The following is a 57,671-nucleotide window of genomic DNA, read 5'->3' as shown; positions in this document are numbered from 1 at the left end:
TTTACATTCAAGATAAATATCAGGCACCGGCTGAGTCCTCGAAAGTGCAAAGTGAGGATTTCCAACCTTGTGAAGATTCTGAAGAGTCATTCCGTCTTATGTAAGCTATTATTGCTTAATTTATATTTTCTCATCTCGTATTGCATTCAAATATACCATTCATTTTGAACGGCATTTTGCTCATATACTTCAAGATGAATAAAAAAGATACGTAATTTTCCACAGCTTGCAGGATTTGCATCATTAAGTTGATGCGTTATGCAACGGTGGACAATGATACTCGCTGGTGATCTCATTTTCGGAATTGATTGTTTGTAAAACAATAGGAAATTTCCATAAAGAATAGAGATGTTTCAGTACGTCCGCGGTGGTATTGCCTAAAGGTACTCTATTTTGTTGGGTATACCTTAAGGTCATGGAGCGATCGCCCTGTACATCAACAGAGTAAATTTGAATATCGGGTTCCAAATAACCTAAATTATACTGTCGTGACAAGGCTTCTCTTATTTTTTTATACCCTGACTCATTATGGATTGCATTGACGTAAAGATCGGGACTGCGATCATCATCCACAATGTGAAATAATTTTAAATCGCGAATCAATTTAGGCGATAGATATTGGGCAATAAAACTTTCGTCTTTGAAATGACGCATCGCATTATCCAAATTACTTAACCAATCGGTATTGGCCAAATAAGGAAACCATGCTTTATCCTCTTCGGTAGGATTTTCACAAATCCGTTTGATGTCTTGCATCATATGATATCCCAAAGTATAAGGATTAATGCCACTATAATAAGGGCTATTATAAGACGGTTGCATAATGACGTTGGTATGGCTTTGCAAGATTTCCAACATAAATTCATCTGTAACCAAACCTTCATCATACAGTGCATGTAAAATGGTATAGTGCCAAAAACAAGCCCATCCTTCATTCATTACCTTGGTTTGGCCTTGTGGATAAAAATATTGCGCCATCTTGCGTACAATTCGTACGATTTCCCTTTGCCATGGCTCTAACAAGGGCGCATTTTTTTCGATGAAATACAAAATATTTTCTTGAGGTTCTTCTGGGAATCGTTTTTTCTTGGCTTGTTCGGTGACTTGTCGGCCTTGAGGTATGGTTCGCCATAATTCATTAACTTGAGATTGCATATAAATTTCACGATTTTGTTGGCGAATTTTTTCTTCCTGAATGGATAAAGGAGCCGGGTGTTTGTACCTATCTACTCCATAATTCATCAGGGCATGGCAGGCGTCCAGGATGACTTCTACTTCATTGATGCCATAACGTTGTTCACATTCACTGATGTATTTTTTTGCAAATACTAAATAGTCAATAATGGCATCAGCAGAAGTCCACATTTTAAATAAGTAATTGCCTTTAAAAAATGAGTTATGACCATAACAGGCATGAGCAATTACCAACGCTTGCATGGCCATGGTATTTTCTTCCATGAGATAGGAAATACAGGGATTTGAATTAATGACTAATTCATAAGCCAAACCCATCTGTCCCCGTTTGTAACTTTTTTCAACGCTGACAAAATGTTTTCCAAAAGACCAATGATGATAACCTATAGGCATACCTACGGAAGCATAAGCATCCATCATTTGCTCTGCAGTAATGATTTCTATTTGATTGGGGTAGGTATCTAACTTAAAGTCTTTGGCTATGCGTGCAATTTCGCGATCATAGTCTTGTATTAATTCAAAGGTCCATTCTGCACCCGTGGATAATGGCTTCTTCTTTTTCATGCAGTTTTCCTTTTAAATAGCTCATGAAATACGGGGTAGATGTCTGCTACCGTATCAATATTTTCCATAGCAAAATTAGGATAGCGCTCTTTTACCAGTTGATAAACTTCCCATAAACTTTGATGATGGCGTGGCATGATTTCAATGTAAGCAAAATATTGCAATAAAGGCATAATTTTATCTTGCAATAACTCCTGACAATAGGGTGAATCTGCATTCCAATTATCACCATCTGATGCTTGGGCTACATAAATATTCCATGCTTCGGGAGGATAACGCGCATCGATAATGGCGCTGAGGAGTTCCAAGGCGCTGGATACCACCGTCCCCCCGGTTTCTCGGGAATAAAAAAATTCTTCTTCATTCACTTCCTTGGCAGAGGTATGGTGCCGAATAAATACTAATTCAATTTTTTCATAATTTTTGGTAAGAAACATATAAAGAAGGATAAAAAAGCGTTTTGCAATGTCTTTTTTCGCTTCATCCATTGATCCGGATACATCCATAATACAAAACATGACTGCTTGAGTTGATGGTGAAGGGACGCGAACGCGAAAGTTATAGCGTAGATCAATGGTATCAATAAATGGCACGGTTTGTATTTTCTTCTTCAGATACTCAACTCTTTTTTGTAGATTTTTTAAAGCTTCAGTATCTGGAACTGGTTGTGCATGCAGTTGTTCGAGTTCTTCTTCGGCACCTTTTAATTGTTTTTTATAAGGGGAAGCCAAAGCAACTCGACGTCCAGTTGCTTGTTTCATCGAACGCAGAACATTAATATTGTTCGGGATACCGCTGGTTGTTACTCCGGCCCTTACGGTTTTGAAGGTGCTAATGCGCGCCAATTCTTTTTTAACTAAATCAGGTAATTCCAGATCTTCAAAGTACAGGTCCAAGAACTCTTCCCGAGATAATTCAAAAACAAAAGTATCCTCACCTTCACCACTATCACTGGCTTCAGAGCCCTCACCACCGCTACCAGAACTGCCACTGGGCCTTCTTATTCTATCGCCGGTAATAAAATTATCATTACCTGGTAATACACGTTCTATGTGTCCACCTTGGCCACGGTGAAACACTGGCTCAGAAATGTCTTTGGCTGGAATGGTAATTTGTTCGCCTTGGTCAATTTCGGTAATACTTCGCTTGCCTACAGCATCAGAAACAGCACGTTTGATCTGATTTTTATAGCGGCGAAGAAAGCGTTGACGATTAACCGTACTTTTTTTTCCCGCATTTTGTCGTCTATCAATCAATTGCGACATAATTTAGCCCCACATAAAATATTTCTGCACCTATTTGTAGTTTGGGCGGAGGCAAAAGCCTTAGCTCAAAGACGCATTTGTTATTGATTTTGGGCTACAGCGTCACTGTCGCCCAAACTACAAAATAGCCAGTATTTAGCGTTCTCTCATAGGTGCGAGAGAACCGTTTTTATTATTGTGACTTACGTACTCGCAAATACCATTCGCAAAGCAAGCGTACTTGTTTGCGTGTATAGCCTTTATCGATCATTCGAGAAATGAACTCTTCATGTTTTTTCTTGTCATCTTCAGATGCTTTGGCATTGAAAGAAATAACAGGCAACAAATCCTCCGTATTGGTGAACATCTTTTTCTCAATTACGGATCTTAATTTTTCATAACTGTTCCATACTGGGTTTTTGCCACGATTATTAGCGCGAGCGCGTAAAACAAAATTCACCACTTCATTACGAAAGTCTTTTGGATTTGATATCCCTGCGGGTTTTTCTATTTTTTCCAGTTCTTGATTTAATAAAGCACGGTCAAAAATTTCACCGGTATCTGGATCTCGATAATCCTGGTCTTGAATCCAGAAATCAGCATAAGTTATATAACGGTCAAAGATATTTTGACCATACTCAGAATAGGACTCCAAGTAAGCGGTTTGAATTTCCTTTCCAATAAACTCAACATACTTAGGTGCCAAATATTCTTTGATAAAGGCCAAGTACGATTCTTGTACTTCTTGTGGGAATTGTTCTTGTTCAATCTGACGTTCCAGGACATACATTAAATGCACGGGGTTTGCGGCTACTTCACTATGATCAAAATTAAACACTTTGGATAGAATTTTGAAAGCAAAGCGGGTTGATACACCACTCATCCCTTCATCAACACCGGCGAAGTCACGATATTCCTGATATGATTTTGCTTTTGGGTCGGTATCTTTTAAGCTCTCACCATTGTATACGCGCATTTTGGAATAAATGCTGGAGTTTTGTGGCTCTTTTAAACGAGTTAAGACTGAAAATTGTGCCAGCATGTCCAAGGTACCAGGAGCGCATTGTGCATGAGTCAGAGAGCTGTTATCAATCAGTTTTTGGTAAATTCTAGTTTCTTCAGAAACACGGAGGCAATAAGGCACTTTGACAATGTTGATACGGTCTATAAACGCTTCATTATTTTTATTGTTTCTAAATGATTGCCATTCTGATTCGTTCGAATGCGCTAAAATAATTCCTTCAAATGGAATGGAAGATAAGCCTTCAGTCGCATTGTAATTACCTTCCTGAGTAGCCGTTAATAAGGGATGTAGCACCTTGATTGGTGCTTTAAACATTTCAACAAACTCTAAAAGACCGCGGTTTGCTCGACATAGGCCACCAGAATAACTGTATGCGTCTGGATCATCTTGAGAAAATTCTTCAAGTTTACGAATATCAACTTTACCTACTAATGAGGAAATATCCTGATTGTTTTCATCGCCCGGTTCTGTCTTGGCAACGGCAATCTGTTTTAAACGAGAAGGCCTGACTTTAACTACTCTAAATTTACTGATGTCACCATTATATTCGTGTAATCGTTTGACCGCCCATGGTGACATTAAATAACGCAAGTATCGGGGAGGGATCCCGAAACGCTCTTGAAGTAACTCGGCATCTTCAACCGGGTTAAATAAGGACAGAGGAGATTCAAAAACGGGTGAACCTTTAATGGCATAAAATGGTGTTTTTTCCATCAAGTCTTTTAATTTTTCAGCAATAGAAGATTTACCCCCACCAACAGGTCCTAAAAGATAAAGTACTTGTTTGGTTTCTTCCAAGCCTTGAGCTGCATGCTTAAGGAAGCCAACAATTTGCTCGATGGGCTCTTCCATACCATAAAAATCTTGAAATACAGTGTAACGAGGGATGATTTTATTGGAAAAAATTCTCGATAAAACAGGATCATGGCGCGTGTCGATCATTTCTGGTTCGCCTATAGCCATTAATAAGCGTTCAGCTGGATTGGCATAGGCAGACGGATCATTTTTACACAACTCCAGGTATTCCTCCAAACTCATCTCTTCTTCTTTGTTATCTACAAAGCGTTTGGTGTAACCAGTTAAAAAGTCTTGAGTGTTCATATGCCATCCCCTTTTATCCTTACATAAGGATATATTGTGTTTCTTTACATTTATTGCATTTTACAGGTAAATGCAATAATGAATTTTCAGCTAACTTCGTTCTGTTTATAAAGATTGACCTAAGAAGTTACCCCTTTATAATCATTATAGGCTAAACTAGAAAAATTGTTATATAACTCAATAAACTTAATCGCATTTTGCATAGGATGTAATGATCATGCCTAACACAACCGTTTATTTAAAAAACTACCTGCCCCCTTTTTTTACAGTAGAGACTGTGAATTTAAATTTTGACTTGTATGATGATCACGCTTTGGTTCACAGTGAACTTAAATTAATCCGTCAACATGAAGGTCCTTTGCACTTATATGGAGATGAGTTGGAATTGGTTAGCGTGCATATGAATGGCCAAAAGCTGGAACCTTCTGCTTATACTGTGAACGATGATGGGTTAATTATCGAAAATTGTCCCGATGAGCTCGTATTAAACATAGTAACGCGTATTTACCCTCAAAATAACACGCAATTATCCGGACTTTATCGCTCGAATCACCTATTTTGTACGCAATGTGAGGCAGAAGGGTTCCGACGCATCACTTATTTTCTTGATCGGCCGGATGTCTTGGCTACTTATACAACGCGTATCTCTGCAGATAAAAAGCAATATCCTATCCTATTATCCAATGGAAATTTGATCGAATCCGGTACGAGCCCGGATGGGCGTCATTGGGTGGTTTGGAATGATCCTTTTAAAAAACCGTCGTATTTATTTGCTTTAGTTGCAGGGGATTTGGCTTGTGTCCAGGATCAGTTTGTTACGTGCTCTGGTCGTACTATTGATTTGCGTATTTATGTTGAGCCAGGAAATGAAGATAAATGTGCACATGCAATGGAGTCTTTGAAAAAATCCATGCGCTGGGATGAAGAAGTCTATGGGCGTGAATATGACCTTGATATTTTTATGATCGTAGCAGTTAGCGACTTCAATATGGGGGCGATGGAGAATAAGGGATTAAATATTTTTAACTCCAAATACATTCTTGCGCGTCCTGATACCGCTACGGATCAAGATTTTGCGGATGTCGAAGGTGTGGTTGCTCATGAATATTTTCATAATTGGACGGGTAATCGAGTTACATGCCGTGATTGGTTTCAGTTAAGTTTGAAAGAGGGACTAACAGTTTTTCGGGATCAGGAGTTTTCTCGCGATATGAACTCACGAGATGTCAATCGTATTATGGATGTCAGGATATTGCGAAGCGCTCAATTTCCCGAAGATGCAGGAACAATGGCACACCCGGTGCGACCTGAGTCTTATCAGGAAATAAATAATTTTTATACAGCAACGGTTTACAATAAAGGTGCTGAAGTCATACGCATGCAGCATACGCTGCTTGGCAAGGCAGGCTTTCGTCGCGGCATGGATTTATATTTTAAACGTCATGATGGTCAGGCCGTCACTATTGATGATTTTGTTGCTGCGATGGAAGATGTCAATGATATTGATTTGACTCAATTTAAACGTTGGTATAGCCAGGCAGGAACTCCGGAAGTAACAGTTACCAGTGAGTATGTGAAGGGGCAATTGACCTTAAAAATGAAACAAAGTTGTCCTGCAACTCCGGAATGCCATGATAAAAAACCATTCCATATCCCCATTAAAGTTGCCTTATTTGATTCTAATGGGCATCAAATGCCAGTTGATCGGGACATTTTGGAGTTAAAGGATGTGGAACAGAGTTTCACTTTTACTGACTTGAGCGAAAAACCGATCATTTCATTATTGCGTGAATTTTCTGCCCCGATTAAATTGAAACATGATTTGAGTCAGGACGAGTTGCTCTTTTTATTGCGACATGAGGTAGATGGCTATGCTAAATGGAATGCAGCACAAAATCTCATTCTGAACTGTATCAAGGAATGCTTGCATGAACCATCGAGCAAATGGCAAATTCCGTCTGATTTAATTTCTGCCTTGCACCATGTATTGCTTGATGACTCACTGGATGCCGATCTTCGTGCAGAATTATTAACTCCTCCAGGATTTGAGGATATTGCTACACGATTAGAGTGTGTGGATGTTGGGGCTGTAGAAAAAGTCCGTGATTTTTTCCACCAGCAATTGGGTTGGTATTTGTTTGACGCGGCCCAATCACTTTATCAACAGTTGTGGGAAATTGAAGATCATCGTATGAATGGTCTTGCTTATGGGCGTAGAAAATTACGCAATGTTTGCCTATGGCTCATGATGAAAGCTAAGGAAGCCTCAACATTAGACATATGCCAACAGCAATTTATAGCCGCACAAACTATGACCGATCAAATTGCCAGTTTTTCTTTATTAGTTAATTGCACGAATCAAGGATTACGCGAACAAGCAATTGATGATTTTTATAAGCAATGGTCGAAAGATGATTTGGTTTTAGACAAGTGGTTTGCTATTCAGGCGACGTGTGAGTTACCGGAAACTTTAACTCATGTAAAAGTGTTATTAAAACATCCTTCGTTTTGTATTAAGAACCCTAATAAAGTCCGTGCCCTTATCGGTGCATTTTGTATGGGAAATCCGCGTAATTTTCATGCCTTGGATGGAAGTGGGTATTCCTTTTTAGCTGAAATGTTAGTGACGCTGGACAAAATTAACCCACAAATTGCAGCGCGGTTGGCTAATCCATTTACTCGCTGGATGCGCTATGATAAACCCAGGCAGGCTTTGATGCGAAATCAATTAGAACAGTTGGCTAAGTTGGAATTATCACGCGATTTGGCTGAAGTGGTTTCTAAAAGTTTGATGGTGAGTTAACGATTAGCTTTGTAACCTGGGTTAGGCAAAGCCGTAACCCGGGTTTCTGGATAGAACCGCAAAACCCGGGGTTACGGCTTCGCTTTAATCTTATTACTAGAGTCCTACTTTAGTGCTTTCTGCCGAAAGTGAATTCAAATGATTACAAAAATGAGTCGGATTTAGCGTGTCATACAGGCCTAAACCTACTTCACATAAAAAAATAAACAGCACAAGTACACCAAATAAGACACCAAGGATTTGTTTATTTTTTCTCTTTTTTTCATATATATGATTGAGAATGGTTTCATTGCTGTGAAGCAAGCGGTCGCTGATTATTTGAATTACTGACGTTACAATTGCATCATGGCCCTGATGATTTTCCAACGTATGTAATTTGCTTATCGATGTTTGTAGTACAACGGTTGTCTCAATTGCAATTACAGTTAGAGCACAGGTGCAGTTTTGAATAACCCTCATTTCATCTATTGTTTCCCTGGCGGTCAGGGTTCCTATCAATACAGGGGCTGAAGTTGTATTTTCATTTTTATAAAGCCCAACAGTTCCAGAAACAATGATGAAAAAAGCATCATTTAGTTCTCCTTCTTTAAGCAAAATATGGCCTTTTCCAAAGATAGACCTCGTTGAGATCTTCATGAATGCTTGATAGTTTTCATCGGATAAATGATTTAATAGCGGACTGCTTTTTAAAATATTTTTTTCATTTTCGGAAAAGTCGCTCATTGAATTTTCCTTAACTCAATAAGAGTATCTCATTATGCTCTTTTGTTTTTCAGTATCATAGGGGCGATATTGATAGTCAAAAAGCTCAGTTACTTTAATTATTTGTAGAGAGATGAGTTTTTTTCAAGAAAAATTAATTTTTGAACTACTTTATTGGAAATACGACTGGTTACTTGATAATTTGTCAGCTCAAAGTTTATTGATAAGCTTTTTTGCTAAAGGTATTGGCAATCAGGTAACAATTCACCAGAGTAGGAGCATACAATGAATCAGCGTTTTGCAGTTATTGGGAATCCCATTGCACATAGTTTATCTCCAATAATTCATCAGTGCTTTGCCAAACAAGTGAATGTGCGGCTGACTTACGAAAAAATTAAGGGCGAAGATTCAACTTTTGAGCAACAAGTATCTGATTTTTTTACTGTGGATGGCAAGGGGCTTAATGTTACTGTGCCATTCAAACAGAGAGCTTTTGTGATGGCACAACACTGTAGCGCACGGTGTACAAAAGCTGGAGCTGCGAATACATTATGGATGGAAGCAAATCAATTGCATGCCGACAATACCGATGGTGTTGGATTCATTCGTGATTTGCATCGGTATATCTCTGTGGAAAACAAGAGAGTGTTAATGTTAGGAGCTGGAGGGGCTGCTCGCGGAATAGTTTATCCTATACTCGAAAATCATCCTGCGGAGCTTATCATAGCTAATCGAACTGTAGCTAAAGCGGAGGCGTTCCAACGCGCTTTCCCGCAAACAAAATGTGTGAATCTTCATGAGGTTGATGGACCGTTTGATTTGGTCATTAATGCAACTTCTGCCAGTTTAGCGGGCGAGTTTGTGACGTTACCTGCAGAATGTATGTCAGGAAAACCATTTTGTTATGATTTGTCTTATAAGCAAAACGAGAGCACCGCTTTTGTTCAATATGCTCGAGGATTAGGTTGCCAGGCCGTAGATGGTTTAGGCATGTTGGTTGAACAAGCTGCTGAGTCTTTCTTTATCTGGCACGGAATTATGCCTGAAACCGAAGAGGTCCTGGAATTATTACGTACATCAATGGAGCCTGTGAAGGCGAAGAGGTAAACTGGGTTATGTGGCGCTGCAACCAGTTTACATCTTGAATTGTGGGTGAAATTACTCAAAAAAAGCCGTAACTTCTTTGGCATTATTGATGGTGTCTTGAAAACCTAGCTCAAGCAATTCACGGGTGTAGTCTCGTTCAAAAAGAACAAAACTTAAAAGATCGCCTGAATGCTTTTTCTCTCCCAAAATATTGAGAAGGTAGCGCAGCAAAGTGGGCAGCGCTTTAAAATGTATTTGAGCTAAAGGAGCAAGGTCTTTACTAGGACGTAAATGCAAAGTAGTAATGGGGCGCCATGGGGAGCGACGTTTTTTCCACATCGACAGCAGCATGGCTATTTCATTCATTCGATTGACCATTTCAATATCACGATCGAGGTTGTCTAAAAACAGAGCATTTAGCATGTTTCCAAAAATATGAGAAAAAGGAATGTCATCATGATTACGCAACGTTTCCTGCTCAACAAATGTGGGTAGTGCTCGGGTTCCTACAATTAGAATTTTGTCGACTTCAAAACGAATAGAGCCTCGAAGTGGCGCAGCCAGGCCAACACTGCCGTCACCATAATGAAAACCGTCGAGTAATACTGTTGGAAAAAATAAAGGCAAGGCACTGGATGCTAAAATATGCTCTGCTTGGAAACTTACACGCTTGCTGCCGTGTCGCGGGTAATTCCAATCCATAAACTCAGGATTATTGTGCTCGTAAAAAGAAATAGTCTGGCGAGTTTCGTAGCAATTGCTGATTATTTCTAGAGTATCGAGGTGCCCACCACTTATATTTTGTGCAATTTTATTGAAATCCAGGCTATCAGCTATCATTTCTCTCAGTGGTGTAGTATCAAGTAAATGAGCCGCTTGCCGTTGCTTAATCATCATTGTGCTCATATTGCGCATAACCGATTTACTTAAAGCAAAGTTGCTGGCTTTATAGACTTGTTGGCAATGAATTTCACTCCAAATAGTCTCTAGCTTATCTAGAGCTGTGGGAAAGTCATCGGCATTTTCGGCAAGCACGGCTGCATTCATACTTCCCACGCTTACGCCGCTGATCATTTCGAAGGGTAAAGTTTTAACTTGTAATATGTGGCCAATCGCTTTTAAAACACCGGCTTGATAAGCGCCTCGAGCACCACCACCTGCCAAATAAAGGGCTTTTTTAGACATAATGATTTTTATTATCGCATTTATTTAGTCTCTATGAAGAAATATAGTTGAGTTTATACTCGAATAGCAAGTTCTCGTTTATATTGGAAAAAAATTATTCTATTTTGGCGCAACTGATTTTTTAGTTTAAAGCTCATTGCAAAAAACTAAAAACTCCTTTAACTTAAAAACTTACCCTCTTAAGGAAGAAAACTCATGGTGAATATACTTCGCGAGCAACCCCGTGCATTTCACATGATTTTTATGCTGGAACTATGGGAGCGGTTTGGGTTTTACACTGTTCAAGGGATTTTAACTTTATTTTTTATTCGCTATTTGGGTTACAGCGATACGATTTCTTATTATACATTTGGTGCTTATTCGGCCTTAGTTTACGGCATGGTGGTTATTGGTGGGTATTTAGGGGATAGAATATTAGGCACCAAACGTACCATCGTTCTGGGGCTTATTGTTTTGGCTGCAGGGTATTTTTCTTTAGCTCTTACTGACAAGGAACATGTATTTTTTGCACTGGGTTTGATTTGTGTAGGAAATGGCTTGTTTAAAGCAAATCCATCGAATTTACTTGCTAAGTGTTATGAAGCAAATGATCCACGTTTGCATGGTGGTTTTACCTTGTATTATATGGCAATCAATTTGGGAAGTATGATTGCATTATTTGCTGGCCCAGCAATCTCAAGTCGCTATGGTTATTCTTATGCTTATATGATGAGTGCAATCGGTTTATTAATTGGATTGGCGAATTATTGGTTTCAACATCAATTTGTTGCTCATATCAATACTGATGCGGACAAAAGAGTAATCTCGTTGTTCCAGTGGTTGATGATACTGATTGGGATAGTCGGTCTCACAGTGAGTTCTGCTTATTTATTACAGCATGTGATGCTTACGAAAAATCTGTTCTGGTTTATTACGATTATGGTAATTGTCTATTACCTATTCATGATCCGAAAAGAAAGCAAAATTATCAAAATGCGTATGTTGGTTGCTTTGGCATTGATGCTGGAGGCCATCATTTTCTTTACTTTATATCAACAAATGCCAACATCTTTGAATCTATTTGCGGTACATAATGTAATCCCGGTTTTCTTCGGAATCACGATTGATGCACAAAGTTTCCAAGCGCTAAATCCTATTTGGATTGTATTGATGAGTCCTGTTTTGGCCTACTTTTATGACGTTCTTCATAAAAAAGGCATCGAGTTTTCTATCCCTTATAAATTTTCTTTAGGGATGACGATGTGTGGAGTAAGCTTTTTAATGCTCTTCTTTGCTCGTTATTTTTACACAGATCAGGGTATGGTATCTTCCTGGTGGTTAATCATAAGCTATTTATTTCAAAGTATTGGCGAGTTATTGGTTTCAGCACTTGGAGTGGCTATGGTCGCAGAATTAGTACCTCCCCAAATTGCTGGGTTTGTGATGGGGATGTGGTTTTTAACTTCCGCAATAGCTGGATTTATTGGTGCTACAGTTGCATCCTATACTGCACTCCCTGAACAAATTAAACCTGGGGTCGGATCTTTGATGATTTATACCCATGTATTTGCTTGTATTGGCATCGTCACGTTAATTATTGCGTTCTTCATGTGGCTACTGTCACCACGATTAAGCCGTTATATTTCAGCAAAAAAAACAGACTTACAGCAAGAGGCAAAAGAAGCAGAATACTCTGTATCTAAATGCTTCATGACTCAGTCCGGATTTGGACATCATTCAGATCTCTCTCATAATTAATAGATAGAAAACCTCATAGATCGTATATTATCTAAATCCTTAGTCATTGAAGATAAGTCAACCTAAATTCATTGCAGAATTTAGGTTGACTCAATTTGTTTTATCTCCAGTGGCCACCGTGCCAGCCAGCTCCGTGCCAGCCGCCACCGTGCCAGCCACCACCGTGCCAGCCACCACCGTGCCAGCCACCACCATGCCAGCCTCTATACCAGCCACGGTTACCCCAGTAGCCCAAGCCAGAATAATAGTAACGGCTTGGGTAATAGCCTGAGTAATAAGAGTAGCTTGGATAATAGCTTGAATAATAATAGCCATTATTAGGATATGCAGTGACATAACAACCGCTTAAAAGAAGTGTAGGCACAAACACTAATACTGCGATAATAAGCTTTTTCATAATCGCTTCCTTACTCAATGTTCGCACATTAATTATACTTCATGGATACAAATAGATCAAAGGCATCCTATCGCAGATGGTTAGTAATTTGTTTATTAATTAAGGTATTTTTTAAGATAACTTGGATAAACCATGTTCATATCGAGGGGTTCTATTGTACTATGCAGTGTAATTAAGGAGTAAAGTTGCAAGCAGTTACGAAAAAATGAACATTCAAATCAGTCTGCGTTCTCAAAAGTTAATAAAGAAATATTTATTAGAGTCTCACGTGCATTCACATGAGCTTAGTTCTATTACTACATCTGCAGATCTTGCGGCGTTGATATCTTGGTTAAATAAAGAGCAAAAATACCCCAAGAAATCAAAGAAGAAACAGCAAAAAATTGAGTTTATTCTTGTATCCTTACGGACTGCGCTGTTGCACGATTTATTCCTTTCGATGAAAGGGGATGAGATCAAGCTACCCAAAGAGGAAGAACATAATACTCCAATAGACAAAATCAAATTCACAGTACTCACTATGGCAGGTATTTTGGTTGCAGCATGTCAGGGATTTGATGGCATTGTGACGATGCTGAGTATTTTTAATCTATCTTCTTCAATGATTCTCGTAGCTGGGTTTGCATTCTCCTTTCTTTCTGTAATTGTTTTTTGTGGATTTGACTTGGTAAAAGTCTCGAAGGCTTTAGGGGTTAAACTGAGTGATGCTTATAAGTTATTAGATGCATACTTGCTACAATTGCAAATGATTAAATCCATCAGAAAAAAAATAAATGAATATTATCTTTCGGATTTGTCTCAAGATAATTTAAAGCAACTGGAATGTATCATTTCCATGTTGCAGAAACGTTTTACTTTGCTCACTAAGGCCAGTAATCAATTTGGGATGGCACTCGAAAGTGAGAATATGAAAATGGCTAAAACGCTTATTTCCGGCGTGTCCGGAATTCTGTTTTTTGGTGGAGGTTTCTTTGCTGGCCAATCAGTAGCCCTTTTTGTGTCAGGTCTTCTTGTCAACTCATTAACACCAGCTTTTTGGCCTGTAATACTTTTTAGTGTCATTGTAGGGCTCGCAGCATTTAGCATTTATTGGTATGTTGAGCGTCCTGCACTCGACAAATTGGTAAGCAGCTGGTTTGGTCTCAATGAAGAGAATATACAGAAATTGTGTGATAAGATTCTGATAAATAAAGAAATTCACAAATTGGAGAGTCTAAAAAGAAAAATAATTAGTGCCGCTCGATTAGCTAAAAGAGTGACTCAAGCAGAGCAGTACGTTGATGCTCATGAACTGCTCATTGATGGATCAGTTCATGAGCGAACTGTAATTGATATACGAACAAGTAGTAGTTATTATTCTTTTCTTAAGCCTCAGGAACCTTCGGATCTATTCTCGAACACCTCTTTGGATCAAGAAAAGATAGACCAGTCGTGCTGTTTTATGTAATTTATATGCGATATCGATAGTCTTAGATGCGATCCATGGTTTGCATTCAACGTTTAAAGTTAAATATTCAGGGTATCTTTTACAAAGGGGATTGTTATTTTTCGCTGTGCTGCAAGAGAGGCGTCGTCCAGGCGATTGAGCAAATTATGCAGATCATGCATATTTCTAGAGCACCTATTGAGCAGGAATTGAGCTACACCTTCTGGTAAGTCGAATCCTCTTTTTAATGCATGCAGTTTTAAAGTATTAATTTTATCTTCATCACTTAATTCCATCAATTGAATTACCAAACCCCAACTTAATCTAGAGCGTAAGTCAGCAAGTTGAATGGGAATTGTGGTTGGTGATTGATTTCCTGAAATGATTAAAATACTTTTTTCCATATCTTTGATTTTATTATATAAATGGAATAAAGCCTCTTCCCACTCGGGATCTTTGGCGATCACATCTATATCATCAATACAGATTAATTCTTGATCTTCAAGTCCTTCTATGGCTTGTGGGCCCCATTCTTTGAGAAGAATCAACGGAAGATAGATTGCAGATTGAGAATCAATAGCTTGACAACACGCTTGCAATAAATGGGTTTTACCACTACCTGAATTGCCCCAAAGGTAAAGCAATCGGTCTTCCCTATGAGTGAGCATTTGCTGTAATTGCTGTTGCAGCAGTTTGTTACTTCCCCAATTGAAATCAACAAGGGTTGCCTCATCGTTTAATTTTATCGCTAATGCCAACTGCTTATTCATTATGATGGTTCTTTTTTGGGCCACGCTTTTCTGCCCCAGGTCCATATATAATCAATATAAGTAATCGCTGTAGTAAACGTCGTCAAAATGATCAGAACATTGAGCAAATAGGGAGAAAATTCAAAATAGGCTAATTCAAATAAACAGGAAGTAACAAGAATGAGTTGTAATGCAGTATTAATTTTGCTGAGTAGAGTGGGTTGAAAATCCAACTTGCGCCGAACAAATTGATACCAGGCAACTACTCCTAAGGAAATTGTTAAATCTCTGAGGAAAACCAAAATGACGAGCCACCAGGGCAGCACACCAATTAAGGCTAAAGAGATGAAACTGGAAGCAATTAATAATTTATCTGCTAGAGGGTCAACAAAAGAACCAAAAAAGCTTTGCCAGTTAAAACTACGGGCTAAAAAGCCATCCAAACCATCGCTCAATCCAGCAAATATAAATAAATAAAAAGCAATAACGTACTCGTGATTGTATAAATAAAATAGAAAAGGCGCGATTAATATGAGACGCAATAAAGTTAGAGCATTTGGTATGTATTTTAGTATCATAGGGCCATACGATAATTTAATTACCCTTATTTGCCCAGCACCTTTTATTATCAGGATTGGCTTTTGAAGGGAATATGTGTTTTGCTAAACTGTAAAATCTAGTTTATACAATACTCGTAGTTCTGTCACTTATGTTTCTCTTCATTTTTACGGTACATAATCACTGTATTACCAATCATTTGTACGAGTTCGGCATGTAATTGCTGGCATAATTCATCTGCCATAATAATTCTGTCTTCCCTTTCTGCACCGTTAATTTTCACTTTTATTAGCTCATGTGAAAGCAATGCAATATCCGTTTCTGCGATAACGGCTTCAGTTAATCCTTTCGCTCCAAGAAGCACGACAGGTTTTAAATGATGTGCTTGGGCTTTAAGCGATTTTTTGAGTGCAGTATCCACTGTAATGTTCCTTAAATTCACTCCAAAAATGCAATATTTTGGAGGCTCAATGATAAAATGGTAAATTATTGCACGTTTTGCTGGGAAAAGGTAGTGAAATTCAGTATCATAGTTCAAATTGATACTCTATATAAATTTATGAAGCGAACTAAAAGCAGTAAGCGATGGTTGCAAGAGCACTTTGATGATGTTTATGTAAAAAAAGCACAAGCAGAGGGCTACCGCAGTCGTGCTATATACAAATTAAAAGAGGTAGACGAGAAAGAGTCCTTGCTCAAACCAGGGATGACTGTAGTTGATCTGGGAGCAGCCCCTGGCGGGTGGACACAGTATGTTTCCGAACGGCTGCAAGGTCACGGGCGTATCATTGCCCTCGATATTTTGCCTATGGATGCCTTACCTGATGTGGATTTTATTCTCGGTGATTTTCGGGAGGATGAAGTGCTGCAAAAGTTAAAAGATTTAATCCCGGAACGCAGTGTGGACTTGTTATTATCAGATATGGCCCCAAATATGAGTGGTACTACTGCAATTGATATCCCTCGAGCTATGTATTTGGTGGAGTTGGCTTTCGATTTTGCAGAAAAAATGTTAAAACCAGGTGGTTCCATGCTGATTAAAATTTTTCATGGAGCTGGATTTGATGATTTAGTAAAACAAGCAAGATCTTCTTTTGAGAAAGTCGTGATTAGAAAGCCTTCCGCTTCTCGCTCTCGCTCAAAAGAAACCTATTTGCTGGCAAAGGGATACAATTTATAGTAACTTTATGATTTAAGAATTCGATCATAATATAAAAGCTGTACGTCACTAACGAGGTTAATACTTTGAACGACATGGTTAAGAATTTATTTTTATGGCTGATTATAGCGATCGTGCTGGTTTCAGTTTTCAGTAATTTCGGCCCTCGAAACTCGGTTGCTGAGAAGCTTTCTTACAGCCAATTTTTGAAAGAAGTCGATCAAGGTATGGTTAATTCAGTCACCATTGAGGATGATAAAATCATCAAAGGGATGACTAAAAATAATAAGCGTTTTGTAACATACATGCCTATGCAAGATAATGCTTTATTAGGTGAGTTGTTAAAAAGCAAAGTCGATGTAAGCGGTCAAGAGAAACAACAAGAAAGTTTCCTTCTCCATTTATTTATCAACTGGTTCCCAATGCTACTGTTAATCGGGGTTTGGGTCTTTTTTATGCGTCAGATGCAAGGCGGAGGAGGTCGAGGCGCTATGTCTTTTGGCCGTTCACGCGCACGCTTACTCGGTGAAGATCAAGTCAAAGTGACTTTTGCTGATGTTGCTGGGGTAGATGAGGCTAAAGAAGAAGTTAAGGAGCTAGTCGACTTTTTACGAGATCCTACCAAATTCCAGAATCTTGGGGGACGAATTCCTCGAGGTGTATTACTAGTTGGTTCTCCCGGAACAGGTAAAACCCTTTTGGCTCGAGCTGTTGCTGGTGAAGCAAAAGTGCCATTTTTCACAATTTCGGGTTCTGATTTCGTTGAAATGTTTGTCGGTGTTGGTGCATCTCGTGTTCGCGATATGTTTGAACAGGCAAAAAAACATGCTCCTTGTATTATTTTTATCGACGAAATTGATGCGGTAGGTCGTCATCGAGGCGCTGGTCTTGGAGGCGGTCATGATGAGCGTGAACAAACGTTGAACCAATTGCTTGTAGAAATGGATGGTTTTGAAGGTAGTGAAGGCGTTATCGTTGTTGCAGCAACGAACCGTCCAGATGTTTTAGATCCTGCATTATTACGGCCAGGTCGTTTTGATCGTCAAGTTGTAGTTCCTTTACCGGATATTCGCGGTCGCGAACAAATACTAAGAGTGCATTTGCAAAAAGTTCCAGTAGATAACAATGTTGATATCATGGCAATTGCCCGGGGAACTCCAGGGTTTTCTGGAGCAGATCTTGCCAACCTGGTTAATGAAGCTGCTTTATTTGCTGCACGCGCAAATAAACGCAAAGTCAATATGATCGAGTTGGACAAAGCAAAAGATAAAATTATGATGGGCGCAGAACGACGCTCTATGGTAATGGATGATAATGAGAAAAAATTGACTGCTTATCATGAAGCGGGTCATGCAATTGTCGGTTTATGTGTACCAGAACATGATCCGGTGTACAAAGTATCTATTATCCCACGAGGGCGTGCTCTTGGTGTGACGATGTTTCTGCCCGAGCAGGATCGATACAGCCATAGTAAGCGCCGTCTGGAAAGCCAATTATCCAGTTTGTTTGGTGGTCGTATAGCTGAGGAGCTGATTTTTGGTCCCGAAAGTGTGACTACAGGTGCATCGAATGACATTATGCGTTCTACTGAAATTGCGCGTAAAATGGTTACAACCTGGGGACTTTCAACATTGGGGCCCCTTACTTTTGGTGAAGAAGAAGAGGAAGTATTCTTAGGGCGCTCAATGAATAAACATAAAGAAATGTCAGACAGAACAGCGCAGCAAATTGATGATGAAGTACGTGCAATTATTGACCGAAACTATAAACGAGCAAAAGAAATTCTGGTCTCAAATATGGATAAATTGCATTTAATGGCACAGAGTTTGATTAAATACGAAACGATAGACCTCAATCAAATAAAAGAGATTATGTCTGGAAAGGAACCATCACCACCAGAAGATTGGAACTCATCAAAGCCTCTGGATGGATCTGAAGTGACTAATCAATCATCAGATAAACCAGCAGAGCATGAAGTTATCGTAAATCCTGCTGAAGAGCACTGAGATTATTAGTGAGAAAAGCAGGTGAATCCAACGCAATTTTCAGGTTGGCTTGAGCGTCAATGCCAACCTTCTCCAGATAACTCGTTCCAAAAACCTTTAATTATGGGTATATTGAATGTCACTCCAGATTCGTTTTCTGATGGCGGCAAATTTTTATCCATGGATATGGCCTGCAAGCATGCATATCGCTTAGTGAGTCAAGGCGCAGACTTAATCGATATTGGGGGGCAGTCGACCCGGCCCGGTGCACAACATGTTCCACTCGATGAAGAATTGGAGCGAGTCATACCGGTTATTGAACAAATACGAGCTAATTCAGATATTTGTATTTCAATTGATACAAATAAACCGGAAGTCATGGCAGCTGCTGTAAGTGCAGGTGCTAACGTAATTAATGATATCTATGCCCTACGCACAGAAGGTGCTCTTGAGATGGCTGCAGAACTTGCCGTGCCAGTTTGCTTAATGCACATGCAAGGAGAGCCACACAATATGCAACATCACCCCTACTATTCAGATGGCGTTCTTAGTGAGGTAACGCGTTTTTTTATGGAGCGCATTGCTGAGTGTGAGCGTGAGGGCATCAAAAGAAACAATATAATTTTGGATCCAGGCTTTGGATTTGGAAAACAAGTACAAGATAATTTGCTCTTGGTCAAAAATCTTGATAGCTTTGCATCATTTGGGATGCCCCTGCTTTTAGGGGTTTCGCGTAAAAGTACCATAGGGACGGTACTTGCTAAAGAGGTAGGTGAGCGTTTGATAGGAAGTATAGCGACTGCTGTTTATGCAGCGCTGAACGGCGTGGGAATTATCAGAACGCATGATGTAGATGAAACAAGTCAAGCGTTGCATATGATTGCCATGATTAGTCAGGCCGATGTAAATCAGCTCACGCAATCTAAAATTCGTGATAGAGGTGGTTAAGGATGAGACAACGTAAATATTTTGGTACTGATGGCATTAGAGGACATGTGGGTTTATCAAATATTAACCCTGAATTTGTGTTGAAGTTGGGTTGGGCAGTTGGCCGAGTGCTGGCTAATGGCCATCGCAAAAAAGTAGTGATTGGAAAAGACACTAGAGTTTCAGGATATATGCTGGAATCCGCTCTTGAGGCAGGGTTATCCGCTGCTGGTGTTGATGTTGCTTTGTTAGGACCTATGCCAACACCGGCGATTGCCTATTTGACTCAAACGCTTAGGGCTAATGCAGGTATCGTGATTAGTGCATCGCACAATCTGTTTGAAGATAATGGTATTAAGTTTTTCTCCTCAGAGGGTGGTAAATTACCTGACAGGGTTGAATTAGCAATCGAAGCGGAGTTGGATAGAAAAATGCAGACAGTGCCTTCGCAAAATCTGGGGAAGGCAACACGAATTAATGATGCAAGTGGACGTTATATAGAATTTTGTAAGTCAACGATTCCTTCATTAACACGATTATCTGGCTTAAAAATTGTAGTTGATTGCGCAAATGGTGCGACCTATCATATTGCTCCTAATGTATTTTCTGAACTTGGTGCTGAAGTAATTTCTATTGGCAATCGTCCCGATGGATTTAATATTAATGAAGATTGCGGCTCAACATCTCCTGAACTGCTAAGACAGAAGGTCATAAGTAACGGCGCAGATATTGGCATCGGTCTCGATGGCGATGGCGATCGAGTTATATTAATTGATTCGGATGGTCGTTTAATTGATGGGGATCAAATTCTTTATATTATTGCTAAAGACAGACATCAGCGAGGTGTATTAAACGGTGGTGTAGTTGGTACGCAGATGAGCAATTATGGTCTGGAAATCGCAATAAAAAATTTGGGTATCCCTTTTGTTCGAACACGTGTAGGTGATCGATACGTTTTGGAGGCCCTACGAGAAAAAGATTGGAAAATAGGCGGTGAAACCTCAGGACATATTGTTTGCCTGGATAAAACTACAACCGGTGATGGTATTGTTGCTGCGCTGCAAGTATTGTCAATTATGGTAAAGCAAGGAAAAACCTTACAGCAATTAGTTGAGGGAATTAATCTATTACCTCAAAGCTTAATGAATTTAAAAACCAATTATGCCGCTTTGCTCGCTGAGCATACTCAGGTAATTGAAATAGTTAAGGCTTTAGAAACAAGCTTAAATGGAGAAGGAAGAGTGTTACTTAGACCTTCAGGCACTGAGCCTCTATTACGCGTTATGGTGGAAGGCATGGATGAGTCTATAGTAAAACAGCATGCACAAAAGCTATGCGATCATATAAGTCAGATTGAGAAAAATTTGAGTTTTTAGTAATATAATTAAACTCACGGTATTGAATAAATAGTACCTTTTAATAAAAAAAACGCGATAATACTACACATCGGCTATGAGATTGGGTATAGTCCGCAGTTGAAAGCGAGGGGGTGTACTGATGAGACACAAGATAGTTGCAGGCAACTGGAAAATGAATGGCCAGCTGCAGCAAGTGATTCAATTAAGTAATCAACTTAAAGAATCGCTTAATTCTATTACTGATGTCCAAGTTATAGTGATGCCTCCAGCAATTTATATTCCACAAGTTAGGGATATGTTTGCTGAATGTAAGATTGATATAGGTGCCCAGAATGTATATCCAAAGGACTTTGGGGCTTATACTGGTGAGATATCAGCACCTATGTTAAAAGATTTCAACTGTCGCTATGTCTTGGTGGGGCATTCTGAGCGCAGACATTGTTTTCATGAAGATGAAAATTTTGTGGCCCAAAAATTCCACCATGTAAAAGAACATGATATGATACCTGTTCTTTGCGTGGGTGAAACGCTGGTTGAACGTGAAAAAGGGCAAACAGAGCAAGTAATTGCCAAACAATTGCTCGCAGTATGCGAACGAGACAAAAATTGTTTTCGTGATTGTGTTGTAGCTTACGAACCCGTTTGGGCAATAGGCACAGGACAGACTGCATCACCCGAACAAGCACAGGATGTACATCAGTTTATTAGAAAGCTGGTTGCAGAGATAAATCATAGCGATGCGGAGCGGTTACCTCTTTTGTATGGGGGCAGCGTAAACGAAAACAATGCAAGCGCATTGTTTGCCATGCCAGATATTGATGGTGGCTTGGTAGGAGGCGCATCGTTGAACGCGAAACAGTTTGTGGAAATTGTGAAATGTATCAATTGATATTAATGATTCATGTAATCGTTGCTGTAGTCTTAATTGGCTTAGTTCTTATCCAACATGGTAAAGGTGCCGATATTGGTGCTGCATTTGGATCAGGTGCTTCGAATACGTTGTTTGGAAGCCAAGGGACAGGTGGTTTTTTATTTAAATTAACTGGTGGCTTGGCGATAACCTTTTTTATTACCAGCTTATTGTTATCTTATTTGGTGTCTGTGCAATATCAAAAAGCAGATCAGCAAGTAATTCCTCAACAAACTAGTGTGCCTGCGAATTCAATTCCAGTACCAGTTGATAACAGTAAGAAATAAAAGAGATTATAAACGTTTTTCTCCAGACTTAATTATGGAGAAAAAGTTAGGAAAGTAATTAATTACTAATAAAAAGAATATGCCGAAGTGGTGGAATTGGTAGACACGCCGTCTTGAGGGGGCGGTGGCGTAAGCCGTGCCGGTTCGAGTCCGGCCTTCGGCACCATTTTAATCCGTACAAGGTGAAAAAATGCTATCTCAATATTTACCTGTTCTTATTTTCATAATTATCGGATTGGCATTGGGCTTGGCAATGATAGGGGCTGGTTCTCTTTTATCAAAGCACAACCCTGATAGCGCTAAGAATTCTCCCTACGAATGTGGCTTTGGTGCATTCGAAAGCTCTCATATTCCATTTGATGTTCGCTTTTATCTAGTTGCTATTCTATTTATTATTTTTGATTTGGAAACCGCATTTTTCTTTCCATGGGCATTAGTTTTACGCAAAATTGGGTGGTTTGGTTTTGCTGGAATGATGTTGTTTTTAGGGTTATTAGTTATTGGTTTTATTTATGAATGGAAACGAGGCGCACTAGAGTGGGAATAATTTAAGTGTGCGTAATAAAATCACTTCTGATTGTCACTTCTAAATAAGAAACAATTAGAGGTGGTACTTTTTTTATTAATATTTTAACTGCTTAGAGGCTAACTATGGCGGTTGCAGAATTGCAAAAAAGTGGCTTTGTAACGACTTCAGTCGAGAAACTTCTCGGATGGGCACGTAGTGGTTCTATGTGGCCTATGACTTTTGGATTGGCATGTTGTGCTGTAGAAATGATGCACGTGGGTGCTGCACGTTATGATTTGGACCGATTCGGAATTATTTTTCGCCCAAGTCCGCGTCAATCAGACGTAATGATAGTAGCTGGTACCCTGTGCAATAAAATGGCTCCTGCTTTGCGAAAAGTTTATGATCAAATGCCTGATCCTCGATGGGTTATCTCGATGGGGTCTTGTGCGAATGGCGGTGGGTATTATCATTACTCTTACTCCGTAGTTCGTGGCTGTGATCGTATTGTCCCAGTAGATGTATATGTACCAGGTTGCCCTCCAACTGCAGAAGCACTGCTGTATGGCATTATTCAATTGCAGAACAAAATCCGGCATAAGAAAATCCTAGAAGCTTAAGATCATCAAAGGTGCAAATAGATGACAACAAAAAATGATTATTTGGTTGAACAACTCAAAAATGAATTGGCAAGTCAATTTAAAGATATAAGTGTAGCTTATGATGAAGTAACAATTGAGTGTGACGGATCAAATTTAAAAGCAATAATGTTGGAACTACGTGATCTTGAAGCATTTTGTTTCGATCAGCTGATTGATCTTTGCGCCGTGGATTATTTGCTTTATGGTGAGTGTGATTGGGAGACAGATTCAGCAACAGAAAGTGGGTTCTCTCGTGGTGTTGAACGTCAAGAAGCTAAAGTTTACGCTCTTGATAAACCCCGTTTTGCTGTAGTTTATCATTTGCTGTCAACCAAAAAGAATCATCGGTTACGTGTTAAGATATTTGTTGAAGAGTCTCATTTAATTGTCCCTTCAGTGCATCATTTGTGGAAAGGCGCCAATTGGTTTGAGCGTGAGGCTTATGATTTATACGGCATTTTATTTGAAGGCCATCCAGACCTAAGACGTATTTTGACTGATTATGGTTTTATCGGACATCCATTCCGTAAAGATTTCCCACTCAGTGGTCATGTTGAAATGCGCTATGACGCAAAATTAGAAAAAGTCATATACGCTCCAGTAGATATTGAACCAAGAGTTTTGGTGCCCAAGGTTATTCGTAATGATAACCGGTATATTGGTGATAAAAGGGGCGAATAATGATTGAATTAAAAAATTACACCTTAAATTTTGGTCCACAACATCCAGCAGCTCATGGAGTATTACGTTTAGTTCTTGAGCTTGAAGGTGAAACCATCGTTCGCGCAGACCCGCATATAGGATTACTGCATAGAGCAACAGAAAAATTGGCAGAAACAAAGCCTTATATTCAAAGTATTGGCTATATGGATAGGCTGGACTATGTGTCCATGATGTGCAACGAACATGCCTATGTACGTGCAATAGAGAAACTTTTAGGTATAGAAGCGCCTATTCGGGCTCAATATATCCGTACTATGTTTGATGAAGTAACTCGTATTTTGAATCATCTGTTGTGGTTGGGAGCCATAGCACTGGATATTGGTGCGATGACCGTATTTTTATATTGCTTCAGAGAGCGCGAAGATTTATTCGATTGCTATGAGGCAGTATCTGGGGCACGAATGCATGCTACCTATTATAGGCCTGGTGGTGTTGCACGAGACTTACCTGATTCTATGCCCAAGTATAAAGCATCCAGATGGCATAACGAACGTGAAGTTGAAAAGCTTAATGAAGAGCGAAGCGGTAGCCTGCTTGATTTCCTCGAGGCATTTACTAAACGGTTTACTCGTTGTGTTGATGAATATGAAACGTTATTAACTGATAATAGAATTTGGAAACAACGTACGGTAGATATCGGTGTTGTTTCACCAGAAGAAGCATTGCAATGGGGTTTTACAGGACCAATGCTCCGTGGTTCCGGAGTCGCCTGGGACTTACGTAAAAAACAAAGTTATGCAGCATATGATCGTGTCGATTTCGATATTCCCGTGGGTAAGACGGGAGATTGTTACGATCGCTATTTGGTTCGTGTTGAAGAGTTAAGACAATCAAATCGAATTATTAAACAATGTATCGAATGGCTCAGAGCAAATCCTGGCCCAGTTCGTATTGATGATCACAAGATTACACCTCCACGTCGCGTAGAAATGAAAGAAGATATGGAATCATTGATTCATCATTTTAAGTTGTTTACAGAGGGTTTTTGTTTGCCACGAGGGGAAGTGTATAGTGCTGTTGAAGCCCCTAAAGGTGAGTTTGGTATTTATATGGTATCTGATGGAGCCAATAAACCCTACAGATTGAAAATTCGTGCTCCTGGATTTGCTCATTTGTCTAGCTATGATGCAATGACAAGAGGACATATGATCGCTGATGGTGTCGCGATTTTAGCGAGTCAGGATATAGTATTTGGTGAAATTGATCGTTAATTTTGGGGTATGTCAGTTTACGATCGTTAAAATGGCATCCCATGAAATTGCAATTTAAATTAATAAAGGTTTAGAAATGTCTGATAATTCAGCAAAAAAATTAAATCAATTGGTGTCAGCTCAAAGAATAAAGGACATCGATCATTGGATTGCAAAATATCCAAAAGATCAAAAGCAATCAGCTGTAATGAGCGCACTACGAATAGTCCAGGAAGAGCATGGTCACCTGACTACAGAATTAATGGATGCTGTTGCTGAATATCTAGAGATGCCTCCTATTGCCGTATATGAGGTAGCAAGTTTCTATACAATGTACGAACACAAACAGGTCGGCAGACATTCAATCAATGTATGTACCAATATTTCTTGTATGCTGCGTGATTCAGCTGCGGTTGTTGAACACTTGGAACAAAAGCTGGGAATAAAATTAGGTGAAACCACAGATGATGGGCGCTTTACTTTAAGATCTGTTGAGTGTTTAGGTGCCTGTGTTAATGCACCAATGATGCAGGTGGACAAGGATTATCATGAGAATCTGACTCCTGAATCTATAGATAAAGTGTTGGAACAATACCAATAAAAGATAGAGGTGGTTGCCGTGGTTGAATTAAATCAAGTTTGTTATCGAACATTTCATCTACCAGAGCCTTGGACACTATCTGCTTATGAAAGTGTTGGTGGATACAGTGCATGGAGAAAAATATTAAAAGAACAAACTTCTCCACAATTAATTATTGATGAGTTAAAGACATCTGCCCTGCGTGGTCGAGGGGGAGCTGGCTTCCCGACTGGATTAAAATGGAGTTTTATGAACCGTAATACTCCTGTACAAAAATATGTAGTTTGTAACTCCGACGAAGGTGAGCCAGGTACATGTAAAGACCGCGAAATACTTACACTAAATCCACATCAGCTCATTGAAGGTATGGCGATTGCTGGATATACCATGGGTGCTACTGTTGGATATAACTACATTCGTGGTGAATTTTGGTTGCCCTATGAGCGCACAGAAGCCGCATTGAAAGAGGCTTATGCGGCAGGTTTATTAGGTAAGAATATTTTAGGTACGTGTATCGATTTCGATTTATACAATCACTTAGGGGCTGGTGCGTATATTTGCGGTGAAGAGACCGCATTGCTTAATTCCCTTGAGGGAAAAAAAGGTCAACCAAGATTTAAACCTCCATTTCCTGCCAATTATGGTTTATATGGAAAACCTACAACGATAAATAATACCGAGACCTTTGCTTCTGTTCCGGTCATTATGGAAAAGGGTGGTGAGTGGTTCTTAAAAATTGGCAAACCCAATAATGGCGGAGCCAAGTGTTTTAGTGTGAGTGGACACGTTAATAAACCTGGAAATTTCGAGATCCCTTTGGGAACACCATTTAAAACCCTTCTTGAGCTGGCAGGCGGCGTTACAAAAGGCCGAAAAATTAAGGCAGTAATTCCTGGGGGTACATCCATGCCCGTTTTACCTGGTGAGGTAATGATGGGGATTGATATGGATTATGACAGCATACAAAAAGCTGGTTCAGGATTAGGTTCCGGTGCTGTGATTGTTATGGATGAAACAACCTGTATGGTCGATGCACTTTATCGCATTTCCGAGTTTTATATGGAGGAGTCTTGCGGACAATGTACTCCATGTCGCGAGGGCACAGGCTGGTTAGTCCGTTTGCTACACCGCATTAAGGAAGGCCATGGTGAACCTGGGGATGTAGAGAAATTAGTCAATGTTGCGAATAATATCGAAGGGCGCACTATTTGTGCATTAGGTGAGGCAGCAGCTTGGCCGGTACAAAGTTTTGTTAAGCATTTCCGCGATGAATTTGAATATTTCGTTAAGCATAAACGCTCAATCGTCGCAGCATAATTAAAAGGTTTGACCCATGACTACTACTATTGAAATCGACGGTAAAACGTTTGAAGCAGAAAACGGTAAAATGATCATCGAAGTTGCCGATGAAGCGGGTATTCATATCCCACGTTTTTGTTATCATAAAAAATTATCAGTGGCTGCAAATTGTCGCATGTGTTTAGTTGAGGTAGAAAACGGGCGTAAGCCAGTTCCTGCATGCGCAACTCCAATTACCAATGGTATGAAGGTATTTACCAAATCGAAGGAAGCATTACATTCACAAAAAGTAGTTATGGAATTCCTTCTTATTAACCATCCGCTTGACTGTCCGATTTGCGATCAGGGTGGGGAATGTGAATTACAAGACATATCTATGGGGTATGGGGCTGATGAATCTAAGTATGCAGAAAGCAAACGTTCAGTTGACGATGATGATTTAGGCACACTGATTTCAACTGAAATGACTCGCTGCATCCACTGTACTCGTTGTGTCCGTTTTGGAGAAGAAATCGCAGGATTAAGAGAACTAGGTGCGACTGGTCGTGGTGAGCACATGCAAATAGGGACTTATGTTCAACACAGCATGAAATCAGAAGTATCAGGCAATATTATTGATTTATGCCCTGTAGGAGCATTAACTTCAAAACCGTTCCGGTTTACCGCTAGAGCATGGGAACTAACCCAACATGATGGTGTAGCACCACATGATTGTCTCGGTTCAAATATCTATCTGCATACACGTCGAAACGAATTAATGCGTGTTGTTCCAAAAGAGAATGAAACAATTAACGAAACCTGGTTGGCTGACAGAGATCGATTTAGTTATCTAGGCCTAAAAAGCCCATCAAGAGCAAGTCAACCACAGATTAAGCGTAATGGACAATGGGAAGTTGTGGATTGGGAAACTGCTTTAAAATTTACGGCTGAGGGTCTAGCACGAGTTATCAAACAAAATGGCACAGAGCAGGTAGCTGCTTTTGCCTCAAGTTCTTCTACATTGGAAGAGCTTTACTTATTGCAAAAATTAATGCGCGAAATTGGTGTTCATAATCTCGATCACAGATTGCAACAAGTAGATTTTAGAGATCAGGAACATCAAGCAACTACTCCAATAAGTTCGTTGCCTTATGCAGAAGTAGAAAATCAGAATGTACTGGTCTTAATTGGATGTAATATTGATCGTGAAGTCCCTCTCGCTGGTGTTCGGGTTCGTAAGGCGTACCGTAACGGAGCAAAAATTTACGCAATAAATCCAGTAGATTTTGAATATCGTTTTGAGCTTGAAGAGCGCTTCATTGTTTCACCTTTAGAAATGCCAATGCAACTTGCCAAGCTTGCATTAGCACTTACTGGTAACATAAAAACCTTACCAGCAGAAGTACAAAAATTAGTAATAGGTCTTGAGTTGGATGCGGCAACTGAACGAGTTGCCAAAGCGTTAAAGGAAGAAAAAGCATGCTTAATTACCGGGGCTCTTTGTGAAAATCACCCTGAAGCCGCTTTATTACGTACCTTGGTATTCCATATTGAACAATTGAGTGGAGCGAAAGTATTACGACTGACTCATGGTGCAAACACTGCGGGTGCCTGGGTCGCAGGCATGGTTCCCCATAGAACAACCGCAGGAAAAACAGATTCAACACCAGGAATGGATGTACAAGCAGCATTAAATGCCAAACTGAAAGCATATTTTCTAATGGGAGTAGAACCTGGTTTTGATTTTGCAAATCCTTATGGTGCAAGACAATCAATGCTCGGCGCCGAGTTTGTTGTATTAATGTCGGCTTTCAATCACGAGTCAATGCACGATTATGCTGATGTTATTTTGCCAATAGCCCCATATGCCGAGACTTCAGGTACGTATATCAATGTTGATAATACTTGGCAAACAGTAAAAGGAGCATTATCGCCTCACGGTGAATCTCGACCTGCATGGAAAGTATTAAGAGTACTTGGTAATTTACTGCATTGTGATGGCTTTGAATATTTATCAACTGAAGATATTTTATCAGAAATTAAAAATAGTGTTGCAATCACTATAGAGCAAGAATATAAGCCTTATTATCCTGAGAGCTTGCCTCTAATTAATCAATCATTGATTCGTGTTGGCGAGTGGCCACTCTATCGTAGCGATGCAATTGTTAGGAATGCCAAAGAATTGCAATTATGTGCTGCTGCTGAATCAGCATGTATACGCATCAATCCTACGACAGCTGACCGATTGAAATTAGACGATGTTGCTACTGTATCTCAGGGAGATATTGAGATAACATTGCCGCTTAAACGTGATGAACGCATTGCGGCAGATGTTGTATGGGTAGCAAACGCAATGCCTGAAACCGTAGATTTGGGCCATTCATTTGCTGCAATAACTATTAAGCGCTAGGCAGGTAAAAAAATGCTGCAAGATATTAGCATATTAATTTGGGTCATCATAAAAATATTAGTAATCGTAGTGCCATTACTATTATGTGTTGCATATTTAATCTATGCAGAGCGTAAAGTCATTGGGTATATACAAGCACGCATTGGACCCAACCGTGTGGGGGTGCGAGGATTACTCCAGCCCATCGCGGATTTGATCAAGTTAATTACTAAAGAAATTATTATTCCGACGCGATCTAATAAATATCTTTTTATTGCTGCTCCGTTATTTGCTTTAGTTCCTGCATTGGCAGGCTGGGCAGTAATTCCTTTTCAGGAAGGAATCGTTTTAGCAAATATTAATGCAGGAGTGCTTTATATTTTTGCAATGAGTTCCCTTGGAGTTTACGGAGTGCTCATTGCGGGATGGGCATCTAACTCCAAATACGCAATGTTCGGTGCATTAAGAAGTACAGCGCAAACCGTATCCTATGAAATTGCAATGGGCTTTGCTTTAGTTGGCGTGCTGCTGGCTGCAGGAAGTATGAATCTCACGGACATTGTTAACTCGCAAAAAGGTGGAATTTTACATTGGTGGTTTATTCCCCTATTGCCACTGTTTTTCGTATTTTGGATTGCCGGAATCGCTGAAACCAATCGTGCGCCATTCGACTTAGCCGAAGGTGAGTCCGAAATCGTTGCAGGATTCCATGTGGAGTATTCCGGAATAGGTTTCGCATTGTTCTTCTTATCCGAATATGCGAGTATGATTCTTATCTCCATTATGCTCAGTATTCTGTTTCTGGGTGGCTGGATGTCGCCATTTGAAGGTATTCCATTCTTACAAAACATATTTTTTGTTGTACCTGGATTTGTTTGGTTAATCGTAAAAGTCTGCTTTTTCCTCTATGTGTATTTATGGATAAGAGCCACTTTTCCTCGTTATCGTTATGACCAGCTTATGCGTTTAGGTTGGAAGGTACTTATTCCGGTCACCATTGTTTGGATTATTGTAACTGCATTAATGGTTGTTACACATGTCAAACCTTGGTTTTAATGATTAATAGAGAAGCCGATGAAAAAAGCATATCAATTTATTAAATACTACGTACGCAGTTTTCTTTTAATAGAATTATTGCAGGGTTTAAAGTTAACTGGTAAATATTTTTTTAAGAAAAAAATAACTGTACAGTTTCCTGAGGAACAAACTCCAATTTCACCTCGGTTTAGAGGGGCACTTGCGCTACGTCGTTATCCTAATGGTGAGGAACGTTGCATTGCTTGCAAATTATGTGAAGCAGTTTGCCCCGCACTCGCCATAACCATAGAATCAGAACCACGTGAGGATGGATCCCGTCGCACAACGAGATATGATATTGACGTATTTAAATGCATCAATTGTGGCTTATGTGAAGAATCATGCCCTGTAGACTCCATCGTAGTGACACCAGTGCATCATTATCATGTTAGTGAACGCGGTCAAAATATTATGACAAAAGAAAAGCTCCTGGCACTTGGCGATTTGTTGGAGCCTAAACTTGCAGCGGATAGAGCTGCTGATGAAAAATACCGATAACGGGGTGCAGCATGCATGAATTATTAGTTCAAACTATTTTCTATATTTTTGCGGCTATAGCCGTAGGCGCTGCCTTTATGGTCATTATTCAAGATAATCCAGTACGTAGCGTTTTATTTCTTGTACTTACATTCTTTGCAAGTGCCGTATTATGGATTCTTGCCGAAGCGGAGTTTCTCGCACTGATTTTAGTACTGGTGTATGTAGGGGCAGTAATGACACTGTTTCTGTTCGTCGTAATGATGCTTAATATTGATGTTGAAGTAATTAAAAACCATTACAGGCGCTATTTACCGTTCGGTTTAATTCTTGTTGCTCTGTTAACTGGTCTTTTAATGGTATCTATTCCGGAAGGTACCTTTAAGTCGAATGTTGAAATACAAAGCAACGCAACAATTAGTACACAGCTAATTGAGGTAACACAAAATAATCCTGAAGCATCTCGCTCAAATACTGAAGCTTTAGGCATGGTTCTATATACTGATTATTTACTGGCTTTTGAGATTGCAGCTGTTCTGTTATTAATTGCAATTATTTCAGCAATTACCCTAGTACATCGAGGTCCCAGAAAATCGAAAAGACAGGATGTGAAACAACAGATTCTGACACGTAGAAATGATCGGGTTGAATTAATTAATATGAAAGCAGAAAAATAATTGGGGAATTCTAAATGATACCTGTTAATAATTACTTAATTCTGGGGGCAATTTTATTCGGATTTGGCCTTATTGGCATAATGATGAATCGTAGAAACATCATCTTATTGCTGGTATGTATCGAATTGATGTTACTCGCAGTAAATACTAATTTTGTCGCATTTTCACATTATTATAACGAAATTAGCGGTCAAGTTTATGTCTTTTTTATTTTAACGGTTGCTGCGGCAGAGGCAGCAATAGGATTAGCCATAGTGATGTTGCTTTTTAGAAATAGAGGTAACATTGACGTAGATAAGATGAATCATTTAAAAGGTTAACATTGTGAGTATTCAACAACTTTGTCTAATAATCGTTTTAACTCCCTTGGCTGGCTCCATAATTGCTGGTTTTTTCCGTAATCAAATAGGACGAGCCGGAGCACATTCAGCTACTATTTTAGGCGTTACAATATCTTTTATTGCATCGCTCTATGTAGCTTGGCAAATTTTTTCTGGCGCCATGCCAGTTGAGAGTACCGTGCTTTATCATTGGGCAACTGGGGGGCTGATCCTTCCTTTTGAATTCAATATTGGATTTCTGATTGACCCTTTAAGTGCGGTGATGCTCGTGACGGTTAATTTTGTATCTTTGCTGGTGCATATTTACAGTATTGGATATATGGCAGATGACGATGGGTACCAGCGCTTTTTTAGCTACATTTCGCTGTTTACTTTTATGATGTTGATGTTAGTCAGTGCCAATAATTTCTTGCAATTATTCTTTGGCTGGGAAGGTGTAGGTCTCGTTTCTTATTTGCTTATCGGTTTTTGGTATCAAAAAGAATCAGCTATTGAAGGTAGCCTTAAAGCATTTATCGTCAACCGTGTGGGCGACTTTGGTTTTCTAATAGGTATTGCACTGGTTTTTGCATATACTGGCAGTATCGATTATGAAACTGTATTCAAGAGTGTTAATTATCTTACAAGTCAAAATATTGAGCTATTTCAAGGCCACCCATGGTCTTTAGTCACGGTAATTTGTTTGGCTTTATATGTGGGGGCTATGGGTAAATCAGCACAAGTACCACTGCATGTATGGTTACCTGAATCAATGGAAGGTCCGACTCCTATTTCTGCATTGATTCATGCTGCAACCATGGTTACCGCTGGTGTGTTTATGATTGCACGTATTTCACCGCTAATCGAATTTTCTACAACAGCATTGAGCGTAGTTTTAGTTATTGGCGCTACAGGAGCACTTTTTACAGGAATCCTGGCACTCACAATGAACGATATAAAACGTGTAGTCGCATATTCAACGCTATCTCAATTAGGATATATGATGGTTGGAATGGGGGCTTCAGCGTATAGTGCAGGAATGTTTCATCTTCTTACGCATGCCTGTTTTAAAGCGCTTTTATTCTTAGGTGCCGGTTCTGTAATCATCGGAATGCATCATGAACAAGATATGCGGAAAATGGGTGGCTTATGGAAGAAAATGCCCATTACCTATATAACCTTTGTAATTGGTTCTCTAGCTCTTTGTGCTATTCCTCCACTTGCAGGGTTTTATTCAAAAGATACAATTATTGAAGCGGTACAATTGTCACAGATTCCAGGAAGTGGATATTCCTATTTCTGTGTTGTTGTTGGCGCTGGTATCACTGCGATGTATTCGTTTAGATCTTTGTTTATGACGTTTCATGGTAAACCTCGTATGGATGAACATACTTTAAGTCATGTTCATGAATCAGCATGGGTAGTTTGGTTGCCTCTTGTTCTACTTGCTATTCCTTCAATTATGTTAGGTTACGTATTGTATATGCCTATGCTTTTTGATAATCCAACCATTTTAAGCCCATCTTTATTTATTCTTCCACAACATAATGTGTTGGCAGAACTTGCACACGAAATTACATCACCTTTTGCAAGTATGGTGCATTCGATATACTCGCTCACATTCTGGATTACTTTGGCGGGAATTGCGATTGCCTGGATCTGTTATATCGCTGTCCCATCGATTCCAGGTTATTTAGCACGCCGTTTTTCACTCATCTATAAAATTCTCATTAATAAATATGGATTTGATGCGTTTAACAATTTAGTTTTTGTAAAAGGTTCTAAGGGTATAGGAACTGTATTTTACAGTGTGGGTGATCAAAAATTGATCGATGGAATGGTTGTGAATGGCAGCAGTCGACTAGTTAGATGGTTATCAGCTAAAGGTCGTGCTATACAAAGTGGTTATCTGTATCATTATGCTGCAGTAATGATTTTTGGATTGCTTGGATTTTTATGCTGGTTGATACTCGGCTGAATATAGGGTGAAGGTATGCATTATTTGCTCAATTTACTAATTTGGTTGCCAGTAATAGGCGGTGTTTTTGTTCTTCTCGCTGGAGATGATCGTAGCCCGAATATTTCGCGTTATTTGGCATTGTTTACGGTAATACTTTGTTTGCTACTGTGTATCCCTCTTGTTGCAGGCTTTGATCCTAAACTTTTAGGAATGCAATATTTGGAGGAATTCTCATGGATGCCCTCATTAGGCATTAGTTATAGCTTAGGTATTGACGGTATGTCATTACTCCTAATCGTGCTTAGTATTTTTACGAATTTAGTGGTGATACTGGCAACATGGGAAAGTATTACTAATCGAGTCTCTCAATATTTAGCTGCATTTTTGATTATGCAAGGACTTTTAGTTGGTGTTTTCTCTGCTTTAGATGCGATTTTATTTTACATCTTCTGGGAAGCAACACTAATTCCTATGTACCTGATTATTGGTATTTGGGGATCAGAGAATCGGGTTTATGCGGCGATTAAATTTTTCTTATATACCTTTTTAGGTTCAGTACTCATGTTAGCCAGCTTTTTATACATGGGCTACATTGCAGGGACATTTAGTATTGAAGCGTTTTATGCAATTAAACTTAGTATGACCGCACAAACATTGATCTTCATTGCATTCTTCCTTGGATTTGCAATTAAAATCCCAATGTTCCCAGTACATACCTGGTTGCCTGATGCACATACTGAGGCTCCAGCTGGTGGCTCGGTTGTATTGGCTGCAATTTTATTAAAGCTTGGTGCTTATGGATTTATCCGTTTCTCCTTGCCCATAGTTCCGGATGCATGTAGTCGTTATGCAGGGATTATGATTGCTTTATCTTTAATCGCGGTGGTTTACATTGCGTTGGTCGCAATTATTCAAAAAGATATGAAGCGATTAATTGCATATTCTTCAATTTCACACATGGGATTTGTGACTTTGGGTAGTTTTGCTATTTTTGCGATTGCAAAACAATCTGGATTAAGCGCAGCTGGCTTAATCTTAGAAGGTGCGATTGTAGTTATGATTTCTCATGCGTTTGTCTCAAGTGCACTTTTTGCCGGTGTAGGCTACATCTATGATCGCATGCATACCCGACGCTTAGCCGATTTTGGCGGAATCGTGAATTCAATGCCGATATTTGCATCATTTTTCATGCTGTTCTGTATGGCGAATGCAGGCTTACCAGGTACCTCCGGTTTTGTTGGTGAATTTATGGTAATTGTAGGTTCCCTTAAAGCCGGTTTTTGGGTGACTTTTTGGGCCGCAACCACACTTATTACTGCAGCAGGTTATAATCTTTGGATGTATAAACGAGTAATTTTTGGACCTATAGCAAATGAAAAAGTTGCAGAACTAAAAGATCTTTCGGGCTATGAGTTAAGTGCTTATATCTTACTTGCTTTGATGGTTATCGCTATGGGTGTTTATCCCCAGCCGTTTCTAGAGTACATTCATCAAACAGTAAGCCATACTCTGGCATTAGCAAGTCAATCAAAATTGTAATCAAGGTTAACCAATATGACAGCATTACTTGAAAATATCCATGTAGCCATTCCGGAAATGATTGTGCTCGCCACTGCATGCATTGCATTGCTTGCTGATCTATTTTTACGGCATCGGTATAAATCAATTTCCTATTTTATCTCTTGTGTAGGTTTAGTTTTAGCTGCAGTTGTTAGTTTTCTTTACATTGGTATGTATAAGGTTATTACCCTCAATGGCCTATTCATAAGTGATGATGTTGCCAATTTGATGAAATTTTTTATCTACATTAGTGTGTTGCTTAGCTTTATCTATTCAAAAAATTATATAGATGAGCGTCAAATGCCATCAGGTGATTACTATATTTTAGGTTTGTTTTCTACTTTGGGGATGATGCTTCTTGTTTCTGCACATTCTCTACTTACGATTTTCCTCGGCTTGGAATTATTATCCTTACCGCTCTATGCAATGACTGCTATTCGCAGGACAGATAGTGATGCCTCTGAAGCGGCAATGAAGTACTTTGTAATGGGTTCGATTGCCTCTGCTATGCTTTTATATGGTATTTCTTTGATTTACGGAGCAACTGGAAAGCTGGATTTACTCGAAGTGGCTAATGTTATTGCTGCTAACTGGCAACAGCAAAGCACGCTACTCGCCTTTGCAATGGTTTTTATCCTATGTGGGGTTGCTTTTAAATTGGCAGCTGTTCCCTTCCACATGTGGGCGCCTGATGTCTATCAGGGAGCACCAACTTCAGTTACATTGTTCATTAGTGCTGCACCAAAAGTTGCCGCACTCGGTATGGCTTTTAGATTACTGACAATAGGTCTAGTAGATATTAGTGCGCAGTGGCAACAAATTTTGTTGGTAATTACATTGCTTTCAACAGGTTTGGGCAATCTATTTGCAGTGGTTCAAAACAGCATTAAACGCTTACTTGCTTATTCTGCTATATCACATATTGGATATGCTCTATTTGGTATTTTAGCGGCGACTGCATCAGGTTATTCTGCTGCTCTTTATTATATTTTGGTTTACGCAATAACGTCTGCTGCTGCCTTTGGATTAATTGTTCTAATGTCTAATCACGGGATGGAAATAGATAGCGTTGATGATTTAAAAGGGCTAAACAAAAGGAATCCTTGGCTCGCATTTTTGATGCTAATTATTATGTTTTCTCTGGCAGGAGTTCCTCCTACCGTTGGTTTCTTTACTAAATTGCTTGTGCTGAAGGCCTTGGTTGATGCTCAAATGACTTGGGTTGCGGTAGTGGGGCTATTCTTTACCGTAATAGGAGCTTATTATTATTTGAGAATTGTTAAACTTATGTATTTTGATAAACCAGCACACGCGGACCCAGTATATATGAATAAAGGAAATGTTTTCGTACTTTCTTTGAACTGCTTATCGCTAATTTATTTAGGTATTTTTCCAGGCGCCTTAATTGTAGCTTGTATGAATGCTTTCGGCTCCTAAAGTTGACTAAATTTTGTTCTTTACTAGAAAATAGCCCATATTTCTAATGCAGAATAAATATTTATTTACATTCTTAAGCGAAAGTACTTGCTAAGCGTACTGACTCTCAGTATACTTGCCATCAGTTGACGCGGGGTGGAGCAGCCTGGTAGCTCGTCGGGCTCATAACCCGAAGGTCGTAGGTTCAAATCCTGCCCCCGCTACCACTTATTAAGAACCCCATTTATGGGGTTTTTTATTATGCATAATTTGTAACTGCACTAAAAAACAGTAGTAGCCAGTGAAGCAAAGATCGGCTCGGAAATAAATTTTTATAAATCACTTCCAAAGTCTAGCTCTAGCCCGAACTTAGGTTACTATACCGTATTTGTATTAGGCATTCGTGCCCTTTTTTGTTTGTTAATACTATGATACAAGAAGAGTTGGAACATCTATTAGCTCCTACAATTAATGATATGGGCTATGAACTTTGGGGATGCGAGTACCTTTCACAAGGTAAGCATTCTTTATTGCGAATATACATTGATAAGGCTGATGGAATAGGGATTGAAGACTGCGAAGCAGTAAGTCATCAAGTCAGTGCTCTGCTGGATGTTGAAGATCCAATTTCTGGAAATTATAGCTTGGAAGTATCATCTCCTGGCATTCCAAGACCTTTATTTAAAAAATGGCAATATCAGCGTTATATAGGTCATGATGTGCAGATTAAAACTTTTAAGCCAATTGAGGGTAAACGTAAATTGCTAGGTACTATTGTCTCAGCATCTGACGACGTTTTAGTACTCAAAATTAATAATGAAGATAAAGAATTACTTTTTTCAAATATTGTGAAAGCAAGTTTGACAGTATAGAGAGGCGAACAATGAGCAAAGAATTGTTACTGGTTGCAGAGGCGTTATCAAACGAAAGAGGTGTAAGTAAGGATGTTATTATACTTGCCATTCAGGCTGCATTAGAGTCCGCAACTCGCAAGATCTTTGGTTTGGATATCGGGGTACGGATTAAATTGGATCCCCGTACTGGTGACTATGAAACTTTTAGATATTGGGATGTAGTCAACGAGGACGAGTTAGAGTATCCAGAACGCCAATTAACTGTTGAACAAGCAAAAGAACGTAATCCATCTGCAAAAATTAATGATCGTATAGAAGAGTCAATTCCTTCAATTGAATTTGGACGAATTGAGGCTCAAGCTGCTCGTCAAGTAATTATGCAAAAAGTGAGAGAAGCAGAGCGTGAGCTGGTAATTGATCAATTCAGAAGCAAGCTAGGACAATTGATTTATGGAACAGTCAAGAAAGTAACCCGAGATAATATTATAATTGATTTAGGCGGCAAAGCTGAAGCATTCTTGCCACGTACAGAAATGCTTCCACATGAAATGTTTCGTCCGAATGACAGAGTCCGTGCTTATCTATATGAAATCACACCCCAAGCACGTGGTCCACAACTGTTTGTAAGTCGCACTCGTAATGAAATGCTCATTGAACTTTTCCGCATTGAAGTACCAGAAATTGGCGAGAATGTGATTGAAGTGAAAGCTGCGGCACGGGATCCAGGAAATAGAGCCAAAATTGCTGTTAAAACAAATGATGGGCGAATTGATCCTGTCGGAGCTTGTGTTGGTATGCGCGGAGCTCGGGTGCAAGCAGTTTCTAGCGAACTTGGTGGCGAGCGTGTCGATATTATTTTATGGGATGACAATCCGGCTCAATTAGTTATTAATGCGATGGCTCCTGCGGAAATTTCTTCTATTGTTGTTGACGAAGACACACATACGATGGACTTAGCAGTAGAAAAAGATCAATTATCACAGGCAATAGGCCGTAATGGTCAGAATGTTCGCTTGGCAAGCCAACTAACTGGTTGGACCTTGAATGTTATGACTACAGATGAGTTTGAAAATAAAAATTTGGAAGAATCAAGTAAAATTGTTAAATTATTTACAACTGCACTGGAAATTGATGAGGAAATTGCTACATTACTTGTAGCGCATGGTTTTTCTTCTCTTGAAGAAATCGCATATGTTCCTAAAGAAGAATTACTGGCTATTGATGAGTTCGACGAGGAAATTGTAGAAGAACTAAGAAATAGAGCGAACGATAAATTACTCACAATGGCTCTTTCCTCTGGCAAAGAGCTATCTGGTACACCTGACGAATCATTACTATCAATGGAAGGTATGACTGAAGAGTTAGCTAATATATTAGCTGCAAAAGGAATTACTTCCATGGAAGATTTAGCTGAGCAATCTGTAGATGAGTTGCTAGAAATTGAAGGAATGACTGAAGAAAAGGCCGGTGCTTTAATAATGAAGGCCAGAGAACCATGGTTTTTATAAAGCTATGGATTTATTATAAATTAATGTAGTGCAAATATGCAGTTTCTTTTTAGATAAAAAATATAACTGCTGAAAGGGGATTAAAATATGGCGGATGTGACGGTTAAACAATTAGCTCAAGTCGTTGGTATTCCGGTTGAACGCTTATTGAACCAGTTACAGGAAGCAGGGTTGTCTTTTACGGATGACCAACAGACTGTGAATGAAGAGCAAAAGCGAATCCTACTCAATCATTTAAAGAGAACTTCTCTGCGTGATGTGAATGTTTCGCCTGAACGAATTACTTTAAGACGGAAAAGCTTATCACAAGTCACCGTTGGTCATGATGCTCATAGCGGTAAAACTGTAAGCGTTGAAGTGCGCAAGAAAAAAGTTTTTGTAAAACGCACCCCAATAGTCGAGCTTCCTGAAGCAGAAGAACCTGTTATTCCTGAAGAAATTCAGGCTATATCTGAACAGCATCCCGTTGAAAGTACTTCTGAAAATTCGCCATTATCTGAAACATCTATTGAATCAGTTGAGCAGCCTATCGAAGGCGCTGAAACAACTGTAGCAATAAAAGAAGAGCCTATAGCTGAAGAAACGCCTAAGGATGAAAAAAGTGAAGAAATCCTGGAAAACCTCTCAACTGAAGTTCTTGAAAGTACAAATGCGATTGAAAATGTGGAAGACATTTCCATAACAGAAGAGCATAAATTGGAGAAACAAGCTAAAAAGAAGCATATAGAGCCAACAGTTGAATCTGATGCAGCAGACTTTAGAAAGGTTAAGAAGAAACCCAAATATCAACAAGCAACTTTTGATCGTGATGAAGACGATCAAGAAGGTCATAGACGTGGCGGACGCAGTAAATTTAAAAAGCGTAAAGGTGTAGAGAAATCCGATAAGCTTAAAGAAGCTGAAGAGTCACTAAAACATGGCTTTGCATTACCAACTTCACCTGTAGTAAAAGAGGTTTTAATACCCGAGACAATTACTGTTGCTGAATTGGCAAAAAGAATGTCTGTAAAAGCTGCTGAAGTGATTAAAATAATGATGTCTCTTGGGGCGATGGCAACGATTAACCAGGTTATTGATCAAGAAACTGCAGTTATCGTTGTGGAAGAAATGGGCCATAAGGCACGAATTATCAAAGAAGATGCAATAGAGGTTGGATTAGGGGAGTCGATTACTAAAGGTAGTCGTACTGAATCCAGAGCACCTGTAGTTACAATTATGGGACACGTAGATCATGGTAAGACTTCTTTACTTGACTACATTCGTCGAACCAAAGTTGCTATTGGTGAAGCAGGTGGTATTACACAACACATTGGTGCATATCATGTAAGCACCCCTAAAGGTGATATTACATTCTTAGATACCCCTGGTCACGCTGCGTTTACAGCAATGAGAGCTCGTGGAGCCCAGGTCACCGATATTGTTGTGTTGATCGTTGCGGCAGATGATGGTGTTAAACCACAAACTATAGAAGCAATTCAACATGCTAAAGCTGCAAAAGTGCCAATTATTGTTGCAATTAATAAAATGGATAAGCCAGATGCAGATCCTGAACGTGTCATGAATGAGTTAACGACACATGAAGTCATTCCAGAAGCCTGGGGTGGTGATACTATGTTTATCAATATCTCTGCTAAATCCGGTATGGGTATTGATGATCTTCTTGATGCAATACTACTTCAATCTGAAGTTTTAGAGCTGACGGCATTAACTGATGGCGCTGCAAAAGGTGTAGTCATCGAGTCACGCTTGGATAAAGGAAGAGGTCCTGTAGCAACTGTATTAGTACAAAGTGGAACATTACATAAAGGCGATATCTTGCTTGCTGGGTTCCAGTACGGCCGTGTGCGCGCCCTTGTTGGTGATAATGGAGATATGGTTGATTATGCAGGCCCATCGATTCCAGTTGAAGTGCTTGGTTTATCAGCTATTCCTCATGCAGGAGATGAAGCTGTTGTTGTTCCTGATGAGAAAAAAGCAAGAGAGGTTGCTTTGTTCCGTCAAGGTAAATTCCGAGATGTAAAACTTGCAAGACGCCAGAAATCAACGATTGAAGGCATCATGGAAAATATGGCTGCTGGAGAGTCTAAGGTACTTAATGTGGTGCTTAAAGCTGATGTTCAAGGTTCTCTTGAAGCAATTTCAGATGCTTTAGTGAAGTTATCTACTGATGAAGTCAAAGTTGAAGTTATTTCAAGTGGTGTTGGCGGAATTACTGAATCAGATGTTCACTTGGCGATAGCGTCTAGTGCAATTTTGGTGGGCTTTAACGTAAGAGCCGATAGCAGCGCTAAGAAATTGGCAGAGCATGAATCAGTGCAGCTGCATTATTATAGTGTAATCTACGATATTGTTGATCAGATTAAAGGCGCACTAACTGGCATGCTTGCTCCTCAATTTAAAGAGGAAATTATTGGTACCGCTGAGGTTCGAGATGTCTTTAAATCACCTAAAATTGGTGCGATTGCAGGTTGTATGGTTATCGAAGGTGTTATCAAACGTAACAATCCTATTCGTGTACTGCGTGCCAATGTGGTTATCTATGAGGGAACTTTAGAGTCACTGCGAAGATTCAAAGATGATGTGATCGAAGTTCGTCAAGGGTTCGAATGTGGTATTGGTGTCAAAAATTACAATGACGTAAAACCAGGTGACCTGATAGAAGTATATGAAACAGTTGAAATTAAGCGTGATTTATAAAGATGGGTCATAATTTTAAACGTACAGATCGAGTCGCTGAGATGATTCAGCGAAAGTTAGCGCAGATAATACCTATGGAAGTGAAAGATCCACGCTTAACAGGGTTCGTTACCATATCTGCTGTAAAAGTTGCTGCTGATTTGGGGCATGCAAAAGTATATTTTACTGTGCTTAATGACGATAAAGAAACAGCAGCGGCTATTTTAAATGCCGCTGCCAGTTATTTGCGTAGTGCCTTGGCACGAAGTATTACTTTGCGGACGGTTCCTCAGCTTCATTTCGTATATGATGAATCTATAGAATACGGACAACGTTTAAGTCGTCTCATCGATAAAGTGAATCCGCCAGCCCCCGAAGATGATGAATGCAATTAATCCTATAGCATTAGATGGAATTTTATTGCTGAATAAATCGGAAGGAATGACCTCAAACACGGCGTTGCAGAAGGCAAAAAGGTTGTTAGGCGCAAAGAAAGCTGGCCATACTGGAAGTTTAGATCCCCTCGCAACGGGTATGTTGCCGCTTTGTTTCGGTGAAGCGACCAAAGTATGTCAATTTTTGCTTGAAGCAGACAAATGCTACGAAACAACGGGTTTATTAGGCATTAAAACTAATACTTCTGATGCAACAGGTGAAATAATCGCTCGTATTGATGAATTTGTAGTTTCAGAGACAAATTTGCTTGATGTATTAATGCAACATACAGGTTATATAAAGCAGGTTCCTTCGATGTTTTCCGCTCTAAAACATAATGGTACTCCTCTTTATCGTTTGGCTAGAGAGGGTATTCACATCGAGAGAAAGGCACGTGAAATCCTGATTAGTAATTTGCAGCTTAATGCATTTGACGGTAAACAATTTTCATTAACCGTAACTTGCAGTAAAGGAACTTACATTCGCAATTTGGTTGAAGATATAGGCGATGCTTTAGGTGTTGGGGCTCATGTAACTCGACTACATCGAGTTTATACGTCAGGTTTAGAAAATATGCCTATGTACTCACTAGATGAGCTAGAGGCAATGGCTATCTCAGAACGAAAAGCTTGCTTAATTCCTATGGATAAAGCAGTTAGTCATTTGGAGAAAGTAACTCTTTTGAGTGATGAACTTGTTCTGATTCGCCAAGGTAGAGTAGTAACAAATAAAATAGGTGTAGAAAGAGCAGATTGTGTTCGTCTCTATGATGAGACAGCACACTTTATTGGGATAGGTGAACGAAATATCCAGGGTGATATCAAAGCGAAACGATTACTTTCTTTTTAATCTTATATATATTAAAAGAGTGTTTACAGCTAAATATGAAATTTTTTGCACAAAAATAATTTACAGTACTTGTTTCGTTGGACATGCCTTGGTAGAATGTTCGCCTTTAAATGAATACTTAGTAGTTCCGGGAGTGTATAATGTCGCTAAGCAGCGCAGATAAAGCAGTAATTGTTAAAGAATACAAGCGTTCTGATAAAGATACTGGTTCGCCTGAAGTTCAGGTTTCTATTATTACTGGCCGTATCAAATATTTAACTGAGCACTTTAAAGAACACAAAAAAGATTTCCATTCTCGACGTGGGCTACAAGAACTTGTTAATAAGCGTCGTAAGCTGTTGAAATATTTAAAGCGTAACGATGAAGCTCGCTATCAAACATTGATCCAAAGTCTGGAATTGAGAGATTCTTATTGATTGCTGAGCAAATACATATCTTTACGAATGTACATTACAAAAAAATACTTTAAATAAAGGCGCAATTTTCTGCGCCTTTTTTTCGTTATAATTACTTGATGAGGAAGATTACGTGGCTAAGTTTACAAAAGAAATAGCATTTGGTGACCACACGCTTATATTGGAAACTGGTGAAATTGCGCGACAAGCGGATGGAGCGGTATTGGCCAGTATGAATGGCACTCAAGTATTAGCTACAGTAGTTGGTAAAAAAGAAGGTGGTGAAGAAAATGGGTTTTTCCCATTAACAGTAAATTACCAGGAAAAATTTTACGCAGTAGGCAAAATACCTGGTGGATTTAATAAACGCGAAGGCAGACCATCAGATAATGAAACTCTAACTTCACGGCTCATTGATCGCCCTATTCGTCCTTTATTTCCTGAAGGATTTAGCAACGAAGTGCAAGTCATTGCTACGGTTCTTTCTCTAAACCCAGAAGTTTCTGCAGATATTGTTGCAATGATCGCATCCTCGGCAGCATTAACTCTTTCTGGTGTTCCTTTTAATGGACCAATTGGTGCTGCTCGTGTAGGTTATAAGGATGGTATTTACTTATTAAATCCAAGTCGTAAAGACCTGGAGCAATCCAAACTTGATTTAGTAGTCGCAGGAACTAAAGATGCCATTTTGATGGTCGAGTCAGAAGCTAAAGAATTAAGCGAAGACATTATGCGTGGCGCAATTATGTTTGGCCATGAAATGATGAAAAATGTGATCAAAGCAATAGAAGAGCTTGCTACACAAGGCGGAAAAGCTCGTTGGGATTGGACAGCTCCCGAAGTAGATACTTCACTTCAAGAACGAGTTTCAGATATGGTGAGACAAGAAGTCGAAGCAGCCTATCTGATAAAAGACAAACAAGAACGATATCAACGTTTGAATGAATTAAAAGAGCAAACAATATCAGCACTGCAAGCGGAGAATGATGAGTTAAAAGCTGATGTAATTGGCAATATGTTTGTCGAAATAGAACGAGCTACTGTACGTAATCGAATTCTTGATGGTGAACCACGAATTGATGGTCGCGATCACAAAACAGTTCGTCCAATTGCTATTCGTACAAAACTACTAGAAAGAACACATGGTTCTGTTTTGTTTACTCGTGGCGAAACCCAAGCTATTGTTGTTGCTACTTTGGGTAATGAGCGTGATGCACAAATCCTAGATAATATTACTGGCGAATCAAAAGACCGTTTTATGTTGCATTATAATTTCCCTCCTTATTCAGTAGGCGAAACAGGTATGGTTGGCAGTCCAAAACGTAGAGAAATTGGACATGGCCGCCTAGCTAAGCGTGCAATAATGGCTGTTTTGCCCGAGGCCAATGAATTTCCTTATGTTTTAAGAGTTGTTTCTGAAATCACTGAATCTAATGGCTCTAGTTCGATGGCTACAGTATGTGGTACTAGTCTTGCGCTGATGGATGCAGGTGTTCCCTTAACCGCACCTGTTGCTGGAGTCGCAATGGGCTTGATTAAAGAGGGTGATCGTTACGCAGTATTAACTGATATATTAGGTGATGAAGATCATTTAGGTGATATGGATTTCAAGGTAGCAGGAACTGAAAATGGAATCACAGCATTACAAATGGATATTAAAATCCATGGTATTACTAATGAAATTATGGAGCAAGCATTAGACCAAGCTTTAGCTGGTCGCTTACATATCCTAGGCGTAATGAATAATGCATTATCAGAGCACCGAGATGAGTTATCTCAGCATGCACCACGTATCACTACTATGAAAGTTGCAGAGGACAAGATACGAACTATTATCGGTAAAGGTGGGGCAACAATTAAAGGGCTAATTGAAAGTACAGGTGTTTCCATAGATATCGATGATACAGGCGTTGTTCAATTATTTTCTCCTGATATGAATGCCTTAGAAGAAGCACAAAAGCAAATTAAAGCATTAATTGCAGAAATAGAAGTTGGGCAAACTTATCACGGTAAAGTAAGTAAAATCGTCGATTTTGGTGCCTTTATCAATCTTTTACCTGGCAAAGATGGATTGCTCCATATTTCTCAAATTTGCAGCGATCGAACACAAAAAGTCGAAGCAGTGCTGCAAGAAGGCCAAGATATTGTTGTATTTGTTGCAGGTATTGATAAGCAGGGTCGTGTTAAGCTTGAGTGGAAAGATAGACCTCAAGCAGAAGAAGTAGCAGCTGCTAGTCCTACCGAAGAAGCTCATCGTGAAGAAGAGCCTAGTGAAGCAGCAAATGAGGGTGTTCGTGAAGGGGAAGAAGAATAAGGAACTGCCTATTCTTCCGCATGTATAGGTGCGGAAGAATAATTTTAATTGTAACCTGAATGCAGCAAATGTATGTCTAATATAGCTTCCCGGGTTATGCTTTTCTTCATCCAGGTTATAATGCTAAAAAATGAGATCGAAGCAGAATTACTTGTTCTGAGTCAAGGTTAAGAATTCAGCTCGACTTGTTGAACTATTTCGCATATCACCAAGCATTACTGAAGTGGTCATTACCGAATTTTGCTTTTCGACGCCGCGCATCATCATACACAGATGCTTGGCTTCAATGACAACAGCTACACCTCGTGCACCGGTAATTGATTCTAAGCAGTTCGCGATTTCTGAAGTTAACCGTTCCTGAATTTGTAAGCGTCGCGCAAAGTAATCAACAATACGGGCTACTTTCGATAGACCTATTACTTTTCCATTAGGAATGTATCCAACATGACATTTGCCAAGAAATGGAAGTAAATGGTGTTCGCACATGGAATACATTTCAATATCCTTGACTATAACCATTTCATTCATGTCTGAATCAAAAAGTGCGCCATTAATTATATCATCGAGGCTCTCATTGTAGCCTTTGGTCAAATAACGCATGGCATTGGCCGCACGAGCAGGAGTATCAATTAACCCTTGGCGACTTATGTCTTCACCTAATTGTATTAGCAGTTCTTTATATAGTTTTTCCATTGTTCTTTCCTACCCTGGGGGCCAAGTCATATGCCGTCCGCCCAGTAAATGTAAATGAATGTGAAATACTGTTTGGCCACCGTCGGGATTAATGTTAAAAACTAATCGATATCCTGCGTCACTTATTCCTTCAGTTTGAGCAATTTTCTTTGCCCCTAAAATCATTTTTCCCAACAGGGCCTGGTGTTCATCGCTGGCGTCATTCAGCGTCGCAATATGTTGCTTCGGAATAATCAGCAGATGTTTAGGAGCTTGCGGGTTGAGATCACGAAAAGCCATTATCTCATCGTCTTCAAAAACTACTGATGCAGGAATTGCACCTTGAGCAATTTTGCAAAACAAGCAATTCATAAGCAATCTCATTTTGATTAAAAAGACTATTATACATTGCATTACTTATAATGCGACAGCTTCTCTTTGCCTTTTAACGTGTTTTTTCGCATAATAGCCGCTTTATGTTGCAATTTTGCATTCGTACCAAGATTGTTATTTAAAGTAAGCCCATAATGGTGAGAGTACTTATTCCTGTTAGAGCAAGCTTTCGCTCTAAGTGATAGCGTTTGTCGAGCGGTCAAGGGCATATTATGTCTTATCGTTTTAATTGTATTTTTATTCTATTAAGAGGGGAGCAGAATAAATGAGTTTAATGAGAATTAGCAGTGGTCGTGATTTGCCAAAGGAAATTAATGTAATTATTGAAATTCCTATGCATAGTGAGCCTGTAAAGTATGAAGTAAATAAAGAGTCAGGAGTATTATTCGTTGACCGCTTTTTAACGACTCCCATGTTTTATCCAGTCAATTATGGTTATGTTCCGCACACTTTATCAGAAGACGGGGATCCAGTTGATGTTCTCGTTGTGACTCCAGTCCCTCTTGTAGGTGGATCGGTTATTCCATGCCGACCAGTTGGGATGTTAAAAATGACTGACGAGTCAGGTGTAGACGCTAAAATCTTAGCTGTTCCTACGAATAAGCTAACGAAAATTTATGAATCGATTCAGTCATATGAAGATCTGCCCCAGCATCTATTAAACTCTTTGGAACATTTTTTCAGCCATTATAAAGATCTGGAAGAAGGCAAATGGGTTAAATTGGATGGATGGGTTGGCCCAGACGCCGCCTTTGAAGAGATTAAGTCTAGTGTAGATCGATATAATAAAGAGCAAAAGTAGTTAAAGTTTATTTTTTTCCGATGAAAGAAAAATTCGTGGGGTTTGGGCGAAGGCATACAGTCAAGACCCCGTAACGTAATATAGTGCGACTTTAGTGTTGGTTTACTCCACATTAAAACGGAAGTTTTCCATGTGTTGGCCTGCTCACCTTAGCTATGGATTGATGCCCTAAATTGTTAAATGAAGATAGAAATAACTTTTAAGCTGAATCAAATGGAGCAAAAATTGTTAAAATCGAATTTTTATTTAATAACAGGTGGCCCAGGCGTAGGCAAAAGTTCTGTTATAAAACGTTTACAGATGAATTCATTCACCGTAGTTAGTGAAGCAGCAAGAACAATTATAAAAGAGCAAAAAAAGCAGGGAAACAATGCGATACAAGTTGGTAATCGATTAAAATTTTGTCAATTAATGCTGCACCAATGTTTGCACGATTTTTTGGAATATTCCGAGTTCGTTTCTCCCGTCTTTTTTGACCGAGGACTGCCTGATTTATTAGGTTATCAGTCAATCGCCAGTGGAGCAGCTTGGGATAACCTGATTAAAGATATTGTGAGTGCAAATAAGCAATATAGATATAATCAACGTGTATTTATATTTCCTCCATGGCAAGAAATATATACAACCGATGAAGAACGAGTGCATACTTTTAAACAAGCTGTTTTGGCATATGACATAGTCAAAGAAGCACTTATTAATGAAAACTACGATTTAATTGAAGTACCGAGGCTATCTGTTGAACAACGGGTAAAATTTACTCTAGAAAAAATTAATATAGTGATATAAGAATCAAATTTAGAATCGTATGGCAATGCCCTCCCCTTAATTCTCAGCTGACTTATTTGTTAGTCTAGTACTAAGTCGTCTAAAGTGGCATGGAATTAAATTACTGCACCATTGTACGTTGCTGTGTAATGTTTTCGAGTCCAAGGTGAGAAGCCGACCCACTTTTACCCACAATACTAATAAGGTTGAATCAAATATTGAATCTCGCTTTCTTTGAAACCATATGATACTTTATTTCGTGTTATAAAACCTTGAGGTAATTCGGTGGCATACCATCTTTCTACATTGTTTCTCATACTGTTTTTTTTAATTATCTTGGCTGCTTTTTTTGCTGCCACTGAAATCGGTATGATGTCGATTAATCGCTATAAGTTAAAACATCTAGTCAAAAAAGAGAATAAACAAGCAACGCGAGTAAATCAAATACTCTCTCGACCTGATCGACTATTGAGCGTTGTCTTAATCGGTAATACCCTGGCCAATATCCTTGCATCAACCATAGCAACGTTGATTGGTCAGCGCATTTATGGGGATGCGGGTATTGCTATAGCAACCATCATTTTAACCCTGGTGATTTTGGTATTTGCTGAAATGATACCCAAAACATTTGCAGCAATTTATCCACAACAAGTTGCATTTGCTACTTCATTGCCACTACAAATACTCCAATTGATTTTTGCCCCCTTGGTATACATCAGCAGCTCTATGTCTAACGGCGTATTACGTTTATTTCGAATCTCAATTGACAAAATACAAAAAGAATTCTTGACGAACGAAGAGTTACGCTCAGTGGTACATGAAGCAGGCGGGCTATTACCAGTTGAGCATAAAAGTATGTTGATTAGCCTTCTGGATTTGGAGCAAGCTACGGTAGAAGATATTATGATTCCCAAGTCGGATATTGTTGGTATCGATATCGAAGAGCCTTGGTCGGAAATTCTGTATCAATTAGAAACAGCAAAACATACCCGCTTGCCTTTATACCGCAATTCAATTGATGATCTGGTAGGAATGATCCATGTACGTGATGTGTTAAATCTGGCTATTGACAATGAGTTGGATCTTAAAAGTTTACTAAAAGCAGCGGATGAGCCATATTATATTCCTGAGGCTACTTCGCTTAATATTCAAATTTTAAACTTTAGGAAAATGAAGCGACGAAGTTCTTTTGTAGTTGATGAATATGGAGATATTCAGGGTTTAGTCACAATGGAAGATATACTTGAAGAAATTGTAGGCGAATTTACTACAGATGTGGCTGCGCTAAGCCGAGATATAACTCCGCAAAGCGATGGTTCAGTTATTGTTGATGCTAGTTTAACTTTACGTCATCTAAACCGGTTAATGGGATGGCAATTGCCTATGATAGGCCCAAAAACGTTAAGTGGCTTAATTGTTGAACATCTTGGCTATATTCCTCCAGCTGAGTCATGTTTAACTATAGAAAACTATCGGATGGAAATATTAAGAGTCAGCGACAATACAATTAAGAGCGTAAAGATGTTCAAAATAAGCAAGAAGCGTAAGTAATAATGCTATTTTGTATCACTCTCTTTTAAAGTGATTACTTGTGCGGTAAACATATAACCGCCATTGCGAATGGTTTTGATTAATGCCGGCTTTTTTGCATCAACTTCAATTTTCTGGCGAAGTCGGCTTATTTGCACATCAATTCTTCGGTCAAAAGGATTTAGATCACTATTTTTGGTGATTTGCAACAGGAGCTCCCGATCCAGGATGCGTTGAGGTTGTAGTACAAAAGTAAGTAATAAATCATATTCACCTGCACTTAATAGTAATTCTTCATTGGTATTATCACGAAATACTTGCCTGGAAGCAGGATAGAGTCGCCAATTGGAGAAAACTAGAACTTCTTTTTCTTGATCAGATTGATGTTGTGCACGCAAGACACGTCGATTAATTGCGCTGACTCGTGCATGAAGCTCTCTTGGTAATAATGGTTTTACAATAAAGTCATCTGCTCCCGCCTCGAGTACAGTAATACAGGCATCTTCATCTGGGGTGTCGTTTACAATTAATAAAGGTACCGGATAGTTTGTATAAAATTGATGAATTGCGAGGAGATCATTTTTTAAAATAGACCAATGAATTAAAATGGCAATAGGTTTCCCTACTCCACTTTGAATGGGAGCAACTAATTGCTTTTGCTGTACAATGCTTATGTTAAATTGTGCAAAGTATTTCTTGAGATCCTCACTCACAGGATCGTTATCGATGAATAAAAGATAACTGGGTTTTGGCATTAATTTATTCCCATTGTATTTGAGCAGTATTCGACGTAATTTTGTCAAGATTAGTATCGACTTGCAATTATTTTCGATATTATTCTAAGAGTTATTGCTCTATTTTCTATGGCATCACTGGGATGCTGCGTCTCTTAAAATCTTATTAGATGCACAAAGAAGCATGTTAAAATTTCACCAGCCAGTAAAGTCATATCAGGGAGATGCTTGAGGAGAAAGGATGACTCAAAACAGGAATCAATTTTCAAGTTGGTTTGTGACAGATAATGATCGAGTAAAGGCTTTGGTCAAACATGAGATTAAAAAGATGAAAAATGATCTTTTTAGGTATATAGAAGATTCTAATGAGCTAGAGACATGTTCTGAGGTCGGGTCATTGTGCAGTTCTATAGCAAATAAATACCTTAATTATTTGCAATTATTGGATCAAAAAGCAATAACGAATACTCCAAAAATCTTGGGACGCAAATTATCTTGGTCAGAACATTTCATTCAGATCGAATTTTTAGAACAGAAATTAGCTTTATCTCTGGATGTTGAAGAGCAAAAAGCGCTTTTATTGGAAATTATCTCTTTATATCAATGTGTTCCCTATACTGAATTTTCAGTTTCTAATCGAGTTCAACTTGATTCAATACAATTACAACAATTATTTTTCAAACGAGAATTTAATTTATGGTTGGAAGGATTTGTTGATTTTTGGAATAAAAGTGAGATGACCCATACTGGATTGGCAGCTGTATTTTATGACTGGAATGTTGAACAACAGCAAGCCGCAATGAATTATTTTGCTGATCCTAAATTTGCTGATTTGGTGAATGCAATTTTCTTCTATAAAATATACCCGGATAAATTATTTGTTGATGTCATTCATCCCCAAAAGTTAATTTCGGTACAGATGCGTCTGAGTGTATTGCATTATTCTATCGAATTAATGCAACAAAAATTGTACGAGATTGCTTTACAAAATGGATTAGCATCAAATATCGACTACTTTTTGCATGATGAAGAGTTGCCACAAGGTATTAGAATCGAGATAAATGAAGAGTTTAGACAAATGATTCAATCAGCTGTTAAGCGATTAAAGCTCAACTCTAATCCAAATCACGCAAAACCAGAGACTGTTGATTACGTATCAGATCTGAGACGTGCCTATAAATTTTGGTTTAACCCAAATCGTTTAATTGATACAGTGATGGTGTTAAAACAAAATTTGTTGTCAGGGCCAGAAGGACAAGAAAAGAGTTCAATTCTATTTCGAAAAAAAATGGTGTCATTGTATAGCCAACTTACGACATCCGAATGTGTGGATTTATATGGCTATTTTGCTAATACTGATACTCAGTCTTTACTCAATACTTTCTTTAACATTACCCATAGAGACACTGTTGATTGGTTGCCTTCACTTAATAATGAAGAAAAAGCGGCCTTAGTTGAGGTTTTTGATGCCTTATGCTGTGTTATAGATGCTTTGTGTATCGAATTAGGAAATAGACATTTACTCACTGAACCTTATAGGTTTGATTTAGCGGACTCAAACCTGGAAATCGGCCAGAGCAATCGCGATGCAGTGTTTAGAGTGATTACAATTTATAAGCGAATTAACACAATCCAGAACGATGTTATTGAACAGTTATTCCAGTCTATTGAAGACTAATTGAGTAACTAACGCTCCTTCTTTTTTCCTTCCTGGAAGAGGGAGCGTAAATGCTTAATGATTAAAGCTCCGAGTTTTCTTTCTCTTCCCGATTGCGTCAGTGGAATGCCAATTTTTCGCGAAATTTTGGCTTTTAGAGCAGAGAGCCCAACAAGTCTTTTCCATGAAAATCCACCACGATTCATTATTCATAACCCTTTATGATAAATAGGGCGAGTATACTATTGTTATTCACGGTGTGAAGGTGTTCAAACAATTTTTTATTATACATTTATTCGTGATCAGTTGAAGGGCTATTTATATGCCAATTATAGATGTAACTGTCGATGGTATTTATGTGCTTAAGTTGGCTTTGCAATGGCTCTTTTGCAAATTGCAATAAATGAAAAATGATATCCTGCTTGGTTCCGCCAAAATCTTCTTCAAACCAATCGTATAATTTAGAGATGATCAGTTTTCCCTCAATGACGCTTACTCCTCTAAGAGAGTTAATGTAATTTGTAGCTGCTAGGTTCAATTGTTCTTCAAGAAGTTTTCCCTGGTAGACTTTTCTACTAAGATTGGGTGCGCCAATAGTGCCGTTGCTTATGGCATAGTGAGAGCGGGGATCATTCCAAATCGCTCTAATAATGCGATTATTTATGTCGTCTAAAGTTAAAGGAGTATCTTTAATAGTAATCAGGTTCGCACCCCATGGGCCTATGCTGAATAGTCCGGGGGAAATATTAATTTCTTGAATCGTTGTAACAGGATAATAATTGGCTATAACCTGTACCGTGAAAGCGTTGTATACATTAATCCAATATGCTAATTGCTCATTACGATTGTAATTATTAATATCGATTTCTGCCATGCTTTTTAAATAGTCTTTAAGCAAGTTTAAATCTATCTGTGTCATATGAGCATAATCAACTAGGTTGATATTTTCTTCATTGGTGACTATGCGGCGATTAAGAAAATTTTGCCACAGTTGATGCGAGATAACTTCTTTTGATAATGGGTTATTTACTTCCCATTTGGGCCATAAACTTTTGTAAAAAGAGGCGTTTGCTAATCCTGAGATGAGAAGCATTAATATGAGAATGTATTTATTGCGGTACATTGTTTTAAACATGAATTATTGCTCTATTGCGAAGGGCGTTCCCTATAGTATTGCCATCCAAAAACTCTAATTCTCCTCCAGAGGGAATTCCATGCGCTAATTGAGTAATGTTAATTGATAAATCACGCAAAAGTTGATGGATAAAATGAATGGTAGTTTGCCCTTCTACGCTAGGACTTAACGCTAATATCACTTCTTTGATTTCTTCTTGAATGATGAGATTTTTAAGTCGAGGTAACCCTATGTCCTCTGGGCCTAAGCCATCAAGCGGAGATATTTTTCCCATGAGAACAAAATACTTACCTTGAAAAGCATTGCTTTGTTCTATGGCAGATACATCAGCTGGGCTTTCCACAACACAAAGCAAGGAAGAGTCCCTATTTGGATTTTGACAAAGGGTACAAATTCTTTGTTCTGTATAGTTAGCACAACGTTCACAATGGTGAATATTATTCATTGCGTGCTCAAGACATGATGCAAGGTGTAATCCTCTCTGTCTTTGATGTTGAAGCAAGTGAAACACCATACGTTGTGCTGATTTTGGACCTACGCCTGGTAGACAGCGGAGCGCTTCTACCAAACGGTTTAACATATCCATCGTTAGGATTATTCCTTATCGCCGCCCATTAAATCAGTTGGGATATTTAGACCTGCGGTTAATTGGCTGATCTTTTCCTTAGATGCTTTTTCAATTTTTCGTACGGCATCATTAATCGCTGCAGCAACCAAATCTTCCAACATTTCTACATCTTCTTCCATCATAGTAGGTTTAATTTTAACTTCAGTGGCATCATGTCGGCCATTCATTTTAATAACTACCATGCCACCACCAGCTTCACCTGTAACAACTAATTGACTTAATTGTTGTTGTGCTTCTTGCATACGTTGTTGCATTTTTTGCGCTTCTTTCATCAGGTTGCCAAGATTTTGATTCATATCCATTATTAAGGCCTCATATGTTTAGATTTAAATTCGATATATTATAAGTCATCTTTCAGCGGTACAATAGAATTTTTGACCAATTCTGCTGAAAATTCTTGCTGAATCTGTTGGAACATAGGATCATTTTTTAATGCAGCTTCTGCTTTCAGTTGTTTCTGTTGTGTTGCCTGCTCTTTTTGCTGCGCTGGAGAACATTGAACTGATTCATCGCTGTTTAACGTAATTTTCACCTGATTTTGGTAATATTGACTCAGGGCTGTTTCAATGCGCGAGAGTATCGTTGGCGTAAATAGAGATTGATGTCCTTTGGCCACACGTAAAGTAACCTCTCGTCCATCTTTGGCGAGTAATTCAGCATTTTCTGCTGCATTGAGCGCTAAACCAGTGAGTTTGAGATGAGGGATAATGCTTGCCCAGTCACTTGCCTCCTGATTGATAACCTGCGGTTGTTCTTCTTGTCTTTCATCATCCAAATTTACTGTTGTATTCGATAACACTTGAGCTTGCATTTCTGGAGCTTGCTCAGGAATCTCTTGTAGTGAAAGAACTGATTGTTGCTGCTCAGAGGGTAACAGCGTTTTATAGGATGCTAAAAGAGGGAGGGCCTCTTTAGGTGCAGGTCTAAACGTTAGCATCCGCAAGACGGTCATATTAAAGCCGATGACTAAGGTAGGGGCAAGATGAATTTCCTCACGTCCCTTAAGGCCAATTTGATAAAACAGCTGCGTGTCTTCGGGAGAAATGTGTTGCGCTAGGGGCTTTATTTGTGATGGAAGACTAATTAGAGGATTATTATCTCCAATGGCCTGATATACAGCTATTTGATGAAGATAGTTAAGTAGTTCATCCAATACATATTGAAAATGGCCGCCTTCAATTGAAATGCTTTGGCTAATTTTTAATACAGCAGCGGCATTCTGTTCTGCCAAGGCATATATTAATTGCAAGGCATAATCTTGTTGGGTATAACCCAGGATCATTTTGACATCATTTGCGCGTAATTGGGTATCACAGCTAGTAATGGCTTGATCTAAAAGGCTTAAGGCATCGCGCATGCTGCCTCGAGCAGCTTGAGCCAATATATCAACAGCCTCAATTTCAAAACCGAGTTGTTCTTCTTTAAGAATCATTTGCAAATGCTGGCTGATCAACTCTGTCGCCAAATGTTTCAGATTAAATTGTAAGCAACGAGATAACACGGTGACAGGAAGTTTTTGTGGATCTGTTGTAGCTAAAATAAATTTAACATGTTCTGGCGGTTCTTCCAGGGTTTTGAGCAGCGCATTAAAACTATGCTGCGAGAGCATATGCACTTCATCAATCAAATAGATTTTAAAACGACCAATAGCGGGTGCATATTGCACGTTATCTAAGACATCACGAGTATCTTCAACCCGAGTTTTAGATGCACCATCAATTTCGATTAAATCGATGAATCGGCCTTGTTCTATTGCATTACAGATAGTGCACTGCAAACAGGGTTCTGAGCTAATCCCTTTCTCACAATTCAATGATTTAGCTAAAATGCGAGCGATACTCGTCTTTCCTACACCGCGAGTGCCGGTAAAAAGATAGGCATGGTGTAGTCGCTGTTGATTCAGCGCATTGATCAATGCCTTATTTATGTGGTCTTGGCCAACCAGTTGGGAAAATGTGCGTGGTCGCCATTTACGGGCAAGTGCCAGATAGCTCATACATGTTTTCACGAGTTGGGCGGCAGCTCTAAGAGCCACACTCCGGCGCTCGAATCAATCGCTACCGCTGCTCCCTTCCGGGCCTGACGGGGTTCACGATCTATCGCCGCGAAGGGACCAATAGAGCTACCATAGTTGAATGGCGAAGAGTAACAAAAAAATGAAGGGATAGCCAGACTTGGTAAAAAATAATTTGTTAATAATTCTAGTGCAAGCGATACCTGGAGTCATAATAACTCACAAATTTTAGGAATTAAGCATTCCTATTATTAAAGAGTACCAAGACAATCCTATTAAATCAGATTATGCATTTTTTGATATTTAAGCTGGTCTAGTACTAATGCGCCATTTGGATTATGTTGGGCTTGATATTTAAGGCTCTGAACTCTTGTTTCATAATATGATCTAGAGAATTTCTAGGATTTCAGTTCAGATTTATTTCTTTTATATTGACGGCAACTGATTGAATGCCTCCTACGTATTCACGTTAGTATAATTCGTCTTATTTCTTAATGCGCTAGTGGTTTGCTGAACAATAATATCTCTCCCTGAGCTACCAAAATTGAAAAAAAACTTAAACATGTGTATCTATCGGTAAATGAAGACATACTGATCCAATTAAAATTATTGTCAAATAGTATACAGAAGGGGGGCTTTAGAAATGTGAAGAAAATAAAATACACCGTTTCGGATAAGTAAAGTTATGCATTCTCGTGATTATTAAATACATAATAATCTATTCATTAATATATAATCCTCTCTCCAAGGGGACTATAACAAACATCACTTTTTTTAAAAAAAATGCAAAAAGTGTTTGACACTGATGGTGAAATCAGTAGAATACGCAGCACGCCTTCGGGGCAAGTTCATTAAGAAGAGAGAAGACAAACTGTGTGGGCACTTTGAAGAACCTTTGAGTGCTAAGAAGAAATAAATAAGTAAAGAAGCTGGTTTTAAACTAGCACAGGAATTGAACTGAAGAGTTTGATCCTGGCTCAGATTGAACGCTGGCGGCATGCTTAACACATGCAAGTCGAACGGCAGCATTTTCTAGCTTGCTAGAGAGATGGCGAGTGGCGAACGGGTGAGTAACGCGTAGGAATATGCCTTGAAGTGGGGGACAACTTGGGGAAACT

General features: G+C 39.1%; 51 protein-coding genes, 2 tRNA genes, 1 rRNA gene, 1 other RNA gene and 2 pseudogenes (1 of these 57 running past the window's edge). 40 read left to right on the top strand and 17 right to left on the bottom strand.

All coding sequences use genetic code 11. The annotated features are described in order from the left end of the window. On the top strand, positions 1–104 hold the 3' portion of the coding sequence (locus BW930_RS07790) for a lipase family protein (RefSeq protein ID WP_058467451.1). The gene continues 1,021 nt to the left of window position 1, outside the view; only the last 104 of its 1,125 coding nucleotides appear in the window; its start codon lies beyond the left edge, outside the window; it ends in the stop codon at positions 102–104. A 139-nt stretch (positions 105–243) separates the two neighbouring features. Here the strand turns inward: BW930_RS07790 and BW930_RS07785 are convergent, their stop codons facing one another. From BW930_RS07785 to BW930_RS07775, 3 genes are all read right to left on the bottom strand, one after another. Further along, positions 244–1,758, bottom strand: a complete 1,515-nt coding sequence (locus BW930_RS07785; protein WP_058467450.1) for a SpoVR family protein — start codon at positions 1,756–1,758, stop codon at positions 244–246. Next, complete coding sequence (locus tag BW930_RS07780; RefSeq protein WP_058467449.1) at positions 1,755–3,023, bottom strand: YeaH/YhbH family protein; 1,269 nt, start codon at positions 3,021–3,023, stop codon at positions 1,755–1,757. The genes BW930_RS07785 and BW930_RS07780 overlap by 4 nt, the downstream gene beginning before the upstream one ends. Before the next feature lie 172 nt (positions 3,024–3,195). Continuing rightward, positions 3,196–5,127 carry a PrkA family serine protein kinase gene (locus BW930_RS07775; RefSeq protein WP_058467448.1) on the bottom strand — a complete coding sequence of 644 codons (1,932 nt, stop codon included), beginning with the start codon at positions 5,125–5,127 and terminating at the stop codon, positions 3,196–3,198. 217 nt (positions 5,128–5,344) lie between these two features. Between BW930_RS07775 and pepN the strand changes: the two genes are divergently transcribed. After that, positions 5,345–7,930 carry an aminopeptidase N gene (gene pepN, locus BW930_RS07770; RefSeq protein ID WP_058467447.1) on the top strand — a complete coding sequence of 862 codons (2,586 nt, stop codon included), beginning with the start codon at positions 5,345–5,347 and terminating at the stop codon, positions 7,928–7,930. Positions 7,931–8,026: 96 nt separating this feature from the next. Here the strand turns inward: pepN and BW930_RS07765 are convergent, their stop codons facing one another. Further along, positions 8,027–8,653, bottom strand: coding sequence for a cyclic nucleotide-binding domain-containing protein (locus BW930_RS07765; RefSeq protein ID WP_058467446.1), 627 nt, complete (start codon positions 8,651–8,653; stop codon positions 8,027–8,029). Positions 8,654–8,917: 264 nt separating this feature from the next. Here BW930_RS07765 and aroE point away from each other — a divergent pair, with 264 nt between their 5' ends. Further along, a complete protein-coding gene (aroE, locus tag BW930_RS07760) occupies positions 8,918–9,739 on the top strand; it encodes a shikimate dehydrogenase (protein WP_058467445.1) in 822 nt (273 codons plus the stop codon). Between the two features lie 51 nt (positions 9,740–9,790). Here the strand turns inward: aroE and BW930_RS07755 are convergent, their stop codons facing one another. Then, entirely contained in the window at positions 9,791–10,903 is a 1,113-nt protein-coding gene (locus BW930_RS07755; RefSeq protein ID WP_058467444.1) for a patatin-like phospholipase family protein, read from the bottom strand. A 195-nt stretch (positions 10,904–11,098) separates the two neighbouring features. Between BW930_RS07755 and BW930_RS07750 the strand changes: the two genes are divergently transcribed. Continuing rightward, positions 11,099–12,640, top strand: a complete 1,542-nt coding sequence (locus BW930_RS07750) for an oligopeptide:H+ symporter (RefSeq protein WP_058467443.1) — start codon at positions 11,099–11,101, stop codon at positions 12,638–12,640. A gap of 100 nt (positions 12,641–12,740) precedes the next feature. On the opposite strand, the gene BW930_RS07745 is transcribed toward BW930_RS07750, so the two are convergent. Continuing rightward, positions 12,741–13,064, bottom strand: a complete 324-nt coding sequence (locus tag BW930_RS07745; protein ID WP_238587838.1) for a hypothetical protein — start codon at positions 13,062–13,064, stop codon at positions 12,741–12,743. A 178-nt stretch (positions 13,065–13,242) separates the two neighbouring features. Here BW930_RS07745 and BW930_RS07740 point away from each other — a divergent pair, with 178 nt between their 5' ends. Then, complete coding sequence (locus tag BW930_RS07740; RefSeq protein WP_058467441.1) at positions 13,243–14,484, top strand: hypothetical protein; 1,242 nt, start codon at positions 13,243–13,245, stop codon at positions 14,482–14,484. A 59-nt stretch (positions 14,485–14,543) separates the two neighbouring features. Here the strand turns inward: BW930_RS07740 and hda are convergent, their stop codons facing one another. From hda to yhbY, 3 genes are all read right to left on the bottom strand, one after another. After that, entirely contained in the window at positions 14,544–15,233 is a 690-nt protein-coding gene (hda, locus tag BW930_RS07735; protein ID WP_058467440.1) for a DnaA regulatory inactivator Hda, read from the bottom strand. Beyond that, the gene (locus BW930_RS07730) at positions 15,233–15,790 is read right to left on the bottom strand and encodes a CDP-alcohol phosphatidyltransferase family protein (RefSeq protein ID WP_058467439.1); all 558 of its coding nucleotides are present in this window, start codon (positions 15,788–15,790) and stop codon (positions 15,233–15,235) included. Before BW930_RS07730 ends, hda begins: the two co-directional genes overlap by 1 nt. Before the next feature lie 125 nt (positions 15,791–15,915). Next, complete coding sequence (yhbY, locus tag BW930_RS07725) at positions 15,916–16,191, bottom strand: ribosome assembly RNA-binding protein YhbY (protein ID WP_058467508.1); 276 nt, start codon at positions 16,189–16,191, stop codon at positions 15,916–15,918. Positions 16,192–16,329: 138 nt separating this feature from the next. On the opposite strand from yhbY, the gene rlmE reads away from it, so the two are divergent. From rlmE to pnp, 30 genes and pseudogenes are all read left to right on the top strand, one after another. After that, positions 16,330–16,950: a 23S rRNA (uridine(2552)-2'-O)-methyltransferase RlmE gene (rlmE, locus tag BW930_RS07720; protein ID WP_058467507.1), complete on the top strand. Its 621-nt coding sequence runs from the start codon at positions 16,330–16,332 to the stop codon at positions 16,948–16,950. A gap of 74 nt (positions 16,951–17,024) precedes the next feature. Next, positions 17,025–18,935, top strand: coding sequence for an ATP-dependent zinc metalloprotease FtsH (gene ftsH / locus BW930_RS07715; protein WP_058467438.1), 1,911 nt, complete (start codon positions 17,025–17,027; stop codon positions 18,933–18,935). 21 nt (positions 18,936–18,956) lie between these two features. Then, a complete protein-coding gene (gene folP, locus BW930_RS07710; RefSeq protein ID WP_058467437.1) occupies positions 18,957–19,862 on the top strand; it encodes a dihydropteroate synthase in 906 nt (301 codons plus the stop codon). A gap of 2 nt (positions 19,863–19,864) precedes the next feature. Next, positions 19,865–21,217 (top strand): phosphoglucosamine mutase, encoded by a 1,353-nt coding sequence (gene glmM / locus BW930_RS07705; protein WP_058467436.1) that lies wholly within the window; start codon positions 19,865–19,867, stop codon positions 21,215–21,217. Positions 21,218–21,338: 121 nt separating this feature from the next. Beyond that, positions 21,339–22,088 (top strand): triose-phosphate isomerase, encoded by a 750-nt coding sequence (gene tpiA, locus BW930_RS07700; RefSeq protein WP_058467435.1) that lies wholly within the window; start codon positions 21,339–21,341, stop codon positions 22,086–22,088. Further along, on the top strand, positions 22,076–22,396 hold the full coding sequence (secG, locus tag BW930_RS07695; RefSeq protein ID WP_058467434.1) for a preprotein translocase subunit SecG: 321 nt from the start codon (positions 22,076–22,078) through the stop codon (positions 22,394–22,396). The genes tpiA and secG overlap by 13 nt, the downstream gene beginning before the upstream one ends. Positions 22,397–22,477: 81 nt before the next feature. Next, a tRNA-Leu gene (locus BW930_RS07690) sits at positions 22,478–22,562 on the top strand. 24 nt (positions 22,563–22,586) lie between these two features. Then, on the top strand, positions 22,587–22,943 hold the full coding sequence (locus BW930_RS07685; protein ID WP_058467433.1) for an NADH-quinone oxidoreductase subunit A: 357 nt from the start codon (positions 22,587–22,589) through the stop codon (positions 22,941–22,943). A 104-nt stretch (positions 22,944–23,047) separates the two neighbouring features. Then, positions 23,048–23,524 (top strand): NuoB/complex I 20 kDa subunit family protein, encoded by a 477-nt coding sequence (locus BW930_RS07680; protein WP_058467432.1) that lies wholly within the window; start codon positions 23,048–23,050, stop codon positions 23,522–23,524. Positions 23,525–23,545: 21 nt separating this feature from the next. Then, positions 23,546–24,226, top strand: a complete 681-nt coding sequence (locus tag BW930_RS07675; RefSeq protein WP_058467431.1) for an NADH-quinone oxidoreductase subunit C — start codon at positions 23,546–23,548, stop codon at positions 24,224–24,226. Beyond that, positions 24,226–25,479 (top strand): NADH-quinone oxidoreductase subunit D, encoded by a 1,254-nt coding sequence (locus BW930_RS07670; RefSeq protein WP_058467430.1) that lies wholly within the window; start codon positions 24,226–24,228, stop codon positions 25,477–25,479. Before BW930_RS07675 ends, BW930_RS07670 begins: the two co-directional genes overlap by 1 nt. Positions 25,480–25,555: 76 nt before the next feature. After that, positions 25,556–26,059, top strand: a complete 504-nt coding sequence (gene nuoE / locus BW930_RS07665; RefSeq protein ID WP_058467429.1) for an NADH-quinone oxidoreductase subunit NuoE — start codon at positions 25,556–25,558, stop codon at positions 26,057–26,059. 18 nt (positions 26,060–26,077) lie between these two features. After that, positions 26,078–27,355, top strand: a complete 1,278-nt coding sequence (gene nuoF, locus BW930_RS07660) for an NADH-quinone oxidoreductase subunit NuoF (RefSeq protein ID WP_058467428.1) — start codon at positions 26,078–26,080, stop codon at positions 27,353–27,355. 16 nt (positions 27,356–27,371) lie between these two features. Then, on the top strand, positions 27,372–29,726 hold the full coding sequence (gene nuoG / locus BW930_RS07655) for an NADH-quinone oxidoreductase subunit NuoG (protein ID WP_058467427.1): 2,355 nt from the start codon (positions 27,372–27,374) through the stop codon (positions 29,724–29,726). Between the two features lie 12 nt (positions 29,727–29,738). Beyond that, entirely contained in the window at positions 29,739–30,761 is a 1,023-nt protein-coding gene (gene nuoH, locus BW930_RS07650; protein WP_058467426.1) for an NADH-quinone oxidoreductase subunit NuoH, read from the top strand. An 18-nt stretch (positions 30,762–30,779) separates the two neighbouring features. Next, on the top strand, positions 30,780–31,280 hold the full coding sequence (gene nuoI, locus BW930_RS07645) for an NADH-quinone oxidoreductase subunit NuoI (RefSeq protein ID WP_058467425.1): 501 nt from the start codon (positions 30,780–30,782) through the stop codon (positions 31,278–31,280). Positions 31,281–31,291: 11 nt separating this feature from the next. Then, on the top strand, positions 31,292–31,936 hold the full coding sequence (locus BW930_RS07640; protein WP_058467424.1) for an NADH-quinone oxidoreductase subunit J: 645 nt from the start codon (positions 31,292–31,294) through the stop codon (positions 31,934–31,936). A 14-nt stretch (positions 31,937–31,950) separates the two neighbouring features. Next, positions 31,951–32,256 (top strand): NADH-quinone oxidoreductase subunit NuoK, encoded by a 306-nt coding sequence (gene nuoK / locus BW930_RS07635; protein WP_058467423.1) that lies wholly within the window; start codon positions 31,951–31,953, stop codon positions 32,254–32,256. A 4-nt stretch (positions 32,257–32,260) separates the two neighbouring features. Beyond that, the gene (nuoL, locus tag BW930_RS07630) at positions 32,261–34,234 is read left to right on the top strand and encodes an NADH-quinone oxidoreductase subunit L (protein WP_058467422.1); all 1,974 of its coding nucleotides are present in this window, start codon (positions 32,261–32,263) and stop codon (positions 34,232–34,234) included. Positions 34,235–34,249: 15 nt separating this feature from the next. After that, positions 34,250–35,755, top strand: a complete 1,506-nt coding sequence (locus BW930_RS07625; protein WP_058467421.1) for a complex I subunit 4 family protein — start codon at positions 34,250–34,252, stop codon at positions 35,753–35,755. 15 nt (positions 35,756–35,770) lie between these two features. Continuing rightward, positions 35,771–37,213 (top strand): NADH-quinone oxidoreductase subunit NuoN, encoded by a 1,443-nt coding sequence (gene nuoN, locus BW930_RS07620; protein WP_058467420.1) that lies wholly within the window; start codon positions 35,771–35,773, stop codon positions 37,211–37,213. Between the two features lie 129 nt (positions 37,214–37,342). Beyond that, a tRNA-Met gene (locus BW930_RS07615) sits at positions 37,343–37,419 on the top strand. A 201-nt stretch (positions 37,420–37,620) separates the two neighbouring features. After that, positions 37,621–38,064 (top strand): ribosome maturation factor RimP, encoded by a 444-nt coding sequence (gene rimP, locus BW930_RS07610; protein ID WP_058467419.1) that lies wholly within the window; start codon positions 37,621–37,623, stop codon positions 38,062–38,064. A gap of 11 nt (positions 38,065–38,075) precedes the next feature. Continuing rightward, on the top strand, positions 38,076–39,554 hold the full coding sequence (gene nusA, locus BW930_RS07605) for a transcription termination factor NusA (protein WP_058467418.1): 1,479 nt from the start codon (positions 38,076–38,078) through the stop codon (positions 39,552–39,554). Between the two features lie 87 nt (positions 39,555–39,641). Continuing rightward, positions 39,642–40,002: pseudogene (locus tag BW930_RS17515) on the top strand (translation initiation factor IF-2 associated domain-containing protein); the annotation flags it as partial. A gap of 227 nt (positions 40,003–40,229) precedes the next feature. Beyond that, positions 40,230–42,251: pseudogene (gene infB / locus BW930_RS07600) on the top strand (translation initiation factor IF-2); the annotation flags it as partial. A gap of 2 nt (positions 42,252–42,253) precedes the next feature. Continuing rightward, entirely contained in the window at positions 42,254–42,625 is a 372-nt protein-coding gene (gene rbfA / locus BW930_RS07595) for a 30S ribosome-binding factor RbfA (RefSeq protein WP_058467416.1), read from the top strand. After that, positions 42,612–43,514: a tRNA pseudouridine(55) synthase TruB gene (gene truB / locus BW930_RS07590; protein WP_058467415.1), complete on the top strand. Its 903-nt coding sequence runs from the start codon at positions 42,612–42,614 to the stop codon at positions 43,512–43,514. Before rbfA ends, truB begins: the two co-directional genes overlap by 14 nt. Positions 43,515–43,654: 140 nt before the next feature. Next, positions 43,655–43,930, top strand: a complete 276-nt coding sequence (gene rpsO, locus BW930_RS07585) for a 30S ribosomal protein S15 (protein ID WP_058467414.1) — start codon at positions 43,655–43,657, stop codon at positions 43,928–43,930. A 112-nt stretch (positions 43,931–44,042) separates the two neighbouring features. Beyond that, entirely contained in the window at positions 44,043–46,223 is a 2,181-nt protein-coding gene (gene pnp, locus BW930_RS07580; RefSeq protein ID WP_058467413.1) for a polyribonucleotide nucleotidyltransferase, read from the top strand. A 147-nt stretch (positions 46,224–46,370) separates the two neighbouring features. Here pnp and folE read toward each other — a convergent pair whose 3' ends face one another. Together folE and BW930_RS07570 are read right to left on the bottom strand one after the other, a co-directional pair. Continuing rightward, positions 46,371–46,916 (bottom strand): GTP cyclohydrolase I FolE, encoded by a 546-nt coding sequence (folE, locus tag BW930_RS07575; RefSeq protein WP_058467412.1) that lies wholly within the window; start codon positions 46,914–46,916, stop codon positions 46,371–46,373. 9 nt (positions 46,917–46,925) lie between these two features. Further along, positions 46,926–47,267 (bottom strand): histidine triad nucleotide-binding protein, encoded by a 342-nt coding sequence (locus BW930_RS07570; RefSeq protein ID WP_058467411.1) that lies wholly within the window; start codon positions 47,265–47,267, stop codon positions 46,926–46,928. Positions 47,268–47,553: 286 nt separating this feature from the next. Here BW930_RS07570 and ppa point away from each other — a divergent pair, with 286 nt between their 5' ends. The 3 genes from ppa to BW930_RS07555 all read left to right on the top strand — a co-directional run bounded on the left by ppa (position 47,554) and on the right by BW930_RS07555 (position 50,406). After that, positions 47,554–48,090 carry an inorganic diphosphatase gene (gene ppa, locus BW930_RS07565; protein ID WP_058467410.1) on the top strand — a complete coding sequence of 179 codons (537 nt, stop codon included), beginning with the start codon at positions 47,554–47,556 and terminating at the stop codon, positions 48,088–48,090. Positions 48,091–48,315: 225 nt separating this feature from the next. Next, entirely contained in the window at positions 48,316–48,876 is a 561-nt protein-coding gene (locus tag BW930_RS07560) for an AAA family ATPase (RefSeq protein WP_162262997.1), read from the top strand. Positions 48,877–49,140: 264 nt separating this feature from the next. Then, on the top strand, positions 49,141–50,406 hold the full coding sequence (locus tag BW930_RS07555) for an HlyC/CorC family transporter (RefSeq protein WP_058467408.1): 1,266 nt from the start codon (positions 49,141–49,143) through the stop codon (positions 50,404–50,406). A 5-nt stretch (positions 50,407–50,411) separates the two neighbouring features. Here BW930_RS07555 and BW930_RS07550 read toward each other — a convergent pair whose 3' ends face one another. Continuing rightward, entirely contained in the window at positions 50,412–51,140 is a 729-nt protein-coding gene (locus BW930_RS07550; protein ID WP_058467407.1) for a winged helix-turn-helix domain-containing protein, read from the bottom strand. Between the two features lie 220 nt (positions 51,141–51,360). Here BW930_RS07550 and BW930_RS07545 point away from each other — a divergent pair, with 220 nt between their 5' ends. Next, entirely contained in the window at positions 51,361–52,797 is a 1,437-nt protein-coding gene (locus BW930_RS07545) for a hypothetical protein (RefSeq protein WP_058467406.1), read from the top strand. Positions 52,798–53,068: 271 nt separating this feature from the next. Here the strand turns inward: BW930_RS07545 and BW930_RS07540 are convergent, their stop codons facing one another. The 5 genes from BW930_RS07540 to ffs all read right to left on the bottom strand — a co-directional run bounded on the left by BW930_RS07540 (position 53,069) and on the right by ffs (position 56,658). After that, positions 53,069–53,911, bottom strand: coding sequence for a DUF547 domain-containing protein (locus BW930_RS07540; RefSeq protein ID WP_076547505.1), 843 nt, complete (start codon positions 53,909–53,911; stop codon positions 53,069–53,071). Then, a complete protein-coding gene (gene recR / locus BW930_RS07535; protein ID WP_058467404.1) occupies positions 53,904–54,497 on the bottom strand; it encodes a recombination mediator RecR in 594 nt (197 codons plus the stop codon). Before recR ends, BW930_RS07540 begins: the two co-directional genes overlap by 8 nt. Before the next feature lie 8 nt (positions 54,498–54,505). Beyond that, positions 54,506–54,841 carry a YbaB/EbfC family nucleoid-associated protein gene (locus tag BW930_RS07530; protein WP_028381768.1) on the bottom strand — a complete coding sequence of 112 codons (336 nt, stop codon included), beginning with the start codon at positions 54,839–54,841 and terminating at the stop codon, positions 54,506–54,508. Between the two features lie 38 nt (positions 54,842–54,879). Then, positions 54,880–56,535 (bottom strand): DNA polymerase III subunit gamma/tau, encoded by a 1,656-nt coding sequence (dnaX, locus tag BW930_RS07525; RefSeq protein WP_058467506.1) that lies wholly within the window; start codon positions 56,533–56,535, stop codon positions 54,880–54,882. A gap of 26 nt (positions 56,536–56,561) precedes the next feature. Continuing rightward, positions 56,562–56,658, bottom strand: an RNA gene (ffs, locus tag BW930_RS07520) — signal recognition particle sRNA small type. Between the two features lie 849 nt (positions 56,659–57,507). On the opposite strand from ffs, the gene BW930_RS07515 reads away from it, so the two are divergent. Next, positions 57,508–57,671: ribosomal RNA gene (locus tag BW930_RS07515) — 16S ribosomal RNA — on the top strand; the annotation flags it as partial.

Source organism: Fluoribacter gormanii (assembly GCF_900156395.1).
GTDB classification, from domain to species: Bacteria; Pseudomonadota; Gammaproteobacteria; order Legionellales; family Legionellaceae; genus Legionella; species Legionella gormanii.
This window is presented reverse-complemented; position numbering and strand designations above follow the sequence as displayed.

Coding starts and splice junctions, on each gene's coding strand:
- BW930_RS07785 (WP_058467450.1), bottom strand. CDS start 1,758: ATGAAAAAGAAGAAGCCATTATCCACGGGTGCAGAATGGACCTTTGAA.
- BW930_RS07780 (WP_058467449.1), bottom strand. CDS start 3,023: ATGTCGCAATTGATTGATAGACGACAAAATGCGGGAAAAAAAAGTACG.
- BW930_RS07775 (WP_058467448.1), bottom strand. CDS start 5,127: ATGAACACTCAAGACTTTTTAACTGGTTACACCAAACGCTTTGTAGAT.
- pepN (WP_058467447.1), top strand. CDS start 5,345: ATGCCTAACACAACCGTTTATTTAAAAAACTACCTGCCCCCTTTTTTT.
- BW930_RS07765 (WP_058467446.1), bottom strand. CDS start 8,653: ATGAGCGACTTTTCCGAAAATGAAAAAAATATTTTAAAAAGCAGTCCG.
- aroE (WP_058467445.1), top strand. CDS start 8,918: ATGAATCAGCGTTTTGCAGTTATTGGGAATCCCATTGCACATAGTTTA.
- BW930_RS07755 (WP_058467444.1), bottom strand. CDS start 10,903: ATGTCTAAAAAAGCCCTTTATTTGGCAGGTGGTGGTGCTCGAGGCGCT.
- BW930_RS07750 (WP_058467443.1), top strand. CDS start 11,099: ATGGTGAATATACTTCGCGAGCAACCCCGTGCATTTCACATGATTTTT.
- BW930_RS07740 (WP_058467441.1), top strand. CDS start 13,243: ATGAACATTCAAATCAGTCTGCGTTCTCAAAAGTTAATAAAGAAATAT.
- hda (WP_058467440.1), bottom strand. CDS start 15,233: ATGAATAAGCAGTTGGCATTAGCGATAAAATTAAACGATGAGGCAACC.
- BW930_RS07730 (WP_058467439.1), bottom strand. CDS start 15,790: ATGATACTAAAATACATACCAAATGCTCTAACTTTATTGCGTCTCATA.
- rlmE (WP_058467507.1), top strand. CDS start 16,330: ATGAAGCGAACTAAAAGCAGTAAGCGATGGTTGCAAGAGCACTTTGAT.
- ftsH (WP_058467438.1), top strand. CDS start 17,025: ATGGTTAAGAATTTATTTTTATGGCTGATTATAGCGATCGTGCTGGTT.
- glmM (WP_058467436.1), top strand. CDS start 19,865: ATGAGACAACGTAAATATTTTGGTACTGATGGCATTAGAGGACATGTG.
- tpiA (WP_058467435.1), top strand. CDS start 21,339: ATGAGACACAAGATAGTTGCAGGCAACTGGAAAATGAATGGCCAGCTG.
- secG (WP_058467434.1), top strand. CDS start 22,076: ATGTATCAATTGATATTAATGATTCATGTAATCGTTGCTGTAGTCTTA.
- BW930_RS07685 (WP_058467433.1), top strand. CDS start 22,587: ATGCTATCTCAATATTTACCTGTTCTTATTTTCATAATTATCGGATTG.
- BW930_RS07680 (WP_058467432.1), top strand. CDS start 23,048: ATGGCGGTTGCAGAATTGCAAAAAAGTGGCTTTGTAACGACTTCAGTC.
- BW930_RS07675 (WP_058467431.1), top strand. CDS start 23,546: ATGACAACAAAAAATGATTATTTGGTTGAACAACTCAAAAATGAATTG.
- BW930_RS07670 (WP_058467430.1), top strand. CDS start 24,226: ATGATTGAATTAAAAAATTACACCTTAAATTTTGGTCCACAACATCCA.
- nuoE (WP_058467429.1), top strand. CDS start 25,556: ATGTCTGATAATTCAGCAAAAAAATTAAATCAATTGGTGTCAGCTCAA.
- nuoG (WP_058467427.1), top strand. CDS start 27,372: ATGACTACTACTATTGAAATCGACGGTAAAACGTTTGAAGCAGAAAAC.
- nuoH (WP_058467426.1), top strand. CDS start 29,739: ATGCTGCAAGATATTAGCATATTAATTTGGGTCATCATAAAAATATTA.
- nuoI (WP_058467425.1), top strand. CDS start 30,780: ATGAAAAAAGCATATCAATTTATTAAATACTACGTACGCAGTTTTCTT.
- BW930_RS07640 (WP_058467424.1), top strand. CDS start 31,292: ATGCATGAATTATTAGTTCAAACTATTTTCTATATTTTTGCGGCTATA.
- nuoK (WP_058467423.1), top strand. CDS start 31,951: ATGATACCTGTTAATAATTACTTAATTCTGGGGGCAATTTTATTCGGA.
- BW930_RS07625 (WP_058467421.1), top strand. CDS start 34,250: ATGCATTATTTGCTCAATTTACTAATTTGGTTGCCAGTAATAGGCGGT.
- nuoN (WP_058467420.1), top strand. CDS start 35,771: ATGACAGCATTACTTGAAAATATCCATGTAGCCATTCCGGAAATGATT.
- rimP (WP_058467419.1), top strand. CDS start 37,621: ATGATACAAGAAGAGTTGGAACATCTATTAGCTCCTACAATTAATGAT.
- nusA (WP_058467418.1), top strand. CDS start 38,076: ATGAGCAAAGAATTGTTACTGGTTGCAGAGGCGTTATCAAACGAAAGA.
- rbfA (WP_058467416.1), top strand. CDS start 42,254: ATGGGTCATAATTTTAAACGTACAGATCGAGTCGCTGAGATGATTCAG.
- truB (WP_058467415.1), top strand. CDS start 42,612: ATGAATGCAATTAATCCTATAGCATTAGATGGAATTTTATTGCTGAAT.
- rpsO (WP_058467414.1), top strand. CDS start 43,655: ATGTCGCTAAGCAGCGCAGATAAAGCAGTAATTGTTAAAGAATACAAG.
- folE (WP_058467412.1), bottom strand. CDS start 46,916: ATGGAAAAACTATATAAAGAACTGCTAATACAATTAGGTGAAGACATA.
- BW930_RS07570 (WP_058467411.1), bottom strand. CDS start 47,267: ATGAATTGCTTGTTTTGCAAAATTGCTCAAGGTGCAATTCCTGCATCA.
- ppa (WP_058467410.1), top strand. CDS start 47,554: ATGAGTTTAATGAGAATTAGCAGTGGTCGTGATTTGCCAAAGGAAATT.
- BW930_RS07550 (WP_058467407.1), bottom strand. CDS start 51,140: ATGCCAAAACCCAGTTATCTTTTATTCATCGATAACGATCCTGTGAGT.
- BW930_RS07545 (WP_058467406.1), top strand. CDS start 51,361: ATGACTCAAAACAGGAATCAATTTTCAAGTTGGTTTGTGACAGATAAT.
- BW930_RS07540 (WP_076547505.1), bottom strand. CDS start 53,911: ATGTTTAAAACAATGTACCGCAATAAATACATTCTCATATTAATGCTT.
- recR (WP_058467404.1), bottom strand. CDS start 54,497: ATGGATATGTTAAACCGTTTGGTAGAAGCGCTCCGCTGTCTACCAGGC.
- BW930_RS07530 (WP_028381768.1), bottom strand. CDS start 54,841: ATGGATATGAATCAAAATCTTGGCAACCTGATGAAAGAAGCGCAAAAA.
- dnaX (WP_058467506.1), bottom strand. CDS start 56,535: ATGAGCTATCTGGCACTTGCCCGTAAATGGCGACCACGCACATTTTCC.